Annotated in this window: 51 protein-coding genes, 2 tRNA genes and 1 pseudogene (2 of these 54 running past the window's edge); 24 read left to right on the top strand and 30 right to left on the bottom strand. The window is 66.2% G+C overall.

The window, feature by feature from the left end:
* Positions 1-214, top strand: the 3' portion of a protein-coding gene (locus VK98_RS09380) for a 50S ribosome-binding protein YggL (protein WP_048413775.1). Its footprint begins 143 nt before the window's first position; only the last 214 of its 357 coding nucleotides appear in the window; its start codon lies off the left edge, out of view; the stop codon is at positions 212-214.
* 77 nt (positions 215-291) lie between these two features.
* On the opposite strand, the gene VK98_RS09375 is transcribed toward VK98_RS09380, so the two are convergent.
* From VK98_RS09375 to VK98_RS09355, 5 genes are all read right to left on the bottom strand, one after another.
* Positions 292-891 (bottom strand): YdcF family protein, encoded by a 600-nt coding sequence (locus VK98_RS09375; RefSeq protein ID WP_019103655.1) that lies wholly within the window; start codon positions 889-891, stop codon positions 292-294.
* A 77-nt stretch (positions 892-968) separates the two neighbouring features.
* Complete coding sequence (locus VK98_RS09370) at positions 969-1208, bottom strand: DUF2164 domain-containing protein (protein WP_048413774.1); 240 nt, start codon at positions 1206-1208, stop codon at positions 969-971.
* A gap of 79 nt (positions 1209-1287) precedes the next feature.
* Positions 1288-1644: a hypothetical protein gene (locus VK98_RS09365; protein WP_048413773.1), complete on the bottom strand. Its 357-nt coding sequence runs from the start codon at positions 1642-1644 to the stop codon at positions 1288-1290.
* 153 nt (positions 1645-1797) lie between these two features.
* Positions 1798-3201, bottom strand: a complete 1404-nt coding sequence (aspA, locus tag VK98_RS09360) for an aspartate ammonia-lyase (protein ID WP_048413772.1) — start codon at positions 3199-3201, stop codon at positions 1798-1800.
* A 158-nt stretch (positions 3202-3359) separates the two neighbouring features.
* On the bottom strand, positions 3360-4268 hold the full coding sequence (locus VK98_RS09355) for a LysR substrate-binding domain-containing protein (protein ID WP_048413771.1): 909 nt from the start codon (positions 4266-4268) through the stop codon (positions 3360-3362).
* A 190-nt stretch (positions 4269-4458) separates the two neighbouring features.
* Between VK98_RS09355 and VK98_RS09350 the strand changes: the two genes are divergently transcribed.
* Together VK98_RS09350 and VK98_RS09345 are read left to right on the top strand one after the other, a co-directional pair.
* Entirely contained in the window at positions 4459-5610 is a 1152-nt protein-coding gene (locus tag VK98_RS09350; protein ID WP_048413770.1) for a diguanylate cyclase, read from the top strand.
* Between the two features lie 39 nt (positions 5611-5649).
* Positions 5650-6213 (top strand): hypothetical protein, encoded by a 564-nt coding sequence (locus VK98_RS09345; protein WP_048413769.1) that lies wholly within the window; start codon positions 5650-5652, stop codon positions 6211-6213.
* Between the two features lie 10 nt (positions 6214-6223).
* Here VK98_RS09345 and VK98_RS09340 read toward each other — a convergent pair whose 3' ends face one another.
* The 17 genes from VK98_RS09340 to VK98_RS09260 all read right to left on the bottom strand — a co-directional run bounded on the left by VK98_RS09340 (position 6224) and on the right by VK98_RS09260 (position 23744).
* Positions 6224-8113: a nucleoside-diphosphate sugar epimerase/dehydratase gene (locus VK98_RS09340; RefSeq protein WP_048413798.1), complete on the bottom strand. Its 1890-nt coding sequence runs from the start codon at positions 8111-8113 to the stop codon at positions 6224-6226.
* Positions 8114-8216: 103 nt separating this feature from the next.
* Positions 8217-8885: a sugar transferase gene (locus VK98_RS09335; protein WP_082158857.1), complete on the bottom strand. Its 669-nt coding sequence runs from the start codon at positions 8883-8885 to the stop codon at positions 8217-8219.
* The gene (locus VK98_RS09330; RefSeq protein ID WP_048413768.1) at positions 8882-10045 is read right to left on the bottom strand and encodes a DegT/DnrJ/EryC1/StrS aminotransferase family protein; all 1164 of its coding nucleotides are present in this window, start codon (positions 10043-10045) and stop codon (positions 8882-8884) included. The genes VK98_RS09335 and VK98_RS09330 overlap by 4 nt, the downstream gene beginning before the upstream one ends.
* A 158-nt stretch (positions 10046-10203) precedes the next feature.
* Entirely contained in the window at positions 10204-11439 is a 1236-nt protein-coding gene (locus tag VK98_RS09325) for a glycosyltransferase family 4 protein (protein WP_048413767.1), read from the bottom strand.
* A 77-nt stretch (positions 11440-11516) separates the two neighbouring features.
* Complete coding sequence (locus VK98_RS09320) at positions 11517-12611, bottom strand: glycosyltransferase family 4 protein (protein ID WP_048413766.1); 1095 nt, start codon at positions 12609-12611, stop codon at positions 11517-11519.
* A gap of 60 nt (positions 12612-12671) precedes the next feature.
* Positions 12672-13766: a glycosyltransferase family 4 protein gene (locus VK98_RS09315; RefSeq protein WP_048413765.1), complete on the bottom strand. Its 1095-nt coding sequence runs from the start codon at positions 13764-13766 to the stop codon at positions 12672-12674.
* Positions 13759-14340, bottom strand: coding sequence for an acyltransferase (locus VK98_RS09310; RefSeq protein WP_048413764.1), 582 nt, complete (start codon positions 14338-14340; stop codon positions 13759-13761). Before VK98_RS09310 ends, VK98_RS09315 begins: the two co-directional genes overlap by 8 nt.
* Positions 14337-15605 (bottom strand): lipopolysaccharide biosynthesis protein, encoded by a 1269-nt coding sequence (locus tag VK98_RS09305; protein WP_048413763.1) that lies wholly within the window; start codon positions 15603-15605, stop codon positions 14337-14339. The genes VK98_RS09310 and VK98_RS09305 overlap by 4 nt, the downstream gene beginning before the upstream one ends.
* Before the next feature lie 4 nt (positions 15606-15609).
* Entirely contained in the window at positions 15610-16707 is a 1098-nt protein-coding gene (locus VK98_RS09300; RefSeq protein ID WP_048413762.1) for a DegT/DnrJ/EryC1/StrS aminotransferase family protein, read from the bottom strand.
* Positions 16708-16820: 113 nt separating this feature from the next.
* Positions 16821-17399 carry an acyltransferase gene (locus VK98_RS09295; RefSeq protein ID WP_048413761.1) on the bottom strand — a complete coding sequence of 193 codons (579 nt, stop codon included), beginning with the start codon at positions 17397-17399 and terminating at the stop codon, positions 16821-16823.
* Positions 17396-17662 carry a hypothetical protein gene (locus VK98_RS09290; RefSeq protein WP_048413760.1) on the bottom strand — a complete coding sequence of 89 codons (267 nt, stop codon included), beginning with the start codon at positions 17660-17662 and terminating at the stop codon, positions 17396-17398. The genes VK98_RS09295 and VK98_RS09290 overlap by 4 nt, the downstream gene beginning before the upstream one ends.
* A gap of 9 nt (positions 17663-17671) precedes the next feature.
* On the bottom strand, positions 17672-18736 hold the full coding sequence (locus tag VK98_RS09285; protein WP_048413759.1) for a Gfo/Idh/MocA family protein: 1065 nt from the start codon (positions 18734-18736) through the stop codon (positions 17672-17674).
* Between the two features lie 143 nt (positions 18737-18879).
* Complete coding sequence (locus VK98_RS09280; RefSeq protein ID WP_048413796.1) at positions 18880-20184, bottom strand: nucleotide sugar dehydrogenase; 1305 nt, start codon at positions 20182-20184, stop codon at positions 18880-18882.
* A 313-nt stretch (positions 20185-20497) separates the two neighbouring features.
* Positions 20498-21298 (bottom strand): polyamine aminopropyltransferase, encoded by an 801-nt coding sequence (locus VK98_RS09275; protein WP_082158855.1) that lies wholly within the window; start codon positions 21296-21298, stop codon positions 20498-20500.
* A complete protein-coding gene (gene ttcA, locus VK98_RS09270) occupies positions 21288-22265 on the bottom strand; it encodes a tRNA 2-thiocytidine(32) synthetase TtcA (protein WP_048413758.1) in 978 nt (325 codons plus the stop codon). Before ttcA ends, VK98_RS09275 begins: the two co-directional genes overlap by 11 nt.
* A 90-nt stretch (positions 22266-22355) precedes the next feature.
* Positions 22356-23117: a pteridine reductase gene (locus VK98_RS09265; RefSeq protein WP_048413757.1), complete on the bottom strand. Its 762-nt coding sequence runs from the start codon at positions 23115-23117 to the stop codon at positions 22356-22358.
* 78 nt (positions 23118-23195) lie between these two features.
* Positions 23196-23744 (bottom strand): hypothetical protein, encoded by a 549-nt coding sequence (locus VK98_RS09260; RefSeq protein ID WP_156187803.1) that lies wholly within the window; start codon positions 23742-23744, stop codon positions 23196-23198.
* A gap of 61 nt (positions 23745-23805) precedes the next feature.
* Here VK98_RS09260 and VK98_RS09255 point away from each other — a divergent pair, with 61 nt between their 5' ends.
* From VK98_RS09255 to VK98_RS22730, 4 genes are all read left to right on the top strand, one after another.
* Positions 23806-24957 (top strand): class I SAM-dependent methyltransferase, encoded by a 1152-nt coding sequence (locus tag VK98_RS09255; RefSeq protein WP_048413794.1) that lies wholly within the window; start codon positions 23806-23808, stop codon positions 24955-24957.
* An 85-nt stretch (positions 24958-25042) separates the two neighbouring features.
* Positions 25043-25119 (top strand) — tRNA-Met (locus VK98_RS09250).
* Between the two features lie 35 nt (positions 25120-25154).
* Positions 25155-25231, top strand: a tRNA-Met gene (locus tag VK98_RS09245).
* 152 nt (positions 25232-25383) lie between these two features.
* Positions 25384-26217: an ABC transporter substrate-binding protein gene (locus tag VK98_RS22730; protein WP_053077303.1), complete on the top strand. Its 834-nt coding sequence runs from the start codon at positions 25384-25386 to the stop codon at positions 26215-26217.
* Positions 26218-26235: 18 nt separating this feature from the next.
* Here the strand turns inward: VK98_RS22730 and recC are convergent, their stop codons facing one another.
* On the bottom strand, positions 26236-29445 hold the full coding sequence (gene recC, locus VK98_RS09235; RefSeq protein ID WP_048413755.1) for an exodeoxyribonuclease V subunit gamma: 3210 nt from the start codon (positions 29443-29445) through the stop codon (positions 26236-26238).
* 212 nt (positions 29446-29657) lie between these two features.
* Here recC and VK98_RS09230 point away from each other — a divergent pair, with 212 nt between their 5' ends.
* The 10 genes from VK98_RS09230 (at position 29658) to VK98_RS09185 (ending at position 37732) form a co-directional block, all read left to right on the top strand.
* A complete protein-coding gene (locus tag VK98_RS09230) occupies positions 29658-30089 on the top strand; it encodes a type IV pilin protein (RefSeq protein ID WP_048413754.1) in 432 nt (143 codons plus the stop codon).
* The gene (locus VK98_RS09225; RefSeq protein WP_197083009.1) at positions 30071-30586 is read left to right on the top strand and encodes a prepilin-type N-terminal cleavage/methylation domain-containing protein; all 516 of its coding nucleotides are present in this window, start codon (positions 30071-30073) and stop codon (positions 30584-30586) included. Before VK98_RS09230 ends, VK98_RS09225 begins: the two co-directional genes overlap by 19 nt.
* Entirely contained in the window at positions 30576-30965 is a 390-nt protein-coding gene (locus VK98_RS09220; RefSeq protein ID WP_048413752.1) for a hypothetical protein, read from the top strand. Before VK98_RS09225 ends, VK98_RS09220 begins: the two co-directional genes overlap by 11 nt.
* Complete coding sequence (locus VK98_RS09215; protein WP_048413751.1) at positions 30958-31653, top strand: prepilin-type N-terminal cleavage/methylation domain-containing protein; 696 nt, start codon at positions 30958-30960, stop codon at positions 31651-31653. The genes VK98_RS09220 and VK98_RS09215 overlap by 8 nt, the downstream gene beginning before the upstream one ends.
* Positions 31650-33662, top strand: a complete 2013-nt coding sequence (locus VK98_RS09210; protein WP_048413750.1) for a hypothetical protein — start codon at positions 31650-31652, stop codon at positions 33660-33662. The genes VK98_RS09215 and VK98_RS09210 overlap by 4 nt, the downstream gene beginning before the upstream one ends.
* 224 nt (positions 33663-33886) lie before the next feature.
* Positions 33887-34273, top strand: coding sequence for a SirB2 family protein (locus VK98_RS09205; RefSeq protein WP_048413749.1), 387 nt, complete (start codon positions 33887-33889; stop codon positions 34271-34273).
* 85 nt (positions 34274-34358) lie between these two features.
* A complete protein-coding gene (locus tag VK98_RS09200) occupies positions 34359-35375 on the top strand; it encodes a peptidase U32 family protein (protein WP_048413748.1) in 1017 nt (338 codons plus the stop codon).
* Between the two features lie 25 nt (positions 35376-35400).
* The gene (locus VK98_RS09195) at positions 35401-36330 is read left to right on the top strand and encodes a U32 family peptidase (RefSeq protein WP_048413747.1); all 930 of its coding nucleotides are present in this window, start codon (positions 35401-35403) and stop codon (positions 36328-36330) included.
* A complete protein-coding gene (locus VK98_RS09190) occupies positions 36317-36751 on the top strand; it encodes an SCP2 domain-containing protein (protein WP_048413746.1) in 435 nt (144 codons plus the stop codon). Before VK98_RS09195 ends, VK98_RS09190 begins: the two co-directional genes overlap by 14 nt.
* A gap of 207 nt (positions 36752-36958) precedes the next feature.
* Positions 36959-37732, top strand: coding sequence for a GGDEF domain-containing protein (locus tag VK98_RS09185; protein ID WP_053077302.1), 774 nt, complete (start codon positions 36959-36961; stop codon positions 37730-37732).
* A 1-nt stretch (position 37733) separates the two neighbouring features.
* Here VK98_RS09185 and VK98_RS09180 read toward each other — a convergent pair whose 3' ends face one another.
* Entirely contained in the window at positions 37734-39026 is a 1293-nt protein-coding gene (locus VK98_RS09180) for an FAD-binding oxidoreductase (RefSeq protein WP_048413745.1), read from the bottom strand.
* A 174-nt stretch (positions 39027-39200) separates the two neighbouring features.
* On the bottom strand, positions 39201-40166 hold the full coding sequence (locus tag VK98_RS09175; RefSeq protein WP_048413744.1) for a LysR family transcriptional regulator: 966 nt from the start codon (positions 40164-40166) through the stop codon (positions 39201-39203).
* A gap of 617 nt (positions 40167-40783) precedes the next feature.
* On the opposite strand from VK98_RS09175, the pseudogene VK98_RS09170 reads away from it, so the two are divergent.
* The 3 genes and pseudogenes from VK98_RS09170 (at position 40784) to VK98_RS09155 (ending at position 44461) form a co-directional block, all read left to right on the top strand.
* A pseudogene (locus VK98_RS09170) lies at positions 40784-42697 on the top strand (ribonucleoside triphosphate reductase).
* Positions 42678-43385, top strand: coding sequence for an anaerobic ribonucleoside-triphosphate reductase activating protein (locus VK98_RS09160; protein WP_048413741.1), 708 nt, complete (start codon positions 42678-42680; stop codon positions 43383-43385). Before VK98_RS09170 ends, VK98_RS09160 begins: the two are co-directional and overlap by 20 nt.
* A 278-nt stretch (positions 43386-43663) precedes the next feature.
* Complete coding sequence (locus tag VK98_RS09155; RefSeq protein ID WP_081862609.1) at positions 43664-44461, top strand: LuxR family transcriptional regulator; 798 nt, start codon at positions 43664-43666, stop codon at positions 44459-44461.
* Positions 44462-44468: 7 nt separating this feature from the next.
* Here the strand turns inward: VK98_RS09155 and VK98_RS09150 are convergent, their stop codons facing one another.
* Positions 44469-45134 carry an acyl-homoserine-lactone synthase gene (locus VK98_RS09150; RefSeq protein ID WP_048413740.1) on the bottom strand — a complete coding sequence of 222 codons (666 nt, stop codon included), beginning with the start codon at positions 45132-45134 and terminating at the stop codon, positions 44469-44471.
* A gap of 413 nt (positions 45135-45547) precedes the next feature.
* Here VK98_RS09150 and VK98_RS09145 point away from each other — a divergent pair, with 413 nt between their 5' ends.
* Positions 45548-46729 carry a nitronate monooxygenase family protein gene (locus tag VK98_RS09145; protein ID WP_048413739.1) on the top strand — a complete coding sequence of 394 codons (1182 nt, stop codon included), beginning with the start codon at positions 45548-45550 and terminating at the stop codon, positions 46727-46729.
* 90 nt (positions 46730-46819) lie between these two features.
* Here the strand turns inward: VK98_RS09145 and VK98_RS09140 are convergent, their stop codons facing one another.
* The 3 genes from VK98_RS09140 to VK98_RS09130 all read right to left on the bottom strand — a co-directional run bounded on the left by VK98_RS09140 (position 46820) and on the right by VK98_RS09130 (position 49381).
* Complete coding sequence (locus VK98_RS09140) at positions 46820-47614, bottom strand: MetQ/NlpA family ABC transporter substrate-binding protein (protein ID WP_048413738.1); 795 nt, start codon at positions 47612-47614, stop codon at positions 46820-46822.
* A gap of 79 nt (positions 47615-47693) precedes the next feature.
* Entirely contained in the window at positions 47694-48371 is a 678-nt protein-coding gene (locus VK98_RS09135) for a methionine ABC transporter permease (protein ID WP_048413737.1), read from the bottom strand.
* Positions 48371-49381 (bottom strand): methionine ABC transporter ATP-binding protein, encoded by a 1011-nt coding sequence (locus tag VK98_RS09130; RefSeq protein ID WP_048413736.1) that lies wholly within the window; start codon positions 49379-49381, stop codon positions 48371-48373. The genes VK98_RS09135 and VK98_RS09130 overlap by 1 nt, the downstream gene beginning before the upstream one ends.
* 217 nt (positions 49382-49598) lie before the next feature.
* Between VK98_RS09130 and VK98_RS09125 the strand changes: the two genes are divergently transcribed.
* The gene (locus VK98_RS09125) at positions 49599-50954 is read left to right on the top strand and encodes an aldehyde dehydrogenase family protein (protein WP_048413735.1); all 1356 of its coding nucleotides are present in this window, start codon (positions 49599-49601) and stop codon (positions 50952-50954) included.
* Positions 50955-50980: 26 nt separating this feature from the next.
* Here the strand turns inward: VK98_RS09125 and VK98_RS09120 are convergent, their stop codons facing one another.
* Positions 50981-53311 carry an N-6 DNA methylase gene (locus VK98_RS09120; protein ID WP_053077301.1) on the bottom strand — a complete coding sequence of 777 codons (2331 nt, stop codon included), beginning with the start codon at positions 53309-53311 and terminating at the stop codon, positions 50981-50983.
* 179 nt (positions 53312-53490) lie between these two features.
* Here VK98_RS09120 and VK98_RS09115 point away from each other — a divergent pair, with 179 nt between their 5' ends.
* Both VK98_RS09115 and VK98_RS09110 read left to right on the top strand, forming a co-directional pair.
* Positions 53491-55137, top strand: coding sequence for a methyl-accepting chemotaxis protein (locus VK98_RS09115; RefSeq protein WP_048413734.1), 1647 nt, complete (start codon positions 53491-53493; stop codon positions 55135-55137).
* Between the two features lie 484 nt (positions 55138-55621).
* Positions 55622-56701: the 5' portion of an APC family permease gene (locus VK98_RS09110; protein ID WP_197083008.1), read on the top strand. It continues 558 nt past the right edge of the window; the window shows 1080 of its 1638 coding nt (coding positions 1-1080); it begins with the start codon at positions 55622-55624; its stop codon lies beyond the right edge, outside the window.

The raw sequence follows: 56701 nt of genomic DNA, 5'->3' as shown, positions 1-56701 counted from the left end.
GCTGGACGCCTGGCTGATCCAGGTGGACGAGGCCGGCATCAGCTTCGGCGGCCATTTCGACGGCGCCGGCAAGCTGGAAGGCGTAGCCTTCCCGGTGGGCGAGGTCAAGATCAGCGACGAGCTGCGCCTGCAACTGCTGGCCTGGCTGCAAGCGCGCGCCGAAGTGAAATCGGTGGAAGGCGGCGAACTGATCGATCTGTGGCACAGCCGCTGATCCCTTTCCGTCCGACGTGAAAAAACCGGCTTATCGCCGGTTTTTTTATGCCTGGACGCTTCGAGCCGCGGACGCGGTCAGGACAGCTTGCGGAACACCCGATAGCCGATATAGAGCCAGGTTTCCCTGGCCAGGAAGCGGGACCAGCTGGACAGGGTACGGTAGCGGCTGGATTGCGTCGGCGCGGGATAGGCGGTCAGGCCGATGTCGGTGGCCATCAGCACCGAACGGCGCATGTGCAGCGGATCGCTGACCAAGAGGAAGGAGCGGATGCCGAACTGGCTGCTCAGTTCGCGCGCGTTTTCCAGGTTTTGCCAGGTGGTGCGCGACTGGTTTTCCGCCAGCATCGCCGTCATCGGCACGCCCTGCTTGGCGGCGAAGTCGCGGCCTACGTCGGCTTCGGACGGATAGCCCGGTTCCGGCGTGCCGCCGGTGAACACGATCCAGCGCACCTTGCCGGACTTGTACAACTTGACCGCGTGGTTGATGCGCTCGCGGAACACCGGCGACGGGCGCTTGCCCCAGGCCGCCGCCCCCAACACCAGCGCCGCGTCGGCTTGCGGCTCGTTTGCGCTGCCGCCGAAATCGACAATGCTCCAGGCCACGTAGCTGAAGCCCAGCACCACCAGCAAAATCGCCAGCACAAAGCCTTTCAACATCAAACGCAAGTAGAGCATGGGTACCGCAAGTGAAGGGTGGAACGCCGATTGTACCCGCAAACCGCGGGCAAGCGGCAAGGCCGCTCGCGCGGCTTCTACTTCTCCAATTCCCAAATCGCCGCCTGCAAGGACTCCATCCGCGCGGCGAGCGCCAGCTGCGCGTCGTCCAGCGCCTTGTTGTAAATGTCTTTGCCGATTTTGTCGGCGACGAAGTCCAGCAGGAATTGCGCGTCGAACTGCCCCAGCTCGAGGCCGAACTGGTCTTGCGCGTACTGTTGCAATTGCGGAGCCAGCGCTTGCAGCTGAGCGGGGGTCAACATCGAATGATTGGCCATGGCGTGCCGCCCTGTGCGATTGAAAGCCGCGATTATGGCGGCTATTCGCCGATGCTGGAAGCGCTTTCCCCGCCGACGGCTAGCCGGACAGCGTCCGCCCCCATCGCAGCAGGCCCGCCCGCCACTGCCGCTGGCCGTCCAATTGCCAGGCCAGCAGCAGGTCGCCGGCCTCGCTGCGCCACAGCGGATGCGCCCGCATCTCGCTGAGCAAGGCCTCCGCGGCCTGGCTGTCGTCGAAACACAGCGCCAGCCAGTCCGCTCCCGCCCGCGTCAGCACGCGGCGCAGCTTGTCCGGCCACGGCGCGGCGCCGCGCCACACCGTGGCGCCGTGAAAACAGCCCGAGCGCAGCCATTGCCGCCGGACGCGCCATTGTTCGGCGCCCAGCGCGCACAGGCCGCGCGGAAACTCTAAGCCCCACCATAGCGCAGCTTGCATCTGTCGCCCTTTCATTGTGCGATGCACAATTTTTTATACCCGCATTCCGTCCTCCCCGCAAGCACGGCCCGCGCCGTTAAAAAAAACAGGCCGCGCAAGGCGGCCTGATCAAGTTGAAACGCTCACAACGATAAGTCAAACAAGGGAAATCGATTACACGGTCACCCAGCGCGGCCGGGTCAGCTCTTCCGGCTTCAGCAGCAAATCCAGCTGCTCGCGGCTCAGCAAACCTTGCTCCAGCACGATGTCGGCGACGCTGGCGCCGGTGGCGTGCGCCTGGGCCGCCACATTGGTGGCCGCGGCGTAGCCGATGACGGGGTTGAGCGCGGTCACCAGGCCGATGGAGTTCTCCACGCTGGCGTGCAGGCGTTCGCGGTTGGCGGTAATGCCTTTGACGCAGTTGTCGGTCAGCGTGGAACAGGCGGCCGCCAGATGGCCCATGCTGCGGAACAGGCTGTAGGCGATCACCGGCTCGAAGGCGTTCAGTTGCAACTGGCCGGCTTCCGCCGCCATGGTGATGGTGACGTCGTTGCCTATCACCTCGTAAGCCACCTGGCTCACCACTTCCGGAATCACCGGATTGACCTTGCCCGGCATGATGGACGAACCGGCCTGGCGCGCCGGCAGATTGATCTCGCCGAAGCCGGCGCGCGGGCCGGACGACAGCAGACGCAAATCGTTGCAGCTCTTGGACAGTTTGACCGCGATGCGCTTGAGCACGCCTGACAGTTGCACGAAGGCGCCGCAATCCTGGGTGGCCTCGATCAGATTGGGCGCGGTCAGCAAGGTGTGACCGCTCAGCTCGGACAGGTGCAGGCAGGCCAGGCGCGCGTAATCCGGATGCGCGGTGATGCCGGTGCCGATGGCGGTGGCGCCCAGATTGATCTCCAGCATCAGCGCGCTGGCTTCCATCAAGCGCTGCTCGTCTTCCTGCAGCATCACCGCGTAAGTCATGAACTCCTGGCCCAGCGTCATCGGCACCGCGTCCTGCAGCTGGGTGCGCCCCATCTTCAGGTAGTCCTTGAACTCGTCGGCCTTGGCGGCGAAAGCCTCGCGCAGCGTCGCCATCCGGGTCAGCAGCTTGTTGGCGCCCCAGAACGCCGCCAGCCGCAAGGCGGTCGGGTAAACGTCGTTGGTGCTCTGGCACAGATTGACGTGTTCGTTGGGGTGCAGATGCTGGTACTCGCCCTTGGCGTGGCCCATCAGCTCCAGCGCGCGGTTGGCGATCACCTCGTTGGCGTTCATATTGGTCGAGGTGCCGGCCCCGCCCTGGATCGCATCCACCACGAACTGCTCATGCCAGCGGCCGGCGCGGATTTCCTCGCAGGCGGCGATGATGGCCTGGGCGATCGGCGCCGGCAGCAAGCCCAGATCGCGGTTGGCCTGAGCGGCCGCCTGCTTGATGCAGGCCAGCGCGCGGATCAGGTCGCCGTAAGCGGCGATGCTCTGGCCGGTGATGGGGAAATTCTCGACTGCGCGCAAGGTGTGCACGCCCCAGTAAACGTCGGCGGGCACTTCACGATCGCCTAACAGATCATGTTCTATGCGGGTCGTCATGGATGCTTCTCCTGGTACGGATGGCGCCACGCGCTCGCGTGGCTTGAAGCAGCGCACTCTATGCCATGCCGCGACGGCTGGCCAATTCGAAATGCCGATGGGGTCATGCGGGAAACGCATAACCTTGGCGGGGCGCGCGCGTTCCCCGGCGCCCCCGCTCAGCAGGCCGGGTATTGATGCGTCAGATACTCCCAAAAAGCCTTCAAGGCCGGGCGCTGACGCTTCTGGTCCACATAGAGGCGGATTTCCATCTCCACCTGCCAGGACTCGTCGCCGGCGGCCGCCAGCAAGCCTTCCTGCGCCTCCCGGCGCACCGAGCTCTCCGGCAGGAAAGCCAGGCCGTGTCCCTCCAGCGCCATGTGCTTGAGGCCTTCCGCCATATCGGTTTCATAGCGCAGCGCCAGCTTGGCCGGCTGCGGCGCGGACTCCAGGATCAGATCGCTCATCAGCCGGAAATAGGCGTTGCTGGCGTAGCCGAGGAAAGGCAGCGGCTGCTGCGCGCTGCCGGGCAACTGGTAGCGCGGCCGGCCGGCCTCCGCGATCGAAAACGGCCGCAGCCGCTCCACGCCCAGCTTCAATCCCAGATAGCGCGCGTCGGTCAGCTCCACCGGCTGCTTGGGATGGTGGTAGCACATCAAGAGATCGCTGCCGCCCTCCACGAAGGCCAGCAGCGCGTCGTGCACATTGCTGGCCTGCAGCCTGCAGGGCAAGGCGCCGTAGCCGCGCTGCGCCTGGGACAGCCATTTGGGGAAGAAGGAGAAGGACAGCGTGTGCGGCACCGCGAACTCCAGCGTGCCGGCGGCCAGCGGCTGCAAACCGCGCAGCAGGGCGCGGCTGGTGTTGAGCTGGGACAGCATGCCCACTGCCTGCTCGCGAAACAGCGCGCCGGCTTCGGTCAGCCGCGTCGGGTAGGTGGTGCGGTCGATCAGATCCGCCCCCAGCCAGCTCTCCAGCGATTTGATCCGCCGCGAGAACGCCGGCTGGGTCAGGTGGCGCAATTCCGCCGCGCGGGTAAAGCTGCCGGTTTCCGCCAGCACCAGGAAGTCTTCAAGCCACCGAGTTTCCATCGCGCGGTTCCGTCGGGTTGATCAGGAGTTGCGATAGTAGCGTAAACACGGCCCAAGAGCCTGGTCAAAGTCCGCCGCGCTTCGTGAAACGCGACAGGCGAGCGCCGCCGCCAAGCCGGCGATTTTGACCTGCTGCAAACCCAAAGTCATAAACCGGGGTAGAATAACGCAACTACCTGGCACCATCCGCATGCATATTACTCACTTCATCTGGCAAAAGCTGCTGGGCATGGCGCCCGGCGAAATCCAGAGCGGCGATACGCTCTGGCTGCTGAGCCCTCGCCAGCACATGCCCTTGCTGGCGCAGCGACGCGCGCTGATGCTGGTCAACCGCTGCCGGCTGTTCGCCATCCTGTTCTCCGCGCTGACGCCGGCCTGGGCGGTGATCGACCTGCTGACCCTGCCCTATCCGCTGTCGCTGCAACTGGCGGGGCTGCGTCTGCTGGTGTCCGCCGCCTTCGTCGCGCTGGCGGTCTGGCAGCCGATGGACGGCCGCCTGTCTTCGGCCTATCGCGGCATCGCGCTCTTGTTCGCCATCCCCACCCTGTTCTACATCGCCTCGCACTTGCTGCTGCGCCGCTACCACCTGGAGGGCTTGTCCGCAGCCATCGGCGCCGGCTACGCCTTCCTGCCCTTCGTGCTGCTGGCCGGCCTGGCCATCTTTCCGCTGACCCTGCTGGAAAGCCTGGCCTTCGCCAGCCCGGCGCTGTTCGGCTTCTTGCTGACCGGCCTGCTGGAGCTGAACGGCGACAACCTGCCCGGCTTCGGCGGCGAATTCTGGCTGTTGTCCTTGCTGACCGGCGTCTCCGCCATCGCCGGCATCAGCCAGTTGGCCTTCATCATCGTGCTGGTCCACCAGGCAATACGCGACCCGCTGACCGGGGTCTTCTCGCGCCGCAGCGGCGAGGAAATGCTGGGCCTGCTGCAATTGCAGGCCCAGCGCAGCCGGCAGCCGCTGAGCCTGGCCTTCATCGATCTGGATCATTTCAAGACGATCAACGACCACTACGGCCACCTGGCCGGCGACCAGGTCTTGCGCCATTTCGCCGAGCTGATGGAAGGCCGGCTGCGGCGCAGCGACGTGCTGGTGCGCTGGGGCGGCGAGGAGTTCGTGCTGCTGATGCCCGGCGCGCAACTGCCCCAGGCCGCCCAGGTCATCGCCCGCTTGCGCGCCCAGGGACTGGGCGAGCGGCCGGAAGGCAAGGTCTTGACCGCCAGCATCGGCGTGGCGGAGTTGTTTCAGGACGGCTGCGCCGACTGGCGCGCGCTGGTGGACCTGGCCGACACCCGCATGTACCGCGCCAAGCAGGCCGGACGCAACCGGGTGATGATCTCCGACTGAGGCTTTACCCGCCGGACGAGTTTCCTTATCGTTGACGGCATGAACGCTCTGACCGTCCCGCCCCCTCTCCGCCCTCGCGGCGTCGCCGCAGCGCTGCTGCTCAGCCTGCTGGCCCACGGCGCGCTGCTGTGGCTGGCCAAGCCCGGCAGCCGTCCGGACGCCGTTGCCGGCCCGCCGCTGCGGATACAGCTGAACCCGCCGGCGCCGGCCATCATTCCGCCACCCGCCCGCGCCGTCGCGCCGGCCTCCCCCGCCCGAAAACCAGCCGCGCCCCCGCGGCGCCCATCGGCGGCGGCACGGGCCGACGCCGCCGACCGCGGCGAGCGTTCCGCCCCAGCCGGGCCGGCCCTAAACAGGCGCGACGCGTCGGCGCCCGGCCCGGCCTTGACCTTGGGCGGCCTGCGCCGGCAGCTGCGCGAACAGGCCGCCGCCGCGCCGGAAAAGCTCAGCCCGCTGCCGGCCGACCCCGCCAAAACGAAATTGGCCCGCTCGATTGAGCGGGCCGAAAAGCCGGACTGCAAGACCCGCTACTCCTCCTTCGGGCTGCTGGCGATCCCGATCCTGGCGGTGCAAAGCGCGCGCGAGGACGGTTGCAAGTGGTAGACCGCCGGCCTCAAGAGGCCGCGTTCGCCCGCGTCACCCAGTCCTGAGTGGCGTCGGCGGCGCGGAATTCGCGCACCGCTTGTTGCAGCAAGGCAAACGCCTCCGGCGCGTCCAGACTCCGGCAAGCCTGGTCCATGCTCGCCAGCAGCGCCCGCATTTCCTCATCCGGCAGGCAGTATTCCTGGGCGCGCATGATGCGTTCGTGGTCGGTGGCCAGCACGTTGTCGCCGATCAACAGCTCCTCATACAGCTTCTCCCCCGGCCGCAGGCCGGTGATGCGGATCTCGATGTCGCCGCCGGGCCGGCTCGCGTCCTTGAGCTCCAGGCCGGACAGGTGCACCATGCGCCGCGCCAGATCGATGATGCGCACCGGCTGCCCCATGTCCAGCACGAACACGTCGCCGCCGTCACCCATCGCGCCGGCCTGTATCACCAGTTGCGCCGCTTCGGGAATGGTCATGAAGTAGCGGGTGATGTCGGCGTGGGTCAGGGTGATCGGTCCGCCCGCCTTGATCTGGGCGCGGAACAGCGGCACCACCGAGCCTGAGCTGCCCAGCACGTTGCCGAAGCGCACCATCACGAAACGGGTGGCGCTGCCGCGCGCGTGGCGGGTCTGCAGCGTCAGCTCCGCCAGGCGCTTGGTGGCGCCCATCACATTGGTGGGGCGCACCGCCTTGTCGGTGGAGATCAGCACGAAGGTGTCCACGCCGCAATCCTCGGCCGCGCGCGCGGTGGTGTCGGTGCCGAACACATTGTTGACGATGCCGGACACCGGATTGTGCTCCACCATCGGCACATGCTTGTAGGCGGCGGCGTGATAGACGGTGTCCACCTTGAAGGCGCGCATCACCTGGACCAGCCGCTGGTAGTCGGTGACCGAACCCAGGACCGGCGTGCGCTCCGGCGGCGCGGCGACGCGGCCCAGTTCCTGGTCTATCGCGTACAGCGCGTATTCGGACTGCTCGAACAGGATGATGCGCGCCGGCTGGTTCTTGGCGATCTGGCGCACCAGTTCGGAGCCGATGGAGCCGCCGGCGCCGGTGACCATCACCACCTTGCCGCGGATATTGCGCGCCAGCAGTTCCTGCTTGGGCGGCACCGGGTCGCGGCCCAGCAGGTCTTCGATCTCGACCTCTTTCAACTCCTCCACCCGCGCCTCGCCGGACACCAGATCGGCCATGCCCGGCAAACGCTTGATCGGCACCCGCAGCAGTTCCAGGGTTTCCAGTATCTCGCGCTGGCGGCTGCGGCTGACCGAGGGCATCGCCAGCAGAATGCACTTGGCTTCCACGTCCTTGACCAGCTGCGGCAAATCGCGCGGCGGGTGCACCGCCACGCCGCGGAAGGTGCGGCGATGCAGCTCGGGGCTGTCGTCGACGAAGGCCATCGGCCGGTATTCGCGGCCGGCCTGCAAGGCCAGCATCAATTGCACGCCGGCATGGCCGGCGCCGTAGATGATCACGTGCTCGCGCGGCGCGTCCACCGCGTCGATGCGGCGCGCCAGGCCTCGCAGCAGGAAGCGGCTGCCGCCGATATAAGCCATGGCGAACACCCAGAAGATGATCACCGAGGTGCGCGGCATCGCCCAGATGTGGGCCATCTGCAGCACCGCCTGCAACACCAGCACCGACAAGGTCACCCCGGAGAACACGGTCAGGATGATTTTGTCGTCCAGGTATTTGAGCACCGCGCGATACAGGCCCAGCTTGATGAAGATGGGAATCGCCCACAGCGGCGGCACGATGAAGATCCACAGATGTGGATTGAGCTTGGGATCCCAATAGCCCCCCAGGCGCAGGAAGACCGCGCTCCACAGCGCCAGCGGCAACAGCAGCGCGTCCATCAGCGCCAGCATCGCCATCTTGTTGTGGCGGGAGAAGGCGAGCAGTTTTTCAAACATGGTCATTCTTTCGCGTCCGGCCGCCATTGATACAGCGCATCCGGACAACATTCCTCATTCAGGGCGCCGGCATCGGCGGGCCCCGCCATCCGGATGGAAACCGTCATCGGCTGACGATCTTCATCAGGGTGGCGACGATGATGCGGACATCTTCAAACAGGCTGTGGCTTTCGGCGTAACGCACGTAATAAGCCAGTTTTTCCGGCAGCACCTGCTCGATGTAGGCGCGCTCCGGATCCTGAGCCAGGCCCAGGATTTCGTTCTCGTCTATCATCTTGATCGACGCCCAATCGGTGATGCCGGGGCGCACCGACAATACGATGTCGCGGACCTCGTCCGGATAATGGGCGACGTACTTGGGCACCTCGGGCCGCGGTCCGACCAGGCTCATGTCGCCGAACAAGACGTCGATCAACTGCGGCAGCTCGTCCAGCTTGGTCTTGCGCAACAGACGGCCGGCGCCGGTGACGCGGCTATCCGCGCCGACGGTCAGCTGGCCATGGCGCTCGGTGTCCACCTGCATGGTGCGGAATTTGTGGATGCGGAACAGCGTGCCACCCCGCCCCACCCGCACCTGGCGGAAAAACACCGGGCCCGGCGAATCCAGCTTCACCCACAGCGCCACCGCCAACAGCGGCAGCGCCAGCGCGGCAAGCCCCAAGCCGGAAGCGGCGATGTCGAAGCCGCGCTTCAACAGCCGCGAACCGTGGCGGCTGGGCCGGCAGCAGGGCGGCAGCAGTTCGCCGCCCTTTTTTTCCAACCGCTCGCTCATGCGCCCAGAATCTCGCGCACCGCGGCGATGACGCGGGTCTGGTCGTCTGCCGTCATCCGGGTATACAGCGGCAGCGTCACCTCGGCTTCAAACGCCGCGTCGGCCACCGGGAACTGCTCGCGCGTCAGTTGATAGCCGTCGCGCCACACCGGCTGGCGATGCAGCGGAATGAAGTGCACCGAGCAGCCTATGCCTTTTTCCGCCATCTTGGCGATGAAGTCGTCGCGGCTGACGCCGGCTTCCGGCTTGATGCGCACCGGGTACAGATGCCAGGCGTGGTTGCTGCCCGCGTCCTTGGGCCGCGCCGGCAGGATCAGCGGCAGGTCGGCCAGCTCGCGGTCGAAACGCTGGGCCATCGCCTCGCGCAGCTCCTGGAAGCGGCGGATTTTCTTCAGTTGATGGATGCCCATCGCCGCGGCGGTGTCCGGCATATTGTACTTGTAGCCCGGAGCCACCACTTCGTAGAACCAGGCCGGGGTCTTGGACACGTAGCGGTCGAAGGCGTCACGGCTGATGCCGTGCAAACGCATCACCTTGCAGCGCGCGATGATGTCCTTGTTCTTGGACACCACCATGCCGCCTTCGCCGGTGGTCATGGTCTTGTTGGCGTAAAAGCTGAACACGGTGACGTCGGAGTCCAGAGTGCCCACCAGCTTGCCCTTGTAGTAAGTGGGCAGCGCGTGGGCGGCGTCTTCAACGACCTTCAGCCCGTGCTCGCGGGCAATGGCGATGATCTCGTCCATCTCGCAGGCGAGGCCGGCGAAGTGCACCGGCATGATCGCCTTGGTCTTGGCGGTGATCGCCGCGCGGATCGCGTCCGGGCTGATGTTGAAGGTGGCCGCGTCCACGTCCACGCACACCGGGTGCGCGCCCAGATAGCGCACCACTTCGGCGGTGGCGGTGAAGGTGTAGCTGGGCACGATGACCTCGTCGCCGGGGCCGATGCCTATCGCTTCCAGCGCCAGGTGCAGGCCGGCGGTGGCCGAGTTGACCGCGATCGCCTCGACGCCGTCGCCGATGAATTGCGCGAAATCGGCCTCGAACTGCTTGGTCTTGGGACCGGTGGTGACCCAGCCGGAACGCAGCGCGTCGACCACTTCGTTGATCTCGTCCTCGCCGATGTCCGGCAGGGCGAAGGGCAGGAATTTTGTTTCGCTCATATCGTTCTTTCGCTATTCAGTTAAGCGCATGGACACATCTCGCGTCCATGCGATCTGGCAAACCCCGTAGGGTGGGCAAGGCCAAGGGCTTGCCCACGCATTAGCACTTGTACATTCCGCTTCTTCAGCCGCAAGGCCTGGTTCGGCCCGCGGATCATTCACGAGCGAGCCAACACCGCCTGCAAAAACCGCCGCGCCAGCACCGCGTAATCATGGTGTTCCAGCACATAGGCCTTGCCCGCCGCGCCCATGCGCGCGCGCTCCTCGGCCGGCAGCGCCGCCATCCGCCGCGCCGCGTCGGCGATGGCGGCCGGGTCCTCGGCGCCGACGCTGAGGCCGGCGCCGGCCTCGCTGACCATGTCGTTGCCGGCTTCCACCGAATGGATCACCGGCTTGCCGGCCATCAGGTAGTCGAACAGTTTATTGGGGTTGATGCCAAAGCGATAGATGGGCAGCTTGCGCCAGCCTATGAACAAGGCGTCCATCTCGGCGAGGAAGCCCGGCACCGCGCGCTTGGCGATCGCCGGCAGGAAGACCACCTTGTCCAGCCCCAGTTCGGCGGCGCGCGCCGCCAAGGCCGCCTTGTCCGGACCGTCGCCGACCAGCACGAAAGTCACCGCCGAGTCCCGCATCAGCGCCGCCGCCTCCAGCAGGTAATCCAGCGCATTGGCCAGGCCGTGGCCGCCGGCGTAGCCGATCAGGAAACGGCCCTGCGCCTTCAATTCCGCCAGCCGCATCCGGTGTTCGGCCGGCAGGGCCTCGGACTCGCCGCGCCATTCGGCGACGTCGACGCCGTTGGGAATCACCGTGTACTTGGCCGGGTCCATGCCGTGCGCCACCATATAGTCCTTGGCGCAGGGCAGCATCGACACCACGGTGTCGGCCTTGCGATAGCCGAAATCCTCGGCCCATTGCAGCAGGCGAATGAAGGGATGCTTGGGCGACATGCCGCCCACTTCCACCGGCGTCAGCGGCCACAGATCATGCACCTCGTACACCAGCCGCGCGCCGGTCTTGGCGGCGATCCAGGCCGCCGGCACCGTGTCCAGCGGATAGGTGGACGAGGCGATCACCACGTCCGGCTTCCAGTGCTTCAGGTAACGGCCGGACAAACCCATCACCCGGGCCAGAAAGCTGAAGATATTGAGCACGCGGCCGACGCCGTTGCCCTGGTAGGGACGAGTGCGGCACCAGGTGTAGCGGATGTCGTCGATATCCTCGTCGCGGTATTTGCCGTCCACTTGCGGATGAGTCTGGCGCAGATGGGACACGTCGGCCGCCAGCATATTGACTTCGTGGCCGGCCCTCACCCATTCCCGCGCCAGGTAGTAGGGGCGGAATTCCATGCCGTGCCGGGGGCTGCCGGCATAGTGGTTGATGTACAAAATCTTCATGGTTTTTCAATGGCGGCTCAGGCCGCTAACAATTTCATTCGCCCCCAGGCCCTGCTTTGGCCGGCCCGGAGTCCGCATTACAAGGCCGCGTACAAACCGACCAGCTTCTCGCCTTCGGCCGCCCAACTGTATTTACGCAGCACCGCCTGCTTGCCGGATTCGCCCAGCGCGCGCATGCGCGCCTCGTCGGCCATCAGTTCGTTGACGGCGGCGGCGATAGCGGCCGGGTCCTGCGGGTCCACCAGCAGGCCGCAGCCGGCGTCGGCCACGATCTCGCGCCACACCGGAAAATCCGACGCGATCACCGGCATGCCGGCGGCCATGTATTCGAACAGCTTGATCGGCAACGCGTCGACGTAGTTCGGCGTCGGGAACAAGGTCACCAGGCCGATCTTGCTCTTGGCCAGCACCTCGGCCACGCCTTTGCGGTCCAGCACGCCCAGGTCGTTGACCCGCGCCCAGCCCGGCCGCGCCGACACGCGGGCCTTCAGATCGCTCTCGCTCCACGGCCCGGCCAGGTTCAGCCGCGTCGCGGTGTCCGGCAGCGCCTCGACAATGGGTTCGATGCCGCGGATGCGCGAGATGCCGCCGATATAGCACAGCTCGTTGCGGCGCTGCTCCCACGGAGTGTCGCGCACCAATTCTTCCAGAATGGGGAAGTTGCACACGTCCAGCGCGCGCGCGCCCAGTTTCTCGAAGCGCTTGCGGATGTGCGGCGTCGAGGTCACCACCGCGTCGAAGCGGCGCGCCGCCCAGTCTTCCAGCGCCTCGAAGCCGCTGGACACCAGGGGCCGCACCGCGCCGGGAATCCAGTGCTTGGCCAGGATCTGGCGCGGCACGTCCTCGTGCACGTCGTAGACCACCTTGATGCCGGCCTGCTTCAGGCGCAGCGCGGCGGGAATCAGCTCGGGGTCGTGGAAATGGACCACGTCCGGGCGCAGCTTCAGCGCCGCCTGGTAGACCCGTTTGACGGTGCCGGTCATCCGCGCCAGGCGGCCGCCGGATTTGGGGCCGACATCGTGGAAGCGCACGCCGCGGTTGATCTCCTCGCCCTGGCCGTCGGCCACGATCAGCGTCACCTCGTGCCCGGCGGCGGCCAGGGTCGCGCACTCCTTGACGAAGATGCGGATGTCGTGACGCGGATGGGCGGAAGTCAGATGGGCAATTTTCATATTGAAGCTCTGTTTAGCGGCCGTCCGGCCCGCGATGATCCCGGGCCCGCGGCGAAATTCTTAGTTGTCGGAACCCAGCAGTTCCCGATACAGCCGAGCGAAACCGGCCATATTCGGCTGATGCAGTCCCTTGTCCGCCACCAGCCGGCGGTTGAGCGCGGCGACCTCGTCCAGCCTCGCGTCCTCGCCGGCCCACTCCATCGCGCGCAGCAAGGCCTCGTCCAAACGTCCGACATCCTCGGCGATCGCGCCGTTGAGGCCGTCTATCACCCATTCACCGTTGGCCGGCAAATTGGACAATATGGGCAAGCAGCCATGACCCATCGCCTCCAGCAGGCTGACGCTGGTGGCATCCGAGCGCGGCACGCTGACGAAAACCCGGGATTCGGCGTACATCCGCCCCAAGGTCGCGCTATCGACGAAGCCGGCGAAATCGGCGCGGCTCAGGCCCAGTTCCGCGGCCAACCGCCGCAGCGCCTCGGTCTCGCTGCCGCTGGCGGCCACGGTCAGCCGCCAATCGTCGAAGCGGCCGCTGCGCTCCACCCGCTGCCAGGCGCGCAGGATGGCGTCAACGCGGTACAGCGGCTTGTGCAGCCGGCAGGACAGCACCGTCTTGCCCTTGCTCGCGCTGGCCGCCGGCGCCGGCATGGCGTCCATGCCGTAATTGAGCAGGCGGATGCGGCAACCCTCGCCGGCCAGCTCGCGGATTTTCGCCGCCATGTGCAGGGAGTCCGAGGTGATCGCGTCGGCGGCGGCCAGATTGGCTCGCACCATCGCCCGCATCAGCGGATTGCGGTCAGGCAGCAGCAGCACATCGGAGCCCCAGGCGGTCAGCGCCATCGGCAAGTCCAGGCTGGCGGCCGCGCGGCTGCCGTGCCAGGCCACGCTGTTGGCCTGATGGATGTGCAGCAGCTGCGGCCGCGTCTCGCGCAGCCAGGCGCGCAGGCGCGCCACCGTGCCCAAGGCCGCCAGGCGGAAGTCCACGCGCAGGCTACCGGCCAGCAAAGGCGCCACATCCGCCGGAACCTCGCCGTTGCAGGCCAGGAACACGCGCTCCACATGCGGCGCGATGCCGCGCAGGAAGCGCCAGGTATGCACCGAGGCGGAGCCGATCACCGCGACGCTGGCGATCTTGTCGCTGACAGGCTCAGTCATGCGCCCAGGCCTCGTACAGGGGCAGCAGCTCCGGGTGCTCGTCCAGCCACTTGGCGTCCAGCTCGCGGGTGTCGCCCACCACCCTGGCCGGGTTGCCGGACAGGATGGCGAAATCGGGGTAAGCGCCGGCCGGCACATAGCTGTAGGCCGACACCATGCTGCCCTTGCCCAGCTCCACGCCCGGCATCAGCACCGAGTGCGGGCCGACGAAGCTGTACGGGCCCAGCTTGGTGGGCTTTTTCAGATAGCCGACGTGGTTGTTGCTCTCTAGGTAGCGGTCGCCGTACAAGCGGATGGCCACATGGCTGGAGTGGGTCAGCAGCGAAACATAGTTGGTGATCTGACAGCCTTCGCCGATGTAAAGACCGCCGGAGGCGTCTATCAGATTGAAATGGCCGATGTAGACGTTGTCGTCCACCATCAGCTTGCCGACATGTTCGATGCGGGTCATGTTGGATACCCGGGTGCGTTTGAGGAACACCCCGTCGCCGCGGGTGAATCCATACACCATTCTGGGCTGCACCCACGCCGACAGGCGGAAGCGGATGCGGCTGAATAGAGCGTGCCAATTCATCGGGCTGCCTTGTAAAGCCATGCAAAATAAGCCAGGAAGTAAGCGGCCATCACCACCGACACCAGCTGGAAGGTGGCCACCGCGTCGTTCCACAGCGAGAAACCCGCCCACATCGTGCCCAGGAACAACAGGGCCTGCAGCAGGGACCACAGGAAGGCCTGGCGCTGGCGATTGATCACCGGCGGCACCATGCCCAGCGGCGAGGCGACGAAGTGGAACAGAATGTAGAGCGACATCGCCTCCGCATAGCGGCCGGCGGTGGCCCAGTTCTGTCCGAACACCAGCGAGAACAAGGGTTCCCCGGCCAGTTGTATCACCAGGAAGGGCAGCAAGGCCATGCCGCCCAGCGTCAGCATCATCTTGCGCAGAATGGGACGCAGCGGCTGGTGCTGATTGCGGGCGTCGGCCAACTCGCGGTAGGCCACCTGCGCCACCGCCTGGCCGATCAGGGCCGCCGGCAGCTTCAGCACCCGCATCATCAGGCCGTAAAAGCCCACCGAGGCGGTGCCGGCCAGCATGGTCAGCGCCACCAGCGTCGCAGAATCCAGCAAGGCGGTGCTCAAGGCGTGCGGCGCATTGATCTTGGGAAACTCGATATAGGCGCGCGCCACCTCGCGCATGCCGGCGCGGCTGAGTTCATGGCGCCAGGCGAAGCGGGCCTTGAGGTCCTGCCAGGTCTGCGCCAGCAGGGAGCCGAGCTGACCGGCCAGTTGGCCCAGGATCAGGCCGGCCGCGCCGGCGCCGGCCCAGCCGAGCCCCACCTGGGTGGCGGCCATGCTCAGCGACTGCAGCATGCGGCCGTTGGCGTTGGCCTGGTAGCGGCGGTGACGGTTGTTCCAGTTGGTCCAGGCCTGCATCAAGCCCGCCAGCGCGACGGACAAGGGCAGCAGCAGCAGCCAGGGCTCCAGTTCCGGCGCGCCCAGATGGCGGGCGATATGGGCGTGGCCGTCAAAGGCCACCACCACGGCCACCAGCAGGGACAAGGCCAGCGCGCAGGCGATGGACAGACCCATCAGATTGCCGGCCCGCTTCTCCTCGGCCGGCAGCACGATGGCCATCTCGTAACGGGCGGTGGCCAGCACCGCCAGCGTGGACAGCCAGGAGACGTAGACCGCCTGCACCCCCACCTCGTGCGGGTTGTACAGGCGGGTGATCAACGGCGACACCAGCAGCGGAATCACCTGCGCCACCGCCGCCCCGGTGATCAGGGTGATGATGTGGCGGATGAAGCCGCTCTTGGGCAGGCGGGACAGCAACAAGCCCATGCGCTCAGGCCAGCGCCAGCTTGACCGCGGCGACGACGGCGTCTTGCGTCGCCTCGTCCAGGAAGGGGTGCATAGGCAGGCTCATCACGCGGCGGCCGGCGGCCTCCGACAGCGGGAAGCTGCCTTCGGGCAGGTTCAGGTGGGCGAAGGCCGGCTGCAGATGCAGCGGAATCGGGTAATGCACGGCGGTGGGCACGCCCAACTCCTTCAGCTTGGCCTGCACCGCCTCGCGATCGTCCACCTCAATGGTGTACTGCGCGTAGACATGACTGTTGCCCTCGGCGATCACCGGCACCCGCGCCACCTCGCGCAGCAGCGCGCTGTAGCGCGCGCCGATGCGCTCGCGCGCCGCCACTTCGTCGGCGAAGCTCGGCAGCTTGGCCAGCAGCACCGCCGCCTGTATGGTGTCCAGCCGGCCGTTCAGACCGATGATGGGGTGATGATAGCGGCGGTCCTGGCCGTGCACGCGAATCTCGCGCATTTTCTTGGCCAGCGCGTCGTCGCTGGTGAAGCAGGCGCCGCCGTCGCCGTAGCAGCCCAAGGGCTTGCTGGGGAAGAAGCTGGTGCAGCCTATGGTGGACAGATTGCCGGACTTCTTGCCGCGCTGGCCGGCGCCGAAGCTCTGCGCGCCGTCCTCGATCACCGCGATGCCGTGCTTGGCGGCGATGGCGTTGATGGCGTCGAAGTCTGCGCACTGGCCGTACAGGCTCACCGGCATGATGGCGCGGGTGCGCGGCGTGATCGCCGCTTCCAACAGCGCCGGATCCAGGTTGTAGCTGACCGGGTCGATGTCGACGAAGACCGGCTTGGCGCCCAGCAGCGCGATCATCTCGCCGGTGGCGATAAAGGTGAACGGGGTGGTGATCACCTCGTCGCCGGGGCCGATGTCCAAAGCCATCATCGCGATCAGCAGCGCCTTAGTCCCGTCGCAAACGCCGATGGCGTGCTTGGCGCCGGTGTACTCCGCCAACCCCTGCTCCACTTCCTTGACTTCCGGCCCCATGATGTACTGGCCATGGTCCAGCACCGCGTGGATGCGGGCGTCGATGTCGGCTTTCAGATGCTGGTACTGCGCTTTCAGATCAATGAACTGGATGGACATAAGAGGATCAACCCCAAATCAATTTTTGAAAGATATCGCACAGAGCGCGACACGCAGAACAACGGAGAAGCGCCCTGAGGCAAGCCGGCGCAAGGCCGCATCAGGAATGCCGCTCAGTCGTTCTTGAGCGGCGAGCAGTGATTGCCGCCCACCTCGTAATGCTTGCCGCAGGACGGGCAGCTGTGGGTGCCGATGTCGTTGGCCAGCCGCTCGCCGCAGGAACACATCCAGCCTATGCGCTTGGCCGGCGTGCCCACCATCAGCGCGTAGGCCGGCACGTCGCGGGTCACCACCGCGCCGGCGCCGATGAAGGCGTACTCGCCTATGGTGTGGCCGCACACCACGGTGGCGTTGGCGCCGATGGACGCGCCCCGTTTCACCAGGGTGCGGCGGTATTCATGCTTGCGCGCCACATGGCTGCGCGGATTGTTGACGTTGGTGAACACCATGGACGGGCCGCAGAACACGTCGTCCTCCAGCGTCACCGCGTCGTAGATGGACACATTGTTCTGCACCTTGACGTTGTCGCCGATCAGCACGTCGTTGCCGACGAACACGTTCTGGCCGAAGGAACAGCCGGCGCCGATCTGCGCGCCGCCGCAAATATGGACCCAGTGCCAGACGCGGGTGTTCTCGCCGATCTGCGCGCCGTCGTCGACGATGGCGGTGGGGTGGATGTGAACCTGGCTCATTTCTGCCGCTCCCATTTATCCAAAATCTTATCCAGGCGGGTTAATTGTTGCTCGGAGCGCACCATGGACTGCTCCTGGCGAGCCAATAATTTCTCGCTACGCGACCATTGATCTTCCACGCTGCCGGATTGGGCCGCGCGGGCGGCAGACTCGCGTCCTGCCTGCTGATAGCTGTTGAATGCCGAAAACATCAGCATCAAGCCGCCGCCGACCAGCCAGAAACCCAGGCCCCACAAGACGCCGTCCAGAATCTTTCGCATCATGCCTTGGCCTCAATAGTCCAAAGGCAGGCTGACGCGGCGGCCGTCGCGCGCCGACAGATACATCGCGATCAACAGTTCCAGCGACTTCAGCCCCTCGCGGCCGTCGGTCTCCGGCTCGGCTTCTCCGCGCATGGTCTTGATCACATTGTCGTAGTACAACGGATGGCCGAAGCCGTAGACGCTGGTGGTGGCGTAGCTGGCCTGCTTGATGTCCTCATCCATCGCGTGCGGCTCGGCAAACTCCCAGTGCTGGATTTCGTTGACCGCCATGCCGCCCACGCGCACCGAGCCCTTCTCGCCCAGGATGGTGATGCTGCCCTCCAGGTTCTTCGGATAGGTCAGCATGGTCACGTTCATGCTGCCCAGCGCGCCGCTGCGCCATTTGACGCTGACGGTGCCGGTGTCTTCCACCTCGATATTGCGCGCCAGCGTCGCGGTATAGGCCTGCACGCTTTCCACCGGGCCGATCAGCCAGTCCAGCAGGTCCACGTAGTGGCTGGCCTGGTTCATGAAAGCGCCGCCGTCGAACTCCCAGGTGCCGCGCCAGCCGGCCGCGTCGTAATACTCCTGCGGCCGGGTCCAGAACACATTGACGTTGACCATGTAGACGCGGCCGAAACGCTTCTCCTGCATCGCCCGCTTCAAGAGCTGCAAGGTGGCATTGCGGCGGTTTTGCTTGACCACGAACAGGTGCTTGTTGGCGCGGTCGGCGGCCTTGACCATTTCCAGGCCGTCCTCCCAGCGGGTGGCCATCGGCTTTTCCGTCATCACGTGGAAGCCGGCTTCCGAGCAGGCGATGCTTTGGCTCGGGTGCAGACCGGACGGAGAGGTCAGGATCACGATGTCGGCGTCGGACTTGGCCAGCATGTCGGCCAGACTGGCGTGGCCGCGCGCGCCGGTGCGCGCCACCGCCGCCTTCAAGGCGGCCGGGTCGATGTCGCAGACGTCGACCAGCTCGGCGCGGTCGGCGTGCTGCTCCAGCGCGCCGAAGTGGTTCTGGGCGATGCGGCCGCAGCCCACCAGCGCGAAGCGGATCTTGCGGTCGGTAATCGGGGGAAGGTGCAGAGTTTGCATGAGTTTAAACCCTAAATTCAGTGAGCCACGGAAGCACACGGAACAACACGGAAACCTCCAAATATCCAAGCCCTCAAGTCATCGTGATCTGCAGGCTCCAGCTTTGTCCGCGTCTTTCCGTGTGCTTCCATGGCTAAAAACAATCAGGCCTTGACGATATGGTCCGCCGGCTCCAGATACTTGCCGCGGCTGTCCACCACCAGTTGCGCGTGCGCCTTGATCTGCGCGTAGTCGAACTTGTCGTGGTCGGTGGCCAGCAGCACGCAATCGTAGCCAGCCAGGTTCTCAGCGCTCAAAGCCACGCTGGACAGCTCGAAATGATGCTCGCGCATCTTGGGGAACACCGGCACGTGCGGGTCGCTGTAGGCCACTTCCGCGCCCAGATCGCGCAGTTTCTCCATCAGGAACACCGACGGGCTTTCACGCATGTCATCGACGTTCTTCTTGTAGGCGATGCCCAGCACCAGCACGCGGCTGCCGTTGATCGCCTTCTTGCGCAGGTTCAGCGCGGCGGCCACTTTGGACACCACGTAGTCCGGCATATTGCTGTTCACTTCGCCGGCCAGCTCGATGAAACGGGTGTTGACGCCGTATTCGCGCGCTTTCCAGGTCAGGTAGAACGGGTCGATCGGAATGCAGTGGCCGCCCAGGCCCGGGCCCGGATAGTAGGGCACGAAGCCGAACGGCTTGGTGGCCGCGGCGCGGATCACTTCGTGGATGTCGATGCCCATCTTGTCGGCGACGATCTTCATCTCGTTGACCAGGCCGATATTCACCGCGCGGTGGATGTTTTCCAAGAGCTTGGTCATCTCCGCGGCGCGGGTGGAGGACACCGGCACCACCTTGTCGATCACCGCGCCGTACAGCGCCACGCCGATTTCCTGGCAGGCCGGGGTCACGCCGCCGCACACCTTGGGAATGGTGCGGGTGGTGAAGTTCGGATTGCCCGGGTCTTCGCGCTCCGGCGAGAACACCAGGAAGGCGTTTTCGCCCACTTTCAGGCCGCGCGACTCCATCCGCGGCAGCAGTTCTTCGTCGGTGGTGCCCGGATAGGTGGTGGACTCCAGCGACACCAGCTGGCCTTCGCGCAGATGGGGCACCAGGCTGTCCATGGTGTCCAGCACGAAGCTGAGGTCCGGCTCGCGGTATTTGTTCAGCGGCGTCGGCACGCACAGGATCAGGGTGTCGGCTTCCGGCACGCGGCTGAAGTCGGTGGTGGCCTCGAAGCCGCGGCTCAGCGCGGTGGCGATGCTGTCGGCGGAAATATGCTCGATATAGCTTTGACCGGCCATCAAGGCGTCCACTTTGGACTGGTCGATGTCGAAGCCCAGCACTTTGTAGCCGACTTCGGCGAAGCGCAGCATCAGCGGCAGGCCGACATAGCCCAGGCCCACGATGCCGATGACGGCGGATTTGTCTGCAATCCGATTGAGCAGTTGCTGCTTGATCACGGTGTAAGTCCCAACAGTATGTAAATACGATAGCGGCGGACCGAACATTCACGGCAAACGGCGCGGAAGCGAAACCGCCCGCGCCGCGCCTGCCCTAAACTGTCCGATCCACCGCCATAAAGTTCATTCAACGGCAAGCCAGCTTGCCGCCTTCCGTTGCCGCTCGTACTGATCTGCCTCAGAGCTCTCTGTATTCGAACTCGTTTCGCGCAGCTCGCCACCCGCCTCAAGCCGGCGCGGCCGTAATGCCGGCATTATACGCCTCTTGCCGCGCGTCATTGGGTAAGCAAATGTACGCCGACGCGCCGCTTCAGACCAGTAAATGCCCCGCCGTGTGCTGATTGGTCAACTTCAGGCGATTGACAAACTCGCCGAACTCCAAGCCAAAACGGCACTCCATCCGGTCCGCCCGCTCCTTCAAGGCATCCCATTGGGTCAGCGTCGGGCTCTGACGGAAAGCCATCACCGCCACATTGCCGTGGCTGGCGGAAGGCAGCTCCAGCACCCTGCCCTCGAACACATTCAACAAGCGCTCGACAAAACTCTGATAACGCTTGTCGCCGCTCCACCAATTGGTGACGAACACGCCCTTGGGACTCAAGGCGCGCTTGCAGTCCTCAAAGAAGTCATCGGTGGTCAGCGCGTCGACAATCTGCAGGCCGTCGAAGCCGTCCACCAGGATGGCGTCGGTGGAGCCGCGGAAGATCTTCACGTAATCGGCGCCGTCGGCCTCGATGATCTCGAAAAAATCGCCTTCCTCCGGCAGCTGGAAAAAAGCGCGCGCCACCGCGATCACCTGCGGGTTGATGTCCACCGCCACGCTGACCGCGTCCGGCAGGTATTCGTCGATAAAGCGGGCGAAGGAACCGCCGCCCAGCCCAATCTGCAAAATGTGCTGCGGCTCGTCGTTCCACAACAGAAAACCCATCATCGCCCGGCTATACGACAACACCAGCTCGGCCGGATCGTCCAGGTCCATCGAACTCTGGATGGTTTCCGAACCCAGATGCAGCGAGCGGATATTGCCGGCCTCCGAAATCTCCACCTCCGGCATTTCATCCACCGCGGCGCGCACGCGGCGGCGGAACGGATGCAAGGCCCTACGCGCCACAGTCGTGCTCTCCGGACAAAGGTTTACGGGAATCCAGAATGCTGATGGTGCGCTTCTTCGGCGCCGCTTCGGCCTCGTCGTCCTGCGGCGGCGGCGGATCGCGGAATTCTTCCTTGTCGAAAGCGGTGTCGCCGCCGTCGAACGGCGCGTCGCCGGTCTTCAGGCCGGCGAAATCGAACAGGCCGGTGTCGGCCAGATGGGACGGCACCACGTTCTGCAAGGCGCGGAACATGCTCTCCAGCCGGCCGGGGAAGCGGCGGTCCCAGTCGTTGACCATTTCCTTGACCACCTGGCGCTGCAGATTGGGCTGCGAGCCGCACAGATTACACGGAATGATGGGGAATTCGCGCAGCGCGGCGTAGCGCTCGATGTCCTTCTCGCGGCAATAGGCCAGCGGGCGGATCACCATGTGGCGGCCGTCGTCGGACACCAGCTTGGGCGGCATGGACTTCAGCTTGCCGCCGTAGAACATGTTCAGGAACAGGGTGTGCAGGATGTCGTCGCGGTGATGGCCCAGCGCGATCTTGGTCGCGCCCAGCTCGTCGGCCACGCGGTAGAGAATGCCGCGGCGCAGCCGCGAACACAGGCTGCACGTGGTCTTGCCTTCCGGCACCAACCGCTTGACGATGGAATAGGTGTCTTCTTCGACGATGCGGTACTCGACGCCGATGGAGTCCAGGTATTCCGGCAGCACGTGCTCGGGGAAGCCCGGCTGCTTCTGGTCCAGATTGACCGCCACGATGGAGAAGTCGATAGGCGCGGATTTCTGCAGGCCGCGCAGAATGTCCAGCAAGGTGTAGCTGTCCTTGCCGCCGGACAGGCAGACCATCACGCGGTCGCCCTCTTCTATCATATTGAAGTCATTGATGGCGTCACCCACATGGTGGCGCAGGCGCTTGGCCAGTTTATTGCCTTCAAACACGGCCTTTTTGGCCTTGTCGTCGAGGACGCTGCTTGCTTCGGACATGGAGTACGGCTAAGAAATTGAAAAACAGGCGATTTTACTTTTTTTCCGCGGCGAAATCCACGCCGGCGAACAATGCCGCGCGCCCCGCGCCTACAACACCACGCTGCGGCCGCCGTCCACCGCCAGAATCTGGCCGGTGACGTAGCCGGCGTCCAGCAGCAGGAAGGCCACCGCCTGGGCGATGTCCTCCGGCACTCCGGTGCGGCGCAGCGGAATGCTGGCCTCTATTGCCGCGCGCTCCGCCGCGTCGAAGGACGCGTCGTCCTCCGGCCACAGATTCACTCCGGGCGAGACGCCGTTGACCCGCACCGCCGGCGCCAGCTCGATCGCCAGGCTGCGGATCAGTTGAGCGTGGCCGGCCTTGGCCAGGTTGTAGACCACGTGACGGGCCATCGGCCGCTCCACGTGGATGTCGGCGATGCCGACGATGGCGCCGCGACGCTTGGCCAACTCGGGCGCCAGCGCCTGCGACAGAAACAGCGGCGCCTTCAGATTGCTGCCCATCAGATCGTGCCAGGCCGCCTCGTCGATCCGGCCCACCTCGGTGGGGAAGAAGCTGGACGCGTTGTTGACCAGGCCGTCCAGCCGGCCGAACGCCGCCACCGCCTGCGCCGCCAGCGCCGGCAAGGCCGCCGTGTCCAGCAAATCCCCCTGCAGCAGCCGCGCCGAATCCGGCCGCGCCGCGTTCAACTCCGCCGCCAAGGCCTCCGCCTCGCCGCGCGAACCGCGGTAGTGCAGCACCACCCGCAGGCCGCGCGCGTGCAAATGCCGGGCGATGCCCGCGCCCACGCGCCGCGCCGCGCCGCTGATCAGCGCCACCCGCTGCTCCCCTGCCGTCCCCTTATCCGCCATTCCCGCTCCTCTGAATCCTTGCCCGCCGCCGCAGGCTCCCACACATGCGTTGCGCCGCGATGACGCCGGCCGCGACGCCTATTTCTTGCCCATGCACGGCCGGGCCACCGCCAAGGCCGCCTGACTGGACGGCGGCAGCGCGAAGCGCGCCGTCAGCTTGCCGTGCTTGCGGCTGGCGCCGTCTATCGTCACCAGCAGCTCCTTGTGCGTATCGGACTGCCAAGCGAAGAACTCGCCCTGCGACGGCCAGGCGAACACGAAGCGGTCGCCCTCCTCGTACCAGCCGGCGAAATGGCTGTCCGCGCCGCGGCGCAAACCGGCCATGCCCAGCCTGAGCTTGCGTCGCTCGCCCAGACCGCCCGGCCCCTCGAACGGGCGCACGTCCCAGCCGCCCAATTGATCCGACACATGCAGCGATAGCCGCAACGGCGGGCTGTCGGCGCGGCAGGCCAGCTCCAGCCGCGCAGGGAAGCGGCTGCGCCCCACCATCGCCTCGCCGTCCAGGCTGGCCACCTGCAAAGGGTTGTCCGGCAACGGCTTGCTCACCGTCCATTGCGGCGCCGCCAGCGCCGGTCCCAGCAACAGGCCGCCCGCGCAGCCGGCCATCCAACGGTAAAATCGCTTCACCCTCTTCTCCTGTCCGCCAGTTTCCACCACAATCGCGGCACATTGTAGCAGGATGACCGCCATGACCACCTTACCCGCCTCCAGCCCCGACGCGCTGGCCATCAGCCAAAGCCTCGTTCACGCCATCCAGGCGGAAATCCGCCAATGCGGCGGCTGGATCCCGTTCTCCCGCTACATGGAGCTGGCGCTGTACGCGCCCGGCCTCGGCTACTACGCCGCCGGCAGCCGCAAACTGGGCGCGGCCGGCGATTTCACCACCGCGCCGGAAATGAGCGCGCTGTTCGGCCGCGCGCTGGCGCGCCAGCTGGCGGAGCTGCTGCCGCAAACCGCCAATGCGGTCTATGAGTTCGGCGCCGGCACCGGCAAGCTCGCCATCGATATTCTCAGCGAACTGCAAGCGCTGGACGCGCTGCCGGAGCGCTATTGCATCGTCGACCTGTCGCCGGACCTGATCGAGCGTCAGCGACACAATATCCGCCAGGCGCTGCCGCAGCTGGCCGATCGCGTGCAGTGGCTGAGCCAGTTGCCGGAGCGGCTGGACGGCGTGCTCATCGGCAACGAAGTGCTGGACGCCATGCCCTGCGAGTTGATCCACTGGACCCCGGAGCCGCTGCAACGCGGCGTGGCGCTGGACGGCGAGCGCTTCGCCTGGGCGGACCGCCCCATCCAGGACCCGCAACTGCTGCAACAGGCCCAGGCCATCCAGCCGCGGCACGACGACTATGTTTCCGAAATCAGCCCGGCCAATATCGGCTTCCTCCACACCCTGGCGCAAAAGCTGGATCGCGGCGCCGTGCTGTTGCTGGACTACGGCTTCCCCGCCGCCGAGTACTACCACCCGCAGCGCCATATGGGCACGCTGATAGGCCATTACCGCCACCATACCGTGGACGATCCCTTCTACCTGCCCGGCCTGATGGACCTGACCTGCCACGTCGATTTCAGCGCGGTGGCCCAGGCCGGCCTAGACGCCGGCCTGGACCTGATCGGCTACACCACCCAGGCTCAATTCCTGATCAACGCCGGCATCACCCAATTGCTGGAGCGGCTGGATCCGGCCGACGCCGCCGCTTATCTGCCGCAGGCCGCCGCGGTGCAGAAGCTGCTGTCGCCGTCGGAAATGGGCGAGTTGTTCAAGGCCATAGGCTTCGGCAAGGGCGTAAGCATAGACTGGAGCGGTTTCCTGCGCGGCGACCGTTGCTACACCTTGTAAGGCGACGGTCGCGAGAATCTTGTTGACAGCCGGCTTTCGGCTGCGTATATTTCGCGTCTCGGTGCACTCGTGCATCGAAAAACGTGGCGAATTAGCTCAGTCGGTTAGAGCGACGGAATCATAATCCGCAGGTCCGGGGTTCGAGTCCCTGATTCGCCACCACAGTTTGCGAAGAGTTGTTTTCGACAAGTCTTCACGGCGAATTAGCTCAGTCGGTTAGAGCGACGGAATCATAATCCGCAGGTCCGGGGTTCGAGTCCCTGATTCGCCACCAAAATGAAAAGGGTCAGCGCAAGCTGACCCTTTTCGCATTCCCGCCGCCTCCCGGCCCGCCCTCGCCGCTTATCCACAGGCGGGAGCGAGAACGCCAAGTTATCCCCAGTCGTCGTCCAACTATAGTGAAGCATCCCTCACCGGAGCCTCGCCATGCGCCTCCTGCAAGCTGGAATCCTCTGCGCCGCCGTCCAGGGGCTGCTCTGCGCCGCCGCGCTATGCGCCGGCTTGGGCCAGGCCTCGTCTCCGCCGGCCGTCGGCGCCTGCGGCCGGGAATTGAGCGTAGGCTGGGACACCAGGCCCCCTTACCATTATCTGTCCGCGCGCCAACAGCTGGACGGCTATTCCGTCGCCGTGCTCAACGAGGCCGCGCGCCGCGCCGGCTGTCAGCTGAACTACCTGCAAATGCCTTGGGCGCGCAACTTGCTCAACGTAAAAAACGGGCAGGTGGACATGGCGATGAACGCGCTGAAAACCCCGGAGCGCGAGCAGTTCGCCCACTTTGTCTGGGCCGACAATCCCTCCACGGTGCGGATCTGGAGCCTTAGCAGCAACGCCGCGCGCTGGCCGATACACCGCCTGGCCGATCTGGACAAGCACGGCAAGCTGGTGCTCGGCGTCACCCGCGGCGACAGCTACGGAGCCATTATCGACGCCTGGCTGAAATTCCCGCCGCCAAGCGTCAGCGTGGACAGCGGGCCGACGCAGGACATCAATATCCAAAAACTGAGGGCCAGACGGCTGGACCTGCTGCTGGCCAGTAGCGTCACCATGCGCGCGGCGCTGCAGGCCCAGCCGGCGGAAGCGGAGATCGTGCCGCTCGCGCCGGTGTGGAATATCGGAGGCTCTTATTTCATCTTCAGCAAAAGCAGCGTGCCGCAACCGGTGGTGGACGCCTTCCAGCAGGCCCTGACCAGCATGCGGCGCGACGGATCGATCCACGCGCTGTATCAGCAGTACTTCGAAGCGCCGTATCCGGAGGACTGAGCCGGCGCGGCGGCCGCCTCAATCCTCGCCGCCGCCCTGCAGTCGCTCCGCCAGCGGCAGCAACAGAGTTTCCGCCAGCTGGGCGAACAGAGGGTCGTCCAGCGGCTGCTGATTGCGGAAGGCCAGCGCTATCGCCGCCTCGTCCTTTTGCGCGACGCCGCCTTCGCGGACAAAGCTCGGATCCCACTTTTCCAGCGCTTTCTGCAAGGCCTTGTCGCGCCGCTCCGGCTCCGCGGCCAAGGCCTCGGCGTAAGCCCAGCTGGTGCGGCCGAAGCAGGGCAAGGGCTGATCCTGGCCCTGACGCCAGCGCGCCAGCCACGGCTCCAGCAAGGCCAAGGCCTCCGGCTCGTCCTCCAGCAACAGGCCGCCGGCGTCGTCGTAGCAAGCGCTGCGGCAGGCCACGCCCGGCGGCCGCGCCGCGCACAGGATCAGATGACCCAGCCACAAGGCCACGCGCTGGGCGGCGTTGATCTTGCCGACGACGAAGCTCAGCTGGCCTTCGGGCCGCAGGCCGGTGAGCTCGCCCACCAGGGTGAGGCCGGCCGCCTGCAAATGGACCGGCTGCGGCGGCAAGACTTCCCGGCTCAGCGCGGCCGGCAGCCGCGCCGCCAGCTTGACGCTGGAGCGCGCCTCCTCCACCAGCCAGGCCCGGCCCAGCGCGGCCGGCGGCAACAGGCCGGCGGCGGCGACGCGCTCGCGCACCGGCGCTTGCGGACGACGGTGCAGCATGGCCTCCACCAACTGCCTGCGCACCGCCTGGCTGGCGTCGCCGTCCACGGTGAAGGGCTCGCGCACCGGCAACTCCTCGTCGCCGCCGAACAGGCGGATGGCGAGCCGGTCCGCCAGCCAAGCGCGTACCGGATTGCGCCAGAAACGGATGAAGTCGTGCAGATTGACCACGCCGCTGAGCGCCGCCGCCGGCAGCGCGCCGACGAAGGGCCGCGGCGCGGCCTCCGGCTGCGACAAGGCCGCGGCGAAGGTGGGTTCGAAACTAGCCAGCCGCGGGTCCGCGCCGTCGTAGGCGGCGGGCGAAAACGGCTGCAGCGGATGGCGCACCATCAGCGTCCGGCCGAGATCCTGGCCGCACATGGCGGAGAAGCAGTCCAGCAGCTCGGCGATCAGCGGCGACGGCGGCAGGGTTTCGCCGCTGCGGGCGGATTGCCCCACATAGGACAGATACAGCTTTTCGCGCGCGGAGAGGATGGCCTCCAGGAACAGATAGCGGTCGTCGAAGCGGCGCGAGCGGTCGCCGCGACGCGGATGGCGCGCCACCAGATCGAAGCTGACCGGGCGCTCGTCGCGCGGGTAGGCGCCGTCGTTCATGCCTATCAGACACAACACGCGGAAGGGGATGGAGCGCATCGGCACCATCGCGCAGAAAGTCACCCCGCCGGAAAGAAAGCCCAGCGGCGAGGCCAGCGTCAGCTTGCGCTTGAGCCAGTCCCGCACCACCGGCAGGCCCACCGCCTGCTCGAAACCGGCCAGCGCCGCGTCCTCGGCCAATTCCGCCAGCGCGCCGCGCAAGACCTCCAGCGCTTTCTCGTCGTCGGCGTCGGCGTCGAACAAAGACTCGCAAGCCTGCTGCAGCCGCTCAGCCCACTCCGCCGGACTGGCCGGCCGCGCCCATTCTTCCGCCGTCCGCTCCAGTTCGCGGTAGCAGGCGGCGAAGCGCCCCAGCGCTTCCGCCAACTGGCCCTGGGCGCTGCTGTGCGGCAACAGGCCGGCGTAGAGGCCGCTGTCGTCCCCGGCCAGGGCCGGCGGCAACACCGCGCCCAGCAGCAGCCGGTCCAGGCCCCAACGCCAGGTGAACAGCGGGTCCGCCGGCAAGCCCAGCGCCGCCTTGTGCGCGGCGTCCCGCCCCCAGCGGATGCCGGCTTCGCGCGCCCATTGCCGCACAAAGGGCACGTCGGCGTCGTCCAGTCCGAAGCGGCGCAATAGCGCCGGCGCGTCCAGCAAGGCCAGCACCTGATCGGCGGCGAAGCGGGAATCAGCCAGATCCAGCAAGGCGGCGTAGCTGGCCAGCAACGGTTCTTCGCGCGCGATGCGGCGATCGGCGATGCTGTAGGGGATGTCCGGCGCGGCGTCCTCCTGCGGACGGGCGCCGAACACCGCGTCGATATAGGGCGCGTAACTGTTGATGTCCGGAGTCAGCACCGCCACGTCGGCGGGGTTGAGCCCGGGATCCTCGCGGAACATCGCCAGCAAGCGGTCCTTCAGCACCTCCAGTTCGCGCATAGGTCCGTGGGCGGCGTGGATCTGCACCGAATCGTCGTCCGCCGCCAGCGGCCGCGGCGCGTCCTTGGGCTCGTTCAACTGCAGGATGTCGCGCTGCAGCCGCGCCAGCAGCGCGTCGCCGCCGGGGACGTCGAACAAGGGGCGCGCGTCCAGCTCGCTGTCCTCGGCGATCAGCTCGAAGAAGTCCCGCCCCTGCTTGCCCAGGGACGCCAGCAGAGGATGACCCTCGGTGGCGAACAAATCCCCCTTCTGCTGCAGCTTGAGCTTGCGGCGGGCGTCGACGATGTCGCCCCAATACGCCTCGCAGGGATTGAGGGTGAACAGGCAGACGTCGGTGAGCTGGGACAGGCGCTTGACCAGGGCCAGATACATCGGCGCCAGGCTGGCGATGCCGAACAGCGTCACCCGCTCCGGCAGATGCTCGGCCTTGAGCTCGGCGAAAAACTCGTCCAGCATGCGCACGCGGTGGCGGCCGGGATCGCTGTCCGCCAGCCTCCGCCACAGCGCGGCCTGCCAGGCTTCGTCCTCGCCCAGGCCCAGCAACTGGCCGGCCTCCCAGCCGCGTATCCAGTCCGGCCGGAACACCAGGTATTGGTCGAAGATGTCCGCCACCTTGCCGGCCAGCTCGAAACAGGCGGCCTCGCCGCCCTCCAGATAGCGCGACAGGGCGAGAAAAGGCTCGCCCTCCAGCGTGGGCAGCAGCTCCATCAGCCGCCAGCTCAGCACTTCCGGCGTGAACGAGGACTTGCGCGGCAGCTCCGGCATCACCTGCTGCATCAGCCGCCAGGCGAAGGCGGCCGGCAGCACGAAGTCCAGATTGGCGGCCACGCCGTTGCTGCGCGCCAGGTCCAGCGTGATCCAGCGGCCCATGCCGCGGCTCTGCACGATCACGGTTTCCGGCGCGAAGGGATCGGACAGCGGCAGGCTCTGGCTCATGCCGCAAAACAGCTGGCCCAATTGCTCCAAGCGGTTGGACTGGTAAAGAAGCAGCATGCGGGAATAGGCGGTAGGTGAAATCAGGCCAAGTGTAGCATCCGCGGCCCGGATCGGCCGCATGCGCCGCGCGCGGCAGATAATGCCGCGCGGCGGCGCGCAGGCGGCGGCTTGCTTTCCGGCAGGATATTTACAAGGCATATTGATGTCAATCAATACCAATATGAGTCCAATAAAGCTAAAATATGACGTTTATTTAACTAGGCGATGTCGTGAGCGCATCCGTCCGGCCGCAAGGCCATTCCGGCTTCACCCTGATCGAGATGATGGTGGTGGCCGCCATCGTCGGCATTCTGCTGCTGGTGGCGGTGCCGTCCTACCAGCGCCATGTGCAGGCGGCCAAGGCCAATACCGCCAAGAGCGACCTGATGGCCCTGAGCCTGGCCCTGGAAAACCACAAGCTGCTGCACCTGGCCTATCCCGCCGCCAGCGCGGACAGCGCCAGCGCCATCCGCGCCGCGCTGGGCAACAGCAGCTGGCAGCCGGCGCAAGCGGAATTCAACTACGGCTACCAGCCGCAGGGCGGCAGCTTCCTGCTCACCGCCAGCGGCGTCAGCCCGCAACTGTCCGGCTGCGTGCTGAAACTCAGCGGCGCCGACCATAGCGCCAACACCAGCACCTCGGCGTGCCAGACCCAATGGTGAACGCGTTCCGCCGCCAGCGCGGCCTGAGCCTGATGGAATTGTGCGCGACGCTGGCGCTGATCGGCCTGTTGGCGCTGCTCAGCGTGCCGCTGGCGCAGGGCTGGAGCGACGCCCACAAGCTGACGCTGGCGCGCAGCCAGCTGGCGCGGGCCTACGCCCAGACCCAGGCCGCGGCCTTGAGCAACCCGCAGGCGGCGGCGCCGGACCAGGCCGCCGCGGTGCTGATGTCCAGCGCCGAAGGCCAGCTGTGCGTATTCGCCGGCGCGCCGGCCAGCGGCACTCAGGGCGAGCGCTGCCAAGGCGCGGCGCTATGGCGCGCCGCCGCGCCGCGCCCGGTCTCCCTGGGAACAAGCTGCCTGCAAACGCCCGCCGCGCAATGCCTGGCCTTGAACAACCAGGGCCAGCCGCTGGCGGCGCAGGCGGCCGGCGTCGCCTGCGGCACCCGGCCGGCCTACTGCATCCGCGGCGCGCAACAGGAGCTACGCGGTGACCTATAAGGCGCAAAGCGGCGTCAGCCTGCTGGAAAGCCTGATCGCCATGCTGCTGCTGATGCTGACCGGCCTCGGCGTCGTCTTCGTCAACGCGCGCAGCCTGGGCAGCCAGCAACAGCTGCAACAACACGCGCTGGTCCTGAGCAAGGCGCGGGAGCAGCTGCAACAAGGCGGGCTGCTCTGCGACAGCGCCGACGACTGGCCGCTGGCCAGCGGCGTCAGCGCCACCGCGCGGCTGGCCTGCCGCTCCGCGCCCGCGGTGACGCTGCGCGGACAACCGCGGAACGGCGGCGCCGAAATCGCCGCCAACGCCCAGCTGCGCGGCCAGACCCTGCAACTGCGGGACGCGGCCTCCGCCACCCTCTCCCTGAGCAATCATGAATAAGCGCGCCGCCGGCTTCACTCTGCTGGAACTGCTGATCGGCATGCTGCTGGCCCTGATCACCACGCTGGCGATGCTGACGCTGTATCGCCAGACCGCGCGCAGCGTGTTCGATCCGGACCAGGGCAGCGCCAGCCTGTCGCAGCGGGACGGCCAATTGATGGCGGCCCTGCTCAGCGTGCAGCAACAGGCGCAGGAAGCCGGCTTCGGCGCCGCCGGCGGCCGCGAACAGAACCTGCAGCTGCTGTCGGTCAGCGATTTGCGCCTGGACGCCGACGGCGCCGTCAGCGCGCTCAGCGCCGCGCCGGCGGCTTCCGGCAGCGCCAACGCGGCGGTGTGGCGCTATCGCCCGCAGCTGGACGCCGGCGCTTACGCCTGCCGCGGCGTGGCCCGCTTGGGCGAAGCCGGCCAGAACAGCGTGCTGTACCAGCTGCAGGCCGACGACTGCGCCGCCATCGCCGACGCGCTGACCCAGCCCTCGCTATGGCGCGCCCGCGCGCTGACCGGCCCGCTGCCGCCGCGGCATCAACTCAGCATGGCCTTGCGGCTGGAACAGCCCTGCTGGCCCTACGCCGCGGCGACGGCGGCGAGCCAGACCTTCCCGCAGCTGCTGCTCAACTACGACAACGCGCAGCAAGGCGAAGCCCGCAGCTTCGCCAGCTGCCTGACCAATCTGGCTGCCCCCGCATGAGAGCCCGCCGCCGCCCGCCCTCCCCGCCGCGCCGCCAGCGCGGCGTCGCCGCGGTGCTGATGGTGCTGCTCACCGGCATGGCCCTGACCGCGCTGGCGCTGGGCGGCATGCACCATCTGCGCGGCCAGCAAGAGCTGACCCGCTCGCTGCGCGGCAACAGCGAGGCGCAATGGCGCGCCTGGACCGGCGCGGAGCTGGTGCGGCAATACCTGTCGGCGCTGACGCCGGCGCAACTCAAGGCGCTGGAACTGGACGGCGCGGCGCTGAGCCTGGACCGCGCTAGCCTGCCGCCGGAAAGCCAGGGGCTGGCCGACGCCCTCCGGATCAAACTGTTGCCGGCGCCGCGCGCCGGCGGCGTCGTGGTCGACGACGACAAGGCGGCAGCCTGGATCACCGCCGCCAGCGGCGACGCCACGGTGACGCTGGAAGTGGTCTACCAATTGAACGGCGCGCCGCCGCCGACCAGCGTCAACGCCGCCGCGCAGATCCGCGGCGGCCTGTCCACCAGCGGCAATATTGTGGTCACCGGCGCCAAGGACGCGCTCTTGCAAGTGGAAGGCGCGGTGGACACCAGCGGCAGCCTGAGCGGCGTCAGCGCGATCCAGGCCACCGGCGACATCCTGTTCCAGGGCAATCCGGAGCGCGGCGAAGGCCAGACTCCGCTCAGCCTGTGGAGCAACGGCGACATCCGCGTCAACAGCGGCCAGTTCCTGACCCTGAAAGCGCGCGGCAACATCGTCATGGGCAGCGGCAGCGACGTGGAAACCGCCGCCGCCAACGGCTCGGTCGGCAGCAGCGGCGAACGAGTCGGCCGGCTGTCCGCCATCGGCGACGTGACCCTGGCCGGCAACGTCGCCGTTTCCGCGCAATTGCTGAGCCAGGGCGATGTGCGCACCAGCAGCAGCAACCGGCTGAACGCCTTGCGCGCCCAGGGCCTGCTGGACAGCCGCGGCAACGCCAACATCGACGACGGCCTCATCGGCGGCGCCTTCAGCCACAACGGCGCGCAAATCTTCGACGCCGCCGGCCAAGCGCGCCAGCCGCCGCCGAACACCGTGCGGGTGCGCCACCAGGCCGGGCTGAAAGTGCCGCTGGAGCCGGTGCCGGAGTTCCGCCTGGGCGCGACCCGCGTCAACGCCAACGACTACCGCGACGCCGCCAACCTCATCGTCTACTGGGATGCGGCGGACCGTTCCGCCGACGCGCTGCAGCGCATCCGCGTCCGGCTGCGACATGTGGCCGGCGTGCCGGACGGCGCGGTCTACCGGCTGGGCCGGCAGCGCGCCGACGACTGGCAACGCAACGATCTGTGCCCGGCCTTGCAGGCCGACGGCAGGCGCTGCGCGCCGGTGGCCGGCCAGCCGGCCTTGCGGCTGTGCGAGAGCGACGCCGAAAGCTGCCTGTCCGGCAGCGCCGCGCAGCAATGGCTGCTGCGCCTCAAGCCGCCTCAGGGCATGCTGCCCGGCGTGGTTCTGTTCGAGGGCAATCTGTCGCTGTACGGCCGGCTGGACAACGCCATTCTCGCCACCGGCCACATCGAGACCAGCAGCAATGTGGAACTGTGGAGCCTGCGCCAGGCCGGCGCGGCGCGCGTCTGCCGCAGCCCGGACTTCCCTGACGTCTATCCGCTGAACCATTGCGCCGCGGACCGGAACGCGCTGCGCGAATCCCCGCTGCTCGGCATTGCGCTGCTGGCCGGCGGCTACGACGCGGCCCAGGCCTTCGGCGGCGGCAAGATCCGGCTGGGCGCCAGCAACCGCATCCACGGCGCGGTGCTGGCCGGCGATACTCTGGACACCGCCGGCAGCACCCATATCTTCGGCCCGGTCAGCGCGGGGCTGCAAAGCCGCCCGCCCGGCGCGCCGCCGCCCTCCCGGCCGCTGAACAGCCTGGGCGCGGAAACCGTGATCGACATCAGCGGTCAGAACGGTTTGCCGGGCGAAGGCGGCGGCGGCACGCCGAACCCGCAAACGGGCGCGGCGCGGGTATTATGGGCGCGCTATCGTTAAGCGCCGTCTAAGAACCTGCTCAACGTCTACCGCGCTTCAGCGATACGGCGTTGAAAACTAGCTCAAAATGCTCATGTACCACGTGTACATTCCGCTTTTTCGCTAGTTTTCGCCTTGTCTCGCCCTTGCTCACGAGACTTTGAACAGGCTCTAAGAACCTGTTTACGATCCAGCATGCCTTGCGAGAGCGTAAACCCGTTCTAACTCCTCAACTTTGGACGCCTATGTATCCTTATCTGATCGTCAAACACGCCCACATGGGCTTCGCCTATCTGTCGATTCTGCTGTTCGCCGTGCGCGGCGGCCTGATGCTGGGCGGCAAGCAGAACATCCTGGCGCTGAAGCCGGTGCGCATCCTGCCCCACGTCATCGACACCCTGCTGCTGGGCTGTGCCATCGCGCTGGTGATCATGGGCGGCTGGCCCGTGCTGCAAAGTCCCTGGCTGCTGGCCAAAATCGTCGGCCTGGTGCTCTACGTGGCGCTGGGCACCATCGCTCTGCGCCGCGGCAAAACTCCGCAAACCCGCTTGATCGCCTTCCTCTGCGCGCTGGCGGCGGTGTTCTACATCGTGCTGGTGGCCAAGACCAAGCTGGTCTTCCCTTTCTTCTAAGCCCTCCGCCTACGCTTGACCCAGAACAAGGCCCCGCAACGCGGGGCTTGTTATCGTCGGCGGGTTTTGAACCGGACCGACCAAGATGGCTCTGCACACATCCCTGCCCGAGCTGGTCTGCCCCGCCGGCAGCCTGCCGGCGCTCAAGGCCGCGGTGGACAACGGCGCCGACACCGTTTACCTGGGCCTGAAAAACCAGACCAACGCCCGCAATTTCGCCGGGCTGAATTTCGACGACGCCAGCGCGCGCGAAGGCATCGCCTACGCGCACCGCCACGGCCGCAAAGTGCTGCTGGCGATCAACACCTTCGCCCAGGGCGGCGACGCCTCCCGCTGGCGCGCGGCGGTGGACCAGGGCGCGGCGCTGGGCGCCGACGCGCTGATCCTGGCCGACCTGGGCTTGATGGCCTACGCCGCCGAACGCCACCCGCAGCTGCGCCTGCACATGTCGGTGCAAAGCTCGGCCACCAATTACGAAGCCATCAACCTGGCGCGCGACATGTTCGGCATCCGCCGCGCGGTGCTGCCGCGGGTGCTGACCCTGGACCAGGTGCGCCACGTGATCGAGCACACCGACGTCGAGATCGAAGTCTTCGGCTTCGGCAGCCTGTGCGTGATGGTGGAAGGCCGCTGCCAACTGTCCAGCTACGCCACCGGCGAATCGCCCAACACCCACGGCGTGTGCTCGCCGGCCAAATTCGTGCGCTGGGAGCCGGGCGAGCGGCGCATGAACGCCCGCCTCAACGACATCCTGATCGACAGCTACCGCGACGACGAACCCGCCGGCTACCCGACGCTGTGCAAGGGCCGCTTCCAGGTGCGCGACGAAACCTATTACGCGCTGGAAGAACCCACCAGCCTCAATGTGCTGGACATGCTGCCGCAAATCATCGCCAGCGGCGTGGCCGCGATCAAGGTGGAAGGCCGCCAGCGCAGCCCGGCCTACGTGGCCCAGGTGACGCGCGCGCTGCGCGAAGCGCTGGACGCCGCCGGCCGCGACGGCGCGCGCTTCCAGCCGCGCCCCGCCTGGCACCAGGCGCTGAACAAGGTGTCGGAGGGGCAGCAGCAGACGCTGGGCGCCTACAACCGGCCGTGGAAATGAGCGCCGTCCCGATGGAAAACCGCCAATGACAAGCCTTAATCTGCAATTGACGCTGGGACCGGTGCTGTTCTTCTGGCCGCGCGACACCCTGCTGGACTTCTACGCCGCCGCCGCCGACTGGCCGCTGGACCGGATCTATCTGGGCGAGGTGGTGTGCTCGCGCCGCCAGCAAATGCGGCCGCAGGACTGGATCTCGCTGGCGCGCGACCTGGCCTCCGCCGGCAAACGCGTCACCCTCAGCTGCCAGGCGCTGCTGGAGAGCGAGTCCGATCTGCGCCGCGCGCGCCAGCTGGCCGCCAACGGCGACATCGCGCTGGAAGCCAACGACCTGGGCGCGATCAAGCTGGCGCGCGAACACGGCCTGCCCTTCGTCGCCGGCCCGCATCTGAACATCTACAACGCCGACACCCTGAAACTGATCCGCGACTGGGGCGCCGAACGCTGGGTGCCGCCGGTGGAAATGGACCGCGCCACGCTGGCCGAACTGCTGGCCCGCTACGCCGAGATCGGCGCGCCGATCGCCACCGAGCTGTTCGCCTGGGGCAAGCTGCCGCTGGCGCTGTCCGCGCGCTGCTTCACCGCCCGCCATTACAATCTGAGCAAGGACGACTGCCAGTTCCGCTGCCTGGAGCACCCGGACGGCTTGAACATGCGCACCCAGGACCAGCAGGACTTCCTCACCCTCAACGGCATCCAGACCCTGTCCGCCGGCTGCCACAGCCTGCTGCCGCATCTGCGCGGCCTGGCCGCCGTCGGCGTCGACGCCGTGCGCGTCAGCCCGCAGTCGCGCGCCACCGGCGACGTGGTCGCCCTGTTCCGCCAGGCGCTGGACGGCGCCGACCCGGGCACGCTGCAAGCCGCCAGCGGCCGCCTCGCCGACGCCGAACTGGTGGACGGCTATTGGCGCGGCCAGGCCGGCAACCAAGCCCTAGGAGTTTCCCATGCGCATTCCTGATCTCGCCCTGCCCGCCGCCGCCGCCGCGCTGCTGTCCCGGCTGCCGGCCGCGCCGCCGGCCTGGCTGCTGGTCGCCAGCCTCAATCAACTGGCGCGGCGCGGCGTGCTGCCGGCGGACATGGCGCTGCTGAGCGGCCGCCGCTTCGCCATCCGCGTGCTGGACGCCGGCCTGACGCTGCGCTTCCGCGCCGATGAACAAGGCTTCCGCCGCGACCCGGACGCCGCCGCGCCCGATTTGCAGCTCTCCGCCACGCTGGCCGACTTCGCCCGCATGATGCTGCGCGAGGAAGACCCGGACACGCTGTTTTTCCACCGCAAGCTGCTGATAGAAGGCGACACCGAGCTGGGGCTCATCGTCAAAAACCTGCTGGACAGCGTGGACTGGAGCGCCACGCCGCTGGCGCGCTTCATGGCCGTTTAAACGCCGCTTCAAGCGCCCGCGAGCCGGGCGGGACAAGGCGAAAACCGCTGGTCAAGCCGAAGCCCGGCTGGCCTTCGACGGACTTTTGGAGCGCCTCGCCGGCGCTCGCTCCTTGTGGCCGAGCCGAGTTTGGGCTAATCCGAAAAGAATAAACGCAATCGAACCGCCTCCCGGCGGCCTGCACTCATCGGAAACGGCCCAAGCCCCATGAAGCCACGCCTGTTCAGCCTGCGGCAGATCTTGCTCGACTTGGCCATCCTGCTCCTGGCCAATCTGCTGCTGCTCTGGCTGGCCCAGCGCTACCAGCTGCTCTCCGCGCTGGGAACAGGCCCCGACGACGGCAACGCGCAAACCATGGCGCTGGCGCTGCTGCTCTGCGTCAACCTGGCCGTGTCGCTGGCCTTGTTCGCCTACCGCCGCGCCCGCGAATCCCACGCCATGCTGCAAGAGCTCAACACCATCGCCGGCCAGGACGCGGTCACTGGCCTGGCCAACCGCCGCCAGGCCAACACCATACTCGAACGCGAAACCGAGCGCTCCTACCGCACCCGGCGGCCGTTTTCGGTGCTGCTGCTGGACATCGACCACTTCAAGGACGTCAACGACAACTACGGCCACCTGGCCGGCGATCAGGTGCTGGCCGCCTTCAGCCAGTTGCTGCAAAAGCGCGCGCGCCAACTGGACACGGTGGCGCGCTGGGGCGGCGACGAATTCCTGGTGATTTGCCCGGAAACCGAGCAGAGCGGCGCGCTGGCGCTGGCCGACGACATCCGCCAGCGGCTGGCGCAGACCGAACTGCCGGTGGTGAAACGCCTGACCACCAGCATAGGCGTGGCCACCCAGACACTGGACGACATGCCGGAAACCCTGTTGCACCGCGCCGACATGTATCTGTACGCGGCCAAGAACGCCGGGCGCAACCGGGCGGTGGGCGAAGCCGGCAGCGCCAACCGCGAACGCCGCCTCGCCCCCGACGAATAACTCACCAGCCCAGCCGGTCCCGCAGCCCGTACCACCACGCCCCCATGGTCAGCATCGGCACGCGGAACGCGCGGCCGCCGGGGAAGGGATAATGCGGCAGGCTGGCGAAATGGTCGAAGCGCCGGCTGTCGCCGTGGATGGCCTCCGCCAGCAAGCGCCCGGCCAGATGGGTGTAAGTGACGCCGTGGCCGCTGCAGCCCTGCGAATAATAGACATTGTCGCCGATGCGCCCGGCCTGCGGCAGCCGCGACAGGGTCAGCGAGAAATTGCCGGTCCAACCGAACTCGATCTTGTAGTCTTCCAGCTGCGGGAAGGTTTTCAACATCTTGGGACGGATCAGCCGCTCCACCTCGCCCGGATCGCGCGCGCCGTAGACGGTGCCGCCGCCGTAGAGCAGCCGGTTGTCGGCGGTCAGCCGATAGTAATCCAGCAGGAAATTGCAATCCTCGACGCAGTGATCGCCCGGCAACAGGCTCTTGGCCAAGGCCTCCGGCAAACGCTCGGTGGTCACCACCTGGGTGCCGCAAGGCAGGCTCTTCTCCGCCAGCGCCGGCAGCAGTTCCCCCAGATAAGCGTTGCCGGCCACCACCAGAAAGCGGCAGCTGACCTCGCCGCCAGCGGTTTCCACCCGCACCCGGCCGCCCGGATGAATCTTCAAGGCCGCCGTCTGCTCGAAAATCCGGCCGCCCAGCGACTCCAGCGCCGCCGCCTCGCCCAGCGCCAGGTTCAAGGGGTGGATATGCCCGCCCCAATTGTCCAGCAAGGCGCCGGCGTACTGATCCGACGCCACGATGCCGCGCATGCCCTCGCGGTCCACCAGGTGCAGGCCGGTATGGCCGTAGCGCTCCCATAAGCGCTTCTTGGCCGCCAGTTCGTCCAGCTGCTTCTGAGTGAAGGCGGCGAACACATTGCCGGTTTTCAGATCGCACTGGATGCCGTACTGCTCGATGCGCTCCCGGATGATGCGGCCGCCTTCGAAAGCCATCGCGCCCAGCGCCGCGGCCGCCGCCTTGCCGTGCCGGCTCTCGATCACGTCCATGTCGCGGCTGTAGCTGTTGACGATCTGGCCGCCGTTGCGGCCCGACGCGCCCCAGCCCACCCGCGCCGCCTCCAGCACCGCCACCTGATAACCGCGCTCCGCCAGGTGCAGCGCCGCGGACACGCCGGTATAGCCGGCGCCGATCACGCAGACATCGACCTGCAAAGCGCCTTGCAAGGGCGGGCGCTCCGGCGCCGGATGGGCCGATGCGGCGTAGTAAGAGCTCGTATGTTCCAGTCTGGCCGGCGCGTTCATGGCTGTCTCCTAGGCGAAGCGAACGCGGCGCGTCCGTTCATGATTGGTATAAAAATACAATACACGCGCTCATTATATTTAACAACACCTGGGAGAAAGGATGGCTGGCGGCGGCGAACGGACAAGAAAAAAGCCAGCGCGGAGGCTGGCTTCGGGATCAGGCGGAAACGGGGATCAGATGGCGTTTTTCTGGGCCGCCTTGCGCTTGGCGCTCAGGTCCAGCCCCGGCAGATCCGCCATGATGTCCGGGTGATCGGCCAATTTCTCCACCACGAAGTCGACGAAGACCCGGGTGCGCGGCGCGATGTGATCGCGATGCGGGAAACAGATGTAGATCGAGCGCTCCAGCGACACCATATCGGTCAGCACCGGCTCCAGCTCGCCGGAGCGGATCAGATGCACCACCTCATGGCCCGGCAACTGGGCCACGCCCATGCCCAGCCGCGCCAGTTCGGCCACCGCCTCCATCTCGTTCAGCGTGTAGGTGCCGTTGACCTCCAGCGGGATGCGCTCGCCCTTGCGGTCGAACTCCCATTTGAACAGGCGGCCGGACGTGGGGAACTGGAAATTGATGCAATCGTGGTTGCTCAACTCCTCCGGCGCGCTCGGGCGGCCGTGCAAGTCCCAATAGCCGGGCGAGGCCACCACGTACAACGGCATCTGCGCCAGATTGCGCGCCACCATGCGGCTGTCCGGCATCATGCCGGAACGCACGCCCACATCGTAGCCGTCCTCGATCAGATCGCTGAAATGATCGTCCAGGCCGAAGAAGACCCGCACCTTGGGATAGCGCTCGCAGAACTCGCCCATGATGGGCAGGATGAAGCGCCGGCCAAAGGAGTTGGGCATGCTGACCCGCAGATGGCCGGCCGGCTCGTCGCGGCTGGCCTTCAGCTGATTGATCGCCGAATCCAGATTGTTCACCGGCCCGCGGCACTGGGCGTAGAAACGGCGCCCGTCCTCGGTCAGCGTCAATTGGCGCGTGGTGCGGTTGAACAGGCGAACCTCCAGTTCCTGCTCCAGCCGGGCGATGCTCTGGCTGATGGCGGCCGGCGATACGCCCAGCTTGCGCGCGGCGTCGGAGAAACTGCCATTTTCCGCCGTGGTCATGAAGACCATCAATGCTTTTAAGGTGTCCATAATCAGGGATGTTCCAGGCTCGGCATCGCCTACCCTTCACGCCCGGACGGACGACCTGGATTTGACAATGCTGATAACATTATTAAGTAGTATCTCTTTAAAAAAGGGTACACCATACCCTTTGATGATTAAAGAAGAACTTGCAAATTGTTGTGAATGCATCTTCATGGACAAATCCACGCCAGGAACAGAACCGACCGCAGCTTCCCCACTGCACCGCTCGCGGAGCGCACTTTGTCATATAGTTTTACAGCTTAGTTGAAAATACATTGCCCTATTTTCTATGCAATCCAAGTATGCACCTGATTCAGTCTGAATGCCATGAGTTTGTTGCAACAGACTCAATGAAACAGCATCAAGTTGGCAACAATATGCCGCCGCTGCGCCAAGGCCGCCCTTGAGCGCCGCCACCGGCCCCAATCCAGCATAAGTCATGCGCTGTCGCAAACAACACGACATTGCGCTCCCAATGGCCAGGTTTTCGCCTTAAAACCCAGCCCCCGCCATCGCCAAAAGCGCCGCGCTTGATCCGCGTCAAGTTATCGCCACCTCAGGCACACAAGCGATAAAACACAATTTATAGTGGCGATCATTCGATAACTTCACTAGATATAGAAATGAGCACAGCCTCCGCGCCCACCGCCATGGTGGATGCCATCTCCGCGATCGACGAATATCTGGACCGGGCCGACTGGCGGGTCAACGCCAACGCCAATCAGGGCTACAGCCTGGGCGGCCTGATTCTCAACATCGCCGGCAAACTCACCGCCAATTACTGGCTGGAGCGGGTGCTGGCGCCGGAAGCGGCGCTCGCCCACCGCCAGGGCGACCTGCACATCCACGACCTGGACATGCTGTCCGGCTATTGCGCCGGCTGGTCGCTGCGCACCCTGTTGCAAAATGGCTTCAACGGCATCCCCGGCAAGGTGGAATCCGCGCCGCCGCGCCACCTGTCCTCCGCCTGCGGCCAGATCGTCAACTTCCTCGGCACCCTGCAAAACGAGTGGGCCGGCGCCCAGGCCTTCAGCTCCTTCGACACCTACCTGGCGCCCTTCGTCAAAAAAGACGGACTCGATTACGCCGCGGTGCGCCAGTGCGTTCAGGAACTGATCTACAACCTCAACGTGCCCAGCCGCTGGGGCACCCAGACGCCGTTCACCAATCTGACCTTCGACTGGACCTGCCCGGACGACGTCGCCGAGCAGATCCCGGTGATAGGCGGCGAGGAAATGCCGTTCCGCTACGGCGACTGCGCGCGCGAAATGGCCATGATCAACCGCGCCTATATCGAAGTGATGCTGGCCGGCGACGCCAAAGGCCGCTCCTTCACCTTTCCCATCCCCACCTACAACATCACCCGCGACTTCGACTGGCACGGCGAAAACACCGACCTCTTGTTCGAAATGACCGCCAAATACGGCCTGCCCTACTTCCAGAACTTCGTGAACTCCGACCTGGAGCCGCAAATGGTGCGCAGTATGTGCTGCCGGCTGCAACTGGACTTGCGGGAACTGCTCAAGCGCGGCAACGGCCTGTTCGGCAGCGCCGAGCAAACCGGCTCCGTAGGCGTCATCACCGTCAACTGCGCGCGCCTGGGCCACCGCTTCGCCGGCGACTACGCCGGGCTGCTGGCCGAAACCGACCGCCTGCTGGAACTGTCCCGCGACGCGCTAGAGAAGAAACGCAGCGAAGTGCAGGCGCGGATAGACGACGGCCTTTATCCCTACACCCGTCATTTCCTCGGCTCGCTGCGCAATCACTTCAGCACCATAGGCGTCAACGGCATCAATGAAATGATCCGCAATTACAGCGCCGACCGCATCGACATCACCAGCGACGAAGGCCACCAACTGGCCTGCGACTACCTGGACCACATCCGCCAGCGCATGGTCGAATTCCAGGAAAGCACCGGCCACCTGTACAACCTGGAAGCGACGCCGGCGGAAGGCACCACCTACCGCTTCGCCAAGGAAGACCGCAAACGCTACCCCGGCATCCTGCAAGCCGGCAGCGACGCCCATCCTTACTACACCAATTCCAGCCAGCTGCCGGTGGGCTTCACCGACGACCCCTTCGAGGCCTTGCAACGCCAGGAACTGCTGCAACGCAAATACACCGGCGGCACCGTGCTGCATCTCTATATGACCGAAGCAGTCAGCAGCGCCGACGCCTGCCGCGAACTGGTGCGGCGCGCGCTGTCCCGTTTCCGCCTGCCCTACATCACGGTGACGCCCACCTTCTCGATCTGCCCCAAACACGGTTATCTGTCCGGCCACCACGAATTCTGCCCGCGCTGCGACGCGGAACTGCTGGCGCGCCAGCCTTCATAAGCCCTCAAGAAAGGAAAGCTCATGACTCCCCCCACCCGCATCCCCGGCCAAGACGCCGCTCCGCTCCAGGACGAACAGCGCACCCGCTGCGAAGTCTGGACCCGCGTGATGGGCTATCACCGCCCGGTGCAGTCCTTCAATATCGGCAAGCGCGGCGAATTCGACGAACGGGTCTGCTTCAGTGAACGCGCAGGCAGCTGAGCCCGCAGCAGCCCGCATCGGCGGGCTGACGCCGTTCTCCAACTGCGACTGGCCGGGCAAGCTGTGCGCGGTGGTCTTCCTTGCCGGCTGCCCCTGGCGCTGCGCTTATTGCCACAACCCGCACCTGCTGCAACGCAAAGACGGCGAGACCCGCTGGCCGGAGATTCTAAACTGGCTGCGAAGCCGGGTCGGCCTGCTGGACGGCGTGGTGTTCTCCGGCGGCGAACCGTTGCAGGAGCCGGCGCTGCCGGCGCTGCTGGTACAGACCCGGGCGCTGGGCTTCGCCACCGGCCTGCATACCGGCGGCGCGTACCCGCAGCGCTTGCGGCGGGTTCTGCCGTTGCTGGATTGGGTCGGCCTGGACATCAAGACCGATTTTTGCGCCTATCCGGCGCTGACCGGCTTGCCCCGCAGCGGCGAGCAGGCCGAGGCGGCGCTGCACTGTCTGTTGCAAAACAACAGCAATTTTGAATGTCGCAGCAGCATACATCCGCATTGGCACAGCGAAGCGCAGCTGGCCGCGCTGGCGCGGCGGCTGGCCGCGCTGGGCGTCGCCGACTACCACTGGCAGCGGCTGCGCCCTCCGCCGTCCGCCGCCTTGCTCCCGGCTCCCGCCGGCTGGCCGGCGCCGAAGCTGATAGAAGAGATCGCGCCTTTGTTCCAGCGCTTCAGTTATCGGGAACACTGACAGAAGGTCCAGTTTTCCCGGCTTGTCCAAGCGTCTCCCTTATGACGCCCCGACTTCCCCCCTAGTTTGCCCCCCGTCAAATAGCACCAATTAAGTCATTGATCAATATAATTATTTCTACTTACGGATTTTTGGACAGGCAATTTGTTATAATGTCGGCGACGAATGCAACAGTCGCTGTTCTTGGCACCAGAACAAGGAGTTAGCGCTTCCCATGCCTTTTGCATGTGGGCTACTATCCAGCAGCGTAAAACCACAAGATCAAGAAAGATTTGCTCATGGTCATCTCAAATTCCGCGATAGCACGGCCGCTGCCCAGCGGCTTGTCCGCGAGTCAGCAATGGACGTTGCTGGAATGGATTCACCTTGCCGGACAAATCGAAACCGAAGCCGAGCTCAGGGCGTTTCTGGACATGTTGCTCAGCCAGGCGCCCTCCGAGCATATGGTCCTGGCGCTGGGACGCATCAACCAGCACCAACAGATTCAGCGGCTGGAGCGGGTCTTGAATGTCAGCTATCCCACGGAATGGCTGAAGCATTACATGGAGGAAAACTACGCCCAGCACGATCCCATCCTGAAGATCCATCTGGGCAGCGGCCCGGTGCAATGGCAGGAACGATTCAGCCGCGCCAAGGGCAAGGAAGAACGCAAATTCATCGCCGAGGCAGCCACCGTCGGACTGGAAAGCGGCGTCACCTTCAGCGCCGCCTCCAAACGCAATAATCTGGGTTGCATTTTCTCCGTCAGCGGCAAGGACGCCAGCTCCGACCCCAATCTGGTCGCCATGCTGGAATGTCTGACGCCCCACTTGCACCAAGCCGCGGTGCGCATCGCCAATCTGGCCCCGGCCACGCCCAGCTCCATGCCGCTATCGCAGCGTGAATACGATATTTTCCACTGGATGAGCCGCGGCAAGACCAATTGGGAAATCGCCACCATTCTGGACATCAGCGAACGCACGGTGAAGTTCCACGTCGCCAACGTCATCCGCAAGTTGAACGCCAACAACCGCACCCACGCCATCGTGCTTGGCATGCACTTGTTGCCGCCGCCCGGACTGCAGGTCAGCGATTAGCTGAGGATTAAGCCCACGCGGGAGCATGCGCACGGTCGTATTCCATCCAGGAACGGACGCATTCTCTTGGCGCCGCGACTTCCCGTCGCAGCGACTTGACGAACTCCGGATCAGCCTGCTCCCAGTCAAAGCAGCCCGCAACCGACATCACCCCGCCGTCAAGCGGCCTCGGTACGCCCACCGGCAGTATCGGGAAGCCCATCCTGGACAGATGCCGATAAAAAGACGGCTCCACCACGAAATACAACCAACGCACCTCGTTGGCGCGCGACCACTCCCATAAGCTCAGATACAATAAGCGCGCAATCGCTCTCGTCTCGCTGCCGGAAATCGACTTGCCCACCGCGAAGCGAGTGATTTCGCCGCACCCCGCGCCTTTGCGGATGCGCTCTCCCGGGGCCAGCAAACGGGCAAACTCCTTCTCGATCATGAACGGCCGATCGCCGAGCGTGAAACGAGCCGACCCCACCACTTGGTTCTGAGCGATCACCGCAAGATTGTCTGAGAACGCGTCATAATCATCCAGATCCAGTCCGTCCGGCCGCAGCGGCACCCACTGCAGCTGCTCGCGGAACACTTGATGACGAAACTTCAGCAAATCGATTTCATGAGGCGTCGCGTTGACCTTCTCCATCAGCAAACCGCCCAACTCCAGTGGAAAGAAATGCGCCATTTTATTTTCTCCAATCATCACGTTACCGGCACGGGCACTGTAAGAGCAGGACTGAACCGGGAAATCTGACCAAATGGACAGGAGTCGATTTTTGAGAATGTGCTAAGGCGGGGAAAAGCAGAAGGTCCTTGCCCTGGGCGGGGCAAGACTTCCGCCGCGCCATCCCTTCCCGCCAATTAATTCCAAGTGAATATTCAGGCGCACCACAATGACTTAACTAAAAATATCCTTACTAAAATCAAAAGTTTGCGTGCCGACTCCGCCCACGACAACCGCACAAGTCATTGAAGCATCGATCTTTTTCCCGCGTTAAAAAGCGAGCCATCCTTAGTTTTTTGCTCTAGAGCAAAGACTCTCAATCCCGCCGCGCCTAAGATCGCCTAGTTATTCATCCGTACCGGCATCGTTGCTAAATGACCACAAACATTCCGCTCTACGCTCCCCTGCAAATAGGACAACGCGCCCTGCTGCCCATCGTGCAGGGCGGCATGGGCATAGGCGTCTCCGCCAAAAGCCTGGCCGGCCACGTCGCGCGCGAGGGCGCGCTGGGCACCGTGGCCAGCGTCGATCTGCGCCATCTGCACGCCGACCTGGTCGAGCAGTCGCGATACGCGCGCGGCCAGGCCGAGCTGGACCGCCTCAACCTGATCGCGCTGGATCGCGAAGTGAAGGGCGCGCTGACCTACGCCCAGGGCCGCGGCATGGTGGCGGTCAATGTGATGAAGGCCGTGGCCTCCTACCCGGACTATGTGCGCCAGGCTTGCGAATCCGGCGCCGAAGCGGTGGTGATGGGCGCCGGCCTGCCGCTGGACCTGCCGGACATGACCGCGGACTTTCCCAAGGTGGCCTTGATTCCCATCCTGTCCGAGGCGCGCGGCATCGGCATCGTGCTCAAGCGCTGGATGAAGAAAGGCCGCTTGCCGGACGCCATCGTCATCGAGCATCCCAAGCACGCCGGCGGCCATTTGGGCGCGGCCAGCCTCGCCGAGTTGGACGCCGAACGCTTCAGCTTCCAGAAAGTGCTGGAAGACAGCCGCCAGCTGTTCAAAAGCCTGCAGCTGGAGGGCGAGCGCATCCCGCTGATCGTCGCCGGCGGCGTCAACAGCTTCGAGAAGATGAAGGCCTGCATCCAGGACTTCGGCGCGTCTGCGGTGCAGATAGGCACCGCCTTCGCCGTCACCCGCGAAGGCGACGCCCACGACAACTTCAAGCGCACGCTGGCCGAGGCCAAGCCGGAAGACATCGCCGAATTCATGAGCGTGGCCGGCCTGCCGGCGCGCGGGGTGCTGACGCCCTTCCTGAAAAGCTATCTGAAGCGCGAAGCCATCTTGCAGGCCAACGCCAAGCCCGATCCGGCGCGCTGCACCCAAAGCCTCAATTGCCTGAGCGCCTGCGGCTTGCGCGACGGCGTGGCCAAGATGGGCCAGTTCTGCATCGACCTCAAACTGGCAGCCGCCTTCCGCGGCGAAGTGGGCAAGGGCCTGTTCTTCCGCGGCGCCGATCCGCTGCCCTTCGGCGACGCGATGCGCAGCGTCAGCGAAACCATCCGCTACTTCCTGACCGGAGAGAGGCCGGCCGATCTCGCCGCGACATGAACCGGCGCTGAAGACGCCGACAAGACAAAGCCCCGCGGAGCGGGGCTTTGTCGTTCAAACCCAGAGATGCCGGGCGGCTCAACAAGAGGCTCAGAACGCCGGGATCACCGCGCCCTGATACTTGCTCTCGATGAACTTGCGCGCTTCCGGGCTGGCCAGCGCGGCAGCCAGCTTCTTCACGCCGGCGCTGTCCTTGTTGTCGGCGCGCGCCACCAGCAGATTGGCGTACGGCGAGGTGGTTTCGATGAACAGCGCGTCGCGCTTGGGATTGAGCTTGGCTTCCAGCGCGTAGTTGGCGTTGATCAGCGCCAGGTCCACCTGCGGCAGCACGCGCGGCAGGGTGGCGGCTTCCAGTTCCTTGATCTTCACCTGTTTGGCGTTGGCCGCGATGTCCTTCACCGTCGGATACAGATTGTGGCGGTCCTTCAGCTTGATCACGCCGCCCTGATCCAGCAGCAGCAAGGCGCGGCCGGCGTTGGTCGGGTCGTTGGGAATGGCCACGGTCGCGCCCTTGGGCAGGTCGGCCACTTTCTTGAACTTGCTGGAATAAGCGCCGAACGGCTCGATGTGCACCGGCTTGCTGGCCACCACCAGCTTGGTGCCGCGGTCCTTGTTGAACTTGTCCAGATAGGGGATGTGCTGGAAGAAGTTGGCGTCCAGGCGCTTCTCCGACACTTGCAGATTGGGCTGCACATAGTCGTTGAACACCTTCACCTCCAGCTTGACCCCTTGCTTGGCCAGGGTCGGCTTCAAGGCTTCCAGTATCTCGGCGTGCGGCACCGGGGACGCGGCCACGGTGACGGTCACCGGATCGGCGGCCAGCGCCTGCGCGCCCCACAGCGCGGTCACGGCGGTAAAGGCGAAGCGAGCGATATTCTTTTTCATGATGCGTTTTCCTCTATTCAACACAGGTTTTGGATTCAAATCTGTTCGAGTTTCCGATGGCGGCCGATGCGCGCTGCGCTCAGCCGCGTTGACAGCGCAGCACCAGCCGGTCGCCGAAACTCTGGATCAATTGCACCAGCAACAGCAGCAACACCACGGTCACCACCATCACCTCGGTCTGGAAACGCTGGTAGCCGTAACGCACCGCCAGATCCCCCAGGCCGCCGCCGCCGATAACGCCGGACATCGCGGTGTAGGACACCAGCGCCACCGTAGTCACCGTCGCCGCGCCCACCAGGCCGGGCAAGGCTTCCGGCAGCAACACGTGGCGCACGATCTGACTCAGGCTGGCGCCCATGGACTGGCTGGCTTCTATCACCCCGCGGTCCACCTCGCGCAGCACGTTTTCCACCAAGCGGGCGAAAAAGGGCGAGGCGCCGGCCACCAGCGGCGGAATCGCGCCGGCCACGCCTATAGAAGTGCCCACCAGCTTCAGCGTCAGCGGAATCATCACGATCAGCAAAATCACGAAGGGCAAGGAACGGAACACATTGACCAGGAAGGACAGCGTCGCGTACAGCCGCGGCCGCGCCAGCAACTGGCCCGGCGAGCTGACGTACAGCACCACGCCCAGCGGCAGGCCGAACAGCACGGTGAACAGCAGCGAAGCGCCCAGCATGGTCAAGGTGTCCAGCGTGGCCTGGCCGATTTCCAGCCAGTCCATGCTCAGTAATTGGGCCCAGTCGAAACCTTCCATCACAGCACCTCGCAACGCACGCCCTGACGGGCGAATAATTCCGGCAGGCTCTCCAGCGGGGCCTCCGACTCGATCACGCCGGCCACCAATTGGCCGAATGGCGTGCCCTTGATCTCGGACAGCGTGCCGCTGACCAGATTGAAGCGGGCGCCCGCCTCCTTGCCCACCACGTCCAGCACCGGCTGCAAGGTGGGATCGCCGACGAAGGTCAGCTTGATCAACGGCGCGCCCACGCGCTGCTGCCAGGTCTGGCGCGCCTCTTCCTGATACAGCCCGGTTTCCGCCAGCAGGCCGCGGGTCACCTCGTGCTGCGGATGCAGGAACACGTCCAGCACCGGCCCCTGCTCCACCACGCGGCCGTGGTCCAGCACCGCCACCTGATCGCATAGCTGGCGGATCACGCGCATCTCGTGGGTGATCAGCACAATGGTCAGGCCCAGCTGGCGGTTGATGTCGGCCAGCAAGGCCAGGATGGCGTCCGTGGTTTCCGGGTCCAGCGCCGAGGTCGCCTCGTCGCACAGCAACAGTTCCGGATGATTGGCCAGCGCGCGGGCGATGCCGACGCGCTGCTTCTGGCCGCCGGACAACTGCGCCGGATATTTGTCGCGGTGGCCGGACAGGCCCACCAGGGCCAGCAACTCCTCGACGCGGGCGTCCATATCGGCCGCGGACACGCCGCCGGCCAGTTCCAGCGGAAAACGCACATTGGCGGCCACGGTGCGCGACTTCAGCAGATTGAAGTGCTGAAACACCATGCCGATGCGCTGGCGGCGCAGCTGCAATTGCCGGCCGTCCAAAGCGGTCAGATCGGTGTCGCCCAGTCTCACCGCGCCGCGGTCCGGACGCTCCAGCAGATTCAGGCAACGCACCAGCGTGCTCTTGCCGGCGCCAGAGCGGCCGATGATGCCGAACACCTCGCCCTTGGCCACCCGCAGGCTGACATTGTCCAGCGCCGGCACGTCGCGGCCGTCCACCCGGTAATGCTTGTATAAGTTCTCTATTTCAATCATGCCTTGCCTCTGAATCCCGCCATCCGTCAACGCCACTGCCTGGCGATTGCGAACCAGTCTATAAGCAAGTCACATAAAACCTAAAGAACTATAAATTTAATCATTTATTCAAATTAGAAATATAAATGGCAAAGCGCCGCGGAATTGACGTCGCTCACCCCCGCCCCCGGGGATTTTTGCTACATTGTGTCTTTGCTTGAAATCGATACCGCATGTCATGACCGCCTTTACCAGCTGCAACCCCGCCACAGGAGAAGTCGTCTACACCCGCGCCGCCTGGCCGGAAGCCCAACTGTCCGCCGCCCTCGCCCAACTGCGGGAAGCGCAGCGCCACTGGCGCGAGCTGAGCGTGGCCGAACGCGCCGGCCAATTGCTGCGCCTGGCCGACCAGTTGCAAACCCATCGCGAAGAACTGGCCGGCCTGGTCACGCTGGAGGTGGGCAAGCGCACCGCGGAATGCCTGGCCGAAATCGACAAGTCCGCCCAGCTGATCCGCTACTACGCCCAGCTGGCGCCGGAGTTGCTGGCCTCGCTGGAAATCCCCACCCAGGCCAGCCGCAGCGGCGTGGCTTTCGAACCGCTGGGCACGGTGCTGGCGGTGATGCCGTGGAATTATCCGATCTGGCAGGTGCTGCGCTTCGCGGTGCCGGCGCTGATGGCCGGCAACGCCTGCCTGGTGAAGCCGGCGCCGTCGGTCCCGCAATCCACCCTGCGCCTGCTGGAGCTGGCGCGCGCCGCCGGCCTGGCGGTGCTGGACGTGGCCTGGATAGATCATGATCAAGTGGAAGAAGCCGTCCGCCAGTGCGACGCGGTGGCCTTCACCGGCTCCACCCAGACCGGGCGCGCCATCGCGGCGCTGGCCGGCCGCCATCTGAAGAAAACCGTGCTGGAGCTGGGCGGCAGCAATCCCTTCATCGTGCTGGCCGACGCTGACGTCGCCGCCGCGGCCCAGGACGCGGCCAACTCCCGCTTCCGCGACGCGGGCCAGAGCTGCAACGCCGCCAAGCGCATGATCGTGGTGCCGGAGATCGCCGAAGCCTTCATCGAGGCCTTCTGCGCCGAAGCCGCCAAACTGCGCGCCGGCGACCCGCGCCACCCGGCCACCACCTTATCGCCGCTGACCCGCGCCGATCTGCGCGAAGCGCTGCACGCCCAGGTGCTGGACGCGGTCGCCCACGGCGCCGAGCTGCGGCTGGGCGGACAGATGCCGGCCACGCCCGGCTTCTTCTATCCGGCCACGGTGCTGGACCGCGTCAATCCGGACTGCCGCGTCTATCACGAAGAAGTGTTCGGCCCGGTGGCCAGCATCCTGCGCGCGAGCGACGAGGCCGACGCGCTGCGGCTGGCCAACGACACCCCGTTCGGCCTGGGCGCCAGCATTTACAGCGCGGACAAGGAACGCGCCTGGTCGCTGGCGCGCCAGATCGAAGCCGGCAGCGTGTTCATCAACCGCCACACCAGCTCGGACCTGCGCCTGCCTTTCGGCGGCGTCAAATCCTCAGGCTACGGCCGCGAGCTGTCCGAGTTCGGCCTGTACGAGTTCGTCAACGTCAAGACCTACTGGCAGAAATAAGCCGCCGTCGCGACGGCGGCCGGCCCTCAGTCTTCCGCCGGGAAGGCCGCCAACAGCGCGTCGCGCCGCGCCTGCCATTGCAGCAGCCGCTGTTGCAGGACGAGCAAGGCCTCGTCCTGGCGCGCCAGTTCCTCCACCAGCTTGCGCTGCTCGCTGAGAGGCGGCACCGGCAACGGCATTTCCGCCAGCGCCTCGAAGCCGAACTCGACGCCCTCCACCGCCGCGCCCAGCCGCTCCAGGCAGAAGCGCCACCCTTCGGACTGGCGGTAGCACTCCAGGAAAGCCGGCGTGATCCGCGCCTCGTCCAGCGCGAAAGCCCGCTGCTCCGCCGTCGCCAGCGCCGGAGCGTCGCCGGCGTGGCGCGCCAGCGCGCCCTGATACAGGCGCGCCGGATCGAAGGCGAAAGCGTTGGGCGGCAGCGTCGTGCCCACGCCCGCGCCGGCCCGGCGCCAGCCGCCGTCCTCGGTGGCCTCCAGCAATTCGCCCTCGGCGGTGGCCGCCAGCGGCGCCGCCAGCTCGCCCAGCTTGCACACCTCCCAGTTGCCGGGAATCACCCCCAGCGGGCTGGGCTTGAACGATTGATGCGGGCTCCATTTGCCCATGCGCCGCGTGCCGTAGCCGCGGTTGAGCAAGGTCTGGATGCCGCTGGGGCGCAGCTTGCGCTTGGCCGCGTACTGGCTGGACAGCAAGTCCAGTTTTTCGTCCGTCAAGGCCAGGCAGCCCTCCAGCTCGCCCGCCTCCGCCTGCCAGCCCCCTTCTTCGGAGAAGAAGGCCGCCAGCCGCGCGTCCAGCGCCTGTTCCTGCTCCTGCAAGGCGGCCAGCTCGGTGGCCAGCGCCTCGGCGTCCACCACCTCGGCCGCCTCGTCCTGGGCGAAGTAGCGCTGCACGTTCAGATTGCCGCGGTGGCCTTGCTTGATCTCGCGCAGCCCCACCAGGCGCAGATAGTCCGGCTCCTCCGCCTCCTGCTCCACCGCGGCGCGATAAGCGCGCAGGATGTGTTCGATGTCCTCCTGCCGCAGCGTGTTCTGCACCCGGCCGCGGCCGAACTCCTTGCTGGCGTCGACGATGATCACCTTGTTGCGCAGGCCCGCCGGCTTGTTCTTGTTCAACACCACCACGCAGGTGGGCATGCCGGAGCCGTAGAACAGCGCCGGCGGCAAGGCGATCACCGCCTCGATGCGGTCGCCGGACTGGCCCTGGCTGCCGAACAGCAGGCCGTTGCGGATGCGGCCCTCGTCGCCGTCGCGGAACAGCACGTCGTGCGGCATCACCAGCGCGGCGCGGCCGTCCTCCTTCAAGGTGGCCAGCACGTGCTGGACGAAGGCGTAATCGCCGAAGCTGCGCGGCGGAACGCCGTAGCCGAAGCGCTTGTGCTCATCGACCAGCTTCTTGTAATTGGGCTCGGCGGGAGGGCGCTTGCGCCGGCGCTTCTTGCCGTCGGTCGGCGGCGGTTCCGCCGCCTCGGCCTCAAGCGGCGTCCACCAGTTCTTCACCGTGAACGGCAGCTGCGCCACGATGCGGTCGAAACGCGGCAGCCAGCCCTCCGCGGTCAGATGCCTGGGCTCCACCAGGGTGTCGCCCAGTTCCAGGCTCATGTCCACGCCGTGGAAATACGCGCACAGCTTGGCCATCGCCCAGGTGGCCGGCAGTTTTTCCTGGCCGAACAACTCCAGCGCGACGCGGCCGTCCGGCAGGCGCCCGCCCGGCCGCGCGCCCAGCATGCGCCAGGCATCCAGCAAGGTGCCGGCCGCGCCGCAACTGGGGTCGTACAGGCTCTGGCCCGGCTGCGGCTCCGCCAGCCGCAGCAGCAACTGGCTGACCGGCCCCGGCGTGGAAAAAGCGCCGCCGCGCTTGCCGGACTCCGCCGCGTAGCGGCGCACCAGCCCTTCGCAGACCTCGCCCAGCCGGGACGGGTCCTCCAGATCGGCGTCGCCCAGCTTCAGCGCGCCGATATGGTTCATCAAGGGATGCAGCACCTCGTCGCTCAAGCGCTTGTGGCCCTGGTACTGCGCCACGCTGAGCACGCCGGCCAGCGCCGGATGATGTTCCTCGATGGCGGCCACCGCCTTGTCCAGCGCCTCGCCTATGCCTTTCTTTCGCTCCTGCAGGCCGGGCCAGCGCGCGTGCTGCGGATAGACGCCGTATTGCTCCTGCACCACGCCGTCGGCGCGCTTGCGGCTCATGCCCTCGGCCGCCACCCGCGCCTGCACCCGCTCCGCGAACACATCGTGGAGGCGCTTGAGCACAAACAGGCCGAACACATGGTTCTTGTAGTCGTACAGGTCCACTTGCTCGCGCAGCAGCTCCGTGGACGCCCACAGCGCGTGTTCCAACTGGTCCGGGGATAGCAAAGTCATAAGCCAACAACCAAGTTAAATGACAAACCCGGCTATTTTAGCCGCATCGCCGCTCAGCGTCGGCAAAGAATGGTCGCGGCGAAACGCTTCGCGCCGGGACAATTCATCTTCATGTCATCCTGCCGTCATCCGGCGCGCCTAGACTGCGGCTCTCCCGCATCGCAACGCACGACATCATCATGACTTTGGCCAAACGCCTGTGGCTGACCATCTTCTTCACTCTCGCCAGCCTGGCGCTGGCTCTCCTCCTCACCGGGCAGCAGCTGAGCGGCCTGACCCGCGCGGTGGACCGCCACAGCGCGCGTCAGCAATTGAGCGCCAGCCTGTACCAGCTCAAGGCCGGCGTGCTGCAGCTGTCGCGGCTGGACCCGCTGCTGCCGGACAGCCCGGCGCGGCTGCGGGAAACCAGCCTGACCGTGGCGCGGCTGACCGGCGACATCGCCGCCGGCCTGCCCGCCAATGAAGCCGCCGCCTTCCGTCAGGCGGTGGGCCGGCTGTGGCAGGATTACGAGCGCAATCTGAGCAGCGCGCTGGCCATCGCCGAGACCGCGCCGCAGGACGCGCTGTCCATTCCGGAACAAGCCTGGCAGCAAAGCCTGCAGCCGCTGGCGGCGCTCTTGGACCGCCAGCAGACGCAGGAACAGCGGCGGCTGGCCGAGGAGACCGCGCAATTGCAGGACACGCTGCAAGGCCTGGCCTGGCTGACCCTGGGGCCGCTGGCGCTGGCCAGCCTGGTGGTGGCGGCGATGCAGCTGGCGCTGGCGCGGCGGCTGAAGCGGCAACTGCAGGCGATGGCGGCGTCCGCCGACGCGCTGGGGGAAGGCAATCTGGCGATGCGGCTGCCGGCCCAGGGCCGCGACGAGCTGGCCGCCACCGCCGCCCGCCTGAATCAGTTCCTGAACAAGCTGAGCGACTTGCTGCGCCGAGTGGAGGCCGACGCCCGCCGCAGCGGCGGCGACTGCCAGCGCCTGCAATTGCTGACCTTGCAGGTGGCCGACGCCAGCCGCCAGCAAAGCGCCAAGGCCAAGCTGAGCAACGAGGCCGCCCACGCGGTGGCCGACAGCGCCCAGACCGTGGCCGGCCATCTGCTGCAGGCGGACGCCCACACCCGGCAAGCGGCGGACGACACCGGACGCGCGCGCGAACTGGGCCGGCGCAACGCCGAGGCGATGCGGACGCTGGCCGACAATATGGGCTGCGCGCAGACGGAAATGCGCCAGCTCCAGCACAGCCTGGACGACATCGCCGGCGTCAGCGGCCTGATCCGCGACGTGGCCGAACAAACCAATCTGCTGGCGCTCAACGCCGCGATCGAAGCCGCGCGCGCCGGCGAAAGCGGCCGCGGCTTCGCCGTGGTGGCCGACGAGGTGCGCAAATTGTCGGAGCGCACCCGCGCCGCTACCGGCAGCATCTTCGACGCGCTGGGCCGGGTGGAGGGAGCCACCGGCTCGCTGCACGCCGCGCTGGAGCAGGCCGGCGACGCCTGCGCCGACAAGCTGGATTCGCAACAGGCGCTGGACCAGGCGCTGCTGCAAGTGGACGCCGGGCTGGAACGCCTGAACCGGCTGATGGCCGATATCCGCGAGCACAGCGCCGCCCAGGCGCGCGCCGGCGGCGACATCCGCCAGCACGGCCACGAAGTGGCCCATCTGGCCGCCGCCATCGATCAGCAAATGCAGCAAGCCGCGCCGGTGATGCAGCACCTGGCCGACGCGGCCCAGGATTTGAACCAGACCCTGAGCTGGTTCCGCATCGACGCGCCGGACGCCGCCCACGCCGCCGCCGACGGCGCGCCGGGCTGGACCTTGCGACAGCAGCCGGCCTGAGGCGCCGCGCCGGCGGCAATTAGGCAGTAAATTGCCGCCGGGCTTCACATAGAGCATTTATTCCATCCAAACGCTTGCCATTCGCCTAAACGCGCAATAGATCGCCCTTTAGCTCGCCATTTTCAATCTTTTGTCATGTTTGAAATAAGCTAGCGAGTACATTTCGTTACATACCGTAATGAAAAGCAAAGGTAGATTAGCCCCCTCTTATAAAAGAGCACATCAGACCGGGTCCACCCGGCACCCGGGACAAGCTCGCCGACGCTCTCCGCGCCGGCGCCTCCAGCACGCCGCCATTCACCATGCCATGCCTTCCGCCGCGGACGGCCGGGCGGGCGCGTCGTGGCCGGAACTTGTCCCCATCGCTTGCCCGCCGCGTCCGGAGCTGACTCCACCGGGCCGTCGGGTTTTTAGAAGCTGTTTTCGTCTTGCCTCGCTCTATGCTCGCGAGATCGCAAACAGGTTCTTTAGACAGGAGATACCTTTGACGCAGCAACACTCCCGCCATATCGGCCCCGTCGCCCTGATGCTGACCGGCCTGGGCTCCATCATCGGTTCCGGCTGGCTGTTCGGCGCCGCCCACGCCGCCCAGATCGCCGGCCCGGCCGCCATCGTCGCCTGGATAGTCGGCATGGTGATCATTCTTTCCATCGCCCTCAGCTACGCGGAACTGGGCGCCATGTTCCCGGAAAGCGGCGGCATGGTGCGCTACGCCCGCTACTCCCACGGCTCCCTGCTCGGCTTCATCGCCGGCTGGGCCAACTGGATCGCCATCGTCTCGGTGATTCCGATCGAGGCCGAAGCCTCGGTGCAATACATGAGCTCCTGGCCCTACCCCTGGGCCCAGCAACTGTTTTCCAACGGCGAACTGACCCCGCCCGGCCTGATGCTGTCCGCGCTGCTGGTCATCGTCTACTTCATGCTCAATTACTGGGGCGTGCGCCTGTTCGCCAAGGCCAATAGCGCCATCACCATCTTCAAGGTGATCGTGCCGGCGCTGACCGTGGGCGCGCTGATCTACAGCGGCTTCCACCCCGGCAACCTCGGCGGCGACACCCCCGGCGGCTTCGCGCCGTTTGGCTGGGCCAGCGTGATGACGGCGGTGGCCACCAGCGGCATCGTGTTCAGCTTCAACGGCTTCCAGAGCCCGATCAACCTGGCCGGCGAAGCCCGCAACCCGGGCAAGAGCGTGCCCTTCGGCGTGGTCGGCTCCATCCTGCTGGCGGCGGTGATCTACGTAGCGCTGCAAGTGGCCTTCATCGGCGCGCTGTCGCCGTCTGACCTGGCCCACGGCTGGCAAGGCCTGAACTTCAGCTCGCCCTTCGCCCAACTGGCGATGGCGCTGGGTCTGAACTGGCTGATGCTGCTGCTGTATTTCGACGCCTTCGTCAGCCCCAGCGGCACCGGCGCCACCTATATGGCCACCACCTCGCGGATGATTTACGGCATGCAGCGCAACGGCACCATGCCGGAGATCTTCGGCCGCATCCACCCGCTGTACCAGATCCCGCGTCCGGCGATGTGGTTCAACCTGGCGATCTCCTTCGTGTTCCTGTTCTTCTTC

It is taken from the genome of Chromobacterium sp. LK11 (genome assembly GCF_001043705.1).
Taxonomy (GTDB): domain Bacteria; phylum Pseudomonadota; class Gammaproteobacteria; order Burkholderiales; family Chromobacteriaceae; genus Chromobacterium; species Chromobacterium alkanivorans.
Note: the sequence above shows the minus strand (reverse complement) of the source record. Positions and strands in the feature narration are given on the sequence as shown.

Coding starts and splice junctions, on each gene's coding strand:
- VK98_RS09210 (WP_048413750.1), top strand. CDS start 31,650: ATGAGAGCCCGCCGCCGCCCGCCCTCCCCGCCGCGCCGCCAGCGCGGC.
- VK98_RS09285 (WP_048413759.1), bottom strand. CDS start 18,736: ATGCAAACTCTGCACCTTCCCCCGATTACCGACCGCAAGATCCGCTTC.
- VK98_RS09300 (WP_048413762.1), bottom strand. CDS start 16,707: ATGTCCATCCAGTTCATTGATCTGAAAGCGCAGTACCAGCATCTGAAA.
- VK98_RS09265 (WP_048413757.1), bottom strand. CDS start 23,117: ATGGCGGATAAGGGGACGGCAGGGGAGCAGCGGGTGGCGCTGATCAGC.
- VK98_RS09175 (WP_048413744.1), bottom strand. CDS start 40,166: ATGGACACCTTAAAAGCATTGATGGTCTTCATGACCACGGCGGAAAAT.
- VK98_RS09185 (WP_053077302.1), top strand. CDS start 36,959: ATGAAGCCACGCCTGTTCAGCCTGCGGCAGATCTTGCTCGACTTGGCC.
- VK98_RS09365 (WP_048413773.1), bottom strand. CDS start 1,644: ATGCAAGCTGCGCTATGGTGGGGCTTAGAGTTTCCGCGCGGCCTGTGC.
- VK98_RS09315 (WP_048413765.1), bottom strand. CDS start 13,766: ATGACTGAGCCTGTCAGCGACAAGATCGCCAGCGTCGCGGTGATCGGC.
- aspA (WP_048413772.1), bottom strand. CDS start 3,201: ATGACGACCCGCATAGAACATGATCTGTTAGGCGATCGTGAAGTGCCC.
- VK98_RS09310 (WP_048413764.1), bottom strand. CDS start 14,340: ATGAATTGGCACGCTCTATTCAGCCGCATCCGCTTCCGCCTGTCGGCG.
- VK98_RS09190 (WP_048413746.1), top strand. CDS start 36,317: ATGCGCATTCCTGATCTCGCCCTGCCCGCCGCCGCCGCCGCGCTGCTG.
- VK98_RS09120 (WP_053077301.1), bottom strand. CDS start 53,311: ATGACTTTGCTATCCCCGGACCAGTTGGAACACGCGCTGTGGGCGTCC.
- VK98_RS09115 (WP_048413734.1), top strand. CDS start 53,491: ATGACTTTGGCCAAACGCCTGTGGCTGACCATCTTCTTCACTCTCGCC.
- VK98_RS09330 (WP_048413768.1), bottom strand. CDS start 10,045: ATGAGCGAAACAAAATTCCTGCCCTTCGCCCTGCCGGACATCGGCGAG.
- VK98_RS09150 (WP_048413740.1), bottom strand. CDS start 45,134: ATGGCGCATTTCTTTCCACTGGAGTTGGGCGGTTTGCTGATGGAGAAG.
- VK98_RS09205 (WP_048413749.1), top strand. CDS start 33,887: ATGTATCCTTATCTGATCGTCAAACACGCCCACATGGGCTTCGCCTAT.
- VK98_RS09155 (WP_081862609.1), top strand. CDS start 43,664: ATGGTCATCTCAAATTCCGCGATAGCACGGCCGCTGCCCAGCGGCTTG.
- VK98_RS09370 (WP_048413774.1), bottom strand. CDS start 1,208: ATGGCCAATCATTCGATGTTGACCCCCGCTCAGCTGCAAGCGCTGGCT.
- VK98_RS09375 (WP_019103655.1), bottom strand. CDS start 891: ATGCTCTACTTGCGTTTGATGTTGAAAGGCTTTGTGCTGGCGATTTTG.
- ttcA (WP_048413758.1), bottom strand. CDS start 22,265: ATGTCCGAAGCAAGCAGCGTCCTCGACGACAAGGCCAAAAAGGCCGTG.
- VK98_RS09200 (WP_048413748.1), top strand. CDS start 34,359: ATGGCTCTGCACACATCCCTGCCCGAGCTGGTCTGCCCCGCCGGCAGC.
- VK98_RS09305 (WP_048413763.1), bottom strand. CDS start 15,605: ATGGGCTTGTTGCTGTCCCGCCTGCCCAAGAGCGGCTTCATCCGCCAC.
- VK98_RS09355 (WP_048413771.1), bottom strand. CDS start 4,268: ATGGAAACTCGGTGGCTTGAAGACTTCCTGGTGCTGGCGGAAACCGGC.
- VK98_RS09215 (WP_048413751.1), top strand. CDS start 30,958: ATGAATAAGCGCGCCGCCGGCTTCACTCTGCTGGAACTGCTGATCGGC.
- VK98_RS09125 (WP_048413735.1), top strand. CDS start 49,599: ATGACCGCCTTTACCAGCTGCAACCCCGCCACAGGAGAAGTCGTCTAC.
- VK98_RS09340 (WP_048413798.1), bottom strand. CDS start 8,113: ATGTTTGAAAAACTGCTCGCCTTCTCCCGCCACAACAAGATGGCGATG.
- VK98_RS09325 (WP_048413767.1), bottom strand. CDS start 11,439: ATGAAGATTTTGTACATCAACCACTATGCCGGCAGCCCCCGGCACGGC.
- VK98_RS09335 (WP_082158857.1), bottom strand. CDS start 8,885: ATGAGCGAGCGGTTGGAAAAAAAGGGCGGCGAACTGCTGCCGCCCTGC.
- VK98_RS09295 (WP_048413761.1), bottom strand. CDS start 17,399: ATGAGCCAGGTTCACATCCACCCCACCGCCATCGTCGACGACGGCGCG.
- VK98_RS09345 (WP_048413769.1), top strand. CDS start 5,650: ATGAACGCTCTGACCGTCCCGCCCCCTCTCCGCCCTCGCGGCGTCGCC.
- VK98_RS09140 (WP_048413738.1), bottom strand. CDS start 47,614: ATGAAAAAGAATATCGCTCGCTTCGCCTTTACCGCCGTGACCGCGCTG.
- VK98_RS09255 (WP_048413794.1), top strand. CDS start 23,806: ATGACCACCTTACCCGCCTCCAGCCCCGACGCGCTGGCCATCAGCCAA.
- VK98_RS09130 (WP_048413736.1), bottom strand. CDS start 49,381: ATGATTGAAATAGAGAACTTATACAAGCATTACCGGGTGGACGGCCGC.
- VK98_RS09350 (WP_048413770.1), top strand. CDS start 4,459: ATGCATATTACTCACTTCATCTGGCAAAAGCTGCTGGGCATGGCGCCC.
- VK98_RS09135 (WP_048413737.1), bottom strand. CDS start 48,371: ATGGAAGGTTTCGACTGGGCCCAATTACTGAGCATGGACTGGCTGGAA.
- VK98_RS22730 (WP_053077303.1), top strand. CDS start 25,384: ATGCGCCTCCTGCAAGCTGGAATCCTCTGCGCCGCCGTCCAGGGGCTG.
- VK98_RS09290 (WP_048413760.1), bottom strand. CDS start 17,662: ATGATGCGAAAGATTCTGGACGGCGTCTTGTGGGGCCTGGGTTTCTGG.
- VK98_RS09320 (WP_048413766.1), bottom strand. CDS start 12,611: ATGAAAATTGCCCATCTGACTTCCGCCCATCCGCGTCACGACATCCGC.
- VK98_RS09145 (WP_048413739.1), top strand. CDS start 45,548: ATGACCACAAACATTCCGCTCTACGCTCCCCTGCAAATAGGACAACGC.
- VK98_RS09180 (WP_048413745.1), bottom strand. CDS start 39,026: ATGAACGCGCCGGCCAGACTGGAACATACGAGCTCTTACTACGCCGCA.
- recC (WP_048413755.1), bottom strand. CDS start 29,445: ATGCTGCTTCTTTACCAGTCCAACCGCTTGGAGCAATTGGGCCAGCTG.
- VK98_RS09195 (WP_048413747.1), top strand. CDS start 35,401: ATGACAAGCCTTAATCTGCAATTGACGCTGGGACCGGTGCTGTTCTTC.